Below are 57,671 nucleotides of genomic sequence, written 5' to 3' on the forward strand. Positions count from 1 at the left end.
CCGAAGGACCGTGACTGCTCGCTCGACTTGCATGTGTTAGGCGCGCCGCCAGCGTTCATCCTGAGCCAGGATCAAACTCTCCGTGAAATATTATCGCCGTAGCGATTGAGAGTCTGTATCCGGAATTGACGGCTCGTTTTACTCTTTCCAGGCACGATTCAGTTGTAAAGGTGCAAACCGGCATAAGAAAACCCACCGGATGATACGGCTCCCGATGGGCGTTTTCTCTTGTTTGTGCCAGTTTTGAAAATCTGCTTTTCGCAAGCGCGGCGGAGATCGTATTCAAAACCGCTTGCTTGTCAAGTGAGCGCCTTCACTTGTTTCCGGCGCTTCTTTTATCGGAGAGGTACTGTCTGGCTGACAGTACGTCGCGGAACCACTTTTTGCAGACTTCTAAGGTGCTTGCTGTCTCACTTTCCCGCCCCTCCGAGGGCTTCGCCACCCGGCGAGCAGTGCTCCGTGCGACAGCGTCGGGTACTATATCCGAAATGCGTGTTTTGTCAAATCGCCCTTTTCACTTGTCAGCATGCCGCAAAGATAGTCCACCACTTCAATCCAAAGGGCAATGCAACTATACTTTTCCGGGAAGGGAATGAACCTGCCAAGAAATTTCGATCGGATGGAGCCCTGTCTATGTCCTTTCATCCAAAACGCTTTGCCCTCCTTGCGTGGGGGCTTTTGCTGACATGCTACCTGGCATACACCGCCTACTATCACGTAAGCCCATTGACTGTTGCCCAACAACTCGCCGAGTTCTTGCGTGACAACCCTTTGGGCCCCTTGCTTTACATTGCTGTATACGCCGTCCGCCCGCTTTTCTTCTTTTCAGCGACGGCACTGACCGTCATCGGCGGCACGCTGTATGGTCCCTGGCTTGGCGTTCTGCTCGTCATCATCGGCGCGAACGTGTCCGCGTTGGTGGCGTACACGCTCGCTCAAACACTTGGCGCCACCCTGCTGGATGAACACGTCAGCGCGCGCATACAACCCTATATCGAACGTATGCGCCGCAATGCGTTCGAGACCATTCTGATTCTGCGATTCATGTTCATCCCCTACGACGCAGTGAATTACACCGCCGGTCTCTTGCGGATTCCTCGCCGCGCTTTCCTCGCCGCGACCATCATCGGCTCTATTCCCGGCACGCTTTCTTTCGTGCTGTTTGGCGCCTCGGTTGAAGAAAGCCTGCAAACCCAACGCCCAACCGTCAACCCGCAACTACTCGCGCTCTCGGCTGTGCTCTTTCTCGTCAGTCTGGCTTTCTCGTGGTACGTCCGCACCCGTGAGCGCACAGGCACGCTTGTTGAAAAAGAAGCGGATTCCCAGGAAAAAGCACAATAGGCAATACCCAAACAACGTGTTCGGCGCTATACTCTTCCTTAAGAGTGCAGGTCGAAAAGCGAGCAAGCAACAGTATGAACAGACGGCATCAGGCCACCCTCATTTACGACGGTGATTGCGGTATCTGCCAATGGACGGCGGAATGGGTTCGGAAGCGCGACCGCCAACACCGCCTGCATATCGTCCCGTTCCAAGCCATCGAACCCGGAGAGGTAGCCCCAGGCTTGACGCGCGCTGATTGTGCGCGCGCCGTCCACCTCATCACGCCCGAGGGTCGCCGATTTCGCGCCGCCCGTGCCATGTTTGAAACACTCCGCCTACTCTCGCCGCCCTGGCGGTGGATTGGCACACTCTGCGCCCCATTCAGCCCGCTTTTCGAGCCAGCGTATCACCTCATCGCACGCTCGCGTCATCGTCTTTCGCGCTGGCTGGGGCTCGACGCCTGCCGCCTGCCTGAACCAACCGACCCTCACCGCCCAAGCAAGCCATGACACACAAGCCTTCTGTCCATTTACCCACCCCGCTGGAAACGCTTGCTCCCCTGATTGAAGCCACATTGCAGGAAAGCGCCGACCCGGAGCAAGCGCGTACGTTCCTTGCGCACTATCTCCAACACGCTTCCCCCCACCTGTTGGAAACATTGCGACAAACGCCGCGCCTTGTCCAAATGCTCATTCTGCTCTCTGGGGGGAGCCGCTTTATCGCCACACTCTTGCAACGCACGCCCGATTTGCTCGAAGGCTTGCGCGATATTCGCACGCTCACAACACCCAAAAGCTCAGCACAATTTCATCTGGATAGCCAAACAGCGCTGGAAGGCACGCACGGGCACGACGCCTTGCTGACCCTGCGGCGCTACCAGCGTTGGGAACTGCTGCGCATCGGGGCTGCCGACTTCTTTGGGCTACTGGACACCGCCACCATCACCGAGCAACTTTCTCTGCTGGCGGAAACATGTGTGCGCATGGCGTTGCAACTCGCCGCCAACGACACCAACACAGACCCCAAAGGATTGTGCATTCTCGCCTTCGGCAAACTCGGCGGCTACGAATTGAATTACAGCTCCGACATTGACCTGGTTTTTCTGGCGGAAGAAAACGGCTTTGCGTATGAACGCCTGGCACGCCGCACGGTGGACATTCTCACACGCAACAGCGAAGAAGGGTTTCTCTACCGCGTGGATTTGCGCTTGCGTCCCTGGGGGCGCGTGGGGGTGCTGGTTCCATCACAAGCCGCCTACGAGCGCTATCTGCGCGAAAACGCGCGCGCGTGGGAACGCCAGGCGCTGTTGAAAGCACGCCCCATCGCAGGCGACCTGCAACTGGGATACACCTTTTTGCACACCGCCCAGCCGCACATCTTCACCGACGAATCCCATGAAGATGTGCGCCTCAACGTGCACGCGATGAAAGCGCGCATCGAAGCCTTTTTGAAAGCCACCGGGCGCTCGTGGGGTGAAGTCAAACTGGGGGCGGGTTCTATCCGCGATATCGAATTTGTCGCGCAATACCTGCAACTGGCGCACGGCGCACGCCTGCCCGCTATTCTTACCCCCAACACGCTCGACGCCCTGCAACGTCTGCTGGCGCATCACCTGCTTTCCGATGAAGACGAGCGCATCCTGCGCGAAGGCTATCTCTTTTTGCGCACGGTTGAGCACGCCCTGCAACTGCGCGATTTTCGCCAAACCCACACCCTGCCCGACGACCCCAACACATTGCGCCAACTGGCACGCCGCCTGGGATTTGAAGGCGACCACGCCGCCGACGACTTCCTGGCGCAGTACGAAGCGCATACGAGCGCAGTGCGCCGCGTGTATGAGCGCCACCTTCTGCCGAACGCCCAACAGACCATCAGCGCCCCCACCAACGACACCGTCGCCGACCATGTGGCACGCCTGGCGCCATCCTACCGCGAAATTTTCACGCCGCAGGAAATTCAAATGCACGCCGCTTTTGCCGCCAGCCTGGATGAACAAACCCCCGTCCATGTGCATGCGGAGCCTGACGGCGAGAACTGGCGGCTCACGATTGTGGGCTACGACGCGCGTGGGGCGCTTTCCATCATCTGCGGTTTGCTCTTTGCCTATGGCGCCAACATTTTGGACGGGCAAATCTTCACCTATGAACCCGACACCCAAACACACCACCGCCGCAAACTGGTGGACGTTTTCACCATCGCCGGCAACGAAACGCTCTCATTCGCCACATGGTCGGCGTATGAAGACGAATTGCGCGCCCTCTTCCGCCATCTCTTGCGCGATGACCGCGACACCGCCCGCCATGCCATCATCGAACGGTTGAGCAGCCGCCTGGCCGCCGAACACCCCATCCCCGATACGCTCTATCCGGTTGAGATTGAGATTGATAACGACGCCGACCCGCACTACACCGTGCTTCACATTCAATCGCGCGACACAGTGGGGTTTCTTTTTGAGTTGAGCAACGCGCTCACCATCAACGGCATTGACATTGCTCGCGTGGTGGTACGCTCCGAGGGGGAACAGGTTCACGACACGCTTTGGGTCACCGACCGCGAAGGGCGCAAAATCACCGACGAACACCGCTTGCGCCAACTGCGCGCCGCCATCGTGCTCGTCAAACACTTCACCCACTTGCTCCCGCATTCCCCCAATCCGGTGCAAGCCCTGCGCAGTTTCCGCGATTTCCTCGCCAATCTCTTTGCCAATCCGAACTGGCCCGACGAATTCGCCACACTGGAACGCCCCAAGGTGCTTGACGCCCTCGCCCGCTTGTTGGGCGTGAGCGAGTTTCTGTGGGAAGACTTCTTGCGCATGCAACACGACAACCTTTTTCCCGTGGTGCAGCATGTGGAGACGCTGGATTGGGGAAAAAGCGCCCCGCAAATGACGCTGGAACTGGAAACGCTGCTTGCCGAGGCGCAGACACTGGAAGAACGCAAGCGCGTGCTGAATGCGTACAAAGACCGTGAAATGTTCCGCATTGATATGCGCTACATTTTGGGGCGCACCCCCGCCTTTGAGCATTTTGCCGCCGAATTGAGCGACCTTGCCGAAGTGGTGGTGAACGCCGCGCATCACATCGCCGAGGCGCATTTGCACACGCAATACGGCACGCCGCGCACCGCCGCAAACACGCCCGCCCGCCTCGCTATTTTCGCATTGGGCAAGTTTGGCGGGCGAGAATTGGGCTTTGCTTCGGACATTGAGTTGCTGTTCGTGTATGAGGGCAACGGAACGACGACCGGTCCCACGGTGATTACCACCGCCGAATACTACGAGCGCCTGGTGGCGCTCTTCCTGCAACTTCTGGAATCGCGCCGCAAGGGCATCTTCGAGATTGATTTGCGCTTGCGCCCCTACGGACGCGCGGGCAGCCTGGCGGTACCCATTGCCGCGTTCGAGCGCTACTTTGCCCCCGATGGTCCCGCCTGGCCGTATGAGCGCCAGGCGCTGGTGCGCCTGCGCCCTGTGGGGGGCGACGTTGCGTTGGGGGCGCGCATCATGGCACTGCGCGACACGTTCGTGTACACAGGGCGCCTCTTCGACGTCGCCGCCATGCGTGCCATGCGCGAACGCCAAATCCGCCAACTGGTGCGCCCCGGCACGTTCAACGCCAAATTCAGCCCCGGCGGGCTGGTGGACGTGGAGTACACAGTGCAGGCGCTGCAAATCACCTATGGGCATCGCTCGCCAGCCCTGCGCGTGCCCAATATCCGCCAGGCGCTCCACGCGCTTTACGACGCCCATCTGCTCGACCGTGAGGAATACGCCACGCTCCGCAGCGCCCACATCTTTTTACGCCAACTGATTGAAGCCTTGCGCATTGTGCGCGGCAACGCCGAGGATTTGACTGTCCCCCAGGCTGACACCGAAGCCTTCCGCTACCTTGCACGGCGGCTTGGCTATGGGCAACACGCCCACCAACTTGATGACGATATCCGCCGTGTGGCGCAAGAGGTGCGCGACACGAGCACGCGGGTTCTGCAAAAAATTGAGGAAGACGGCAAGCGCGAGCCAGGCTAGGCGTCCAGCGCCATCTGATAGACTTGCACCATCTGTTGCGCACTGCGCCGCCAGTCGAATGTGGCGGCATGGGTCAGCCCGGCAGCACGAAGCGCTTGCGCTGTGGCTTCATCTTCTAACACAGCGGCAAGCGCGCCCGCCAACGCTTCTTCATCCGTAGGGTCAACCAGCAGCGCCGCATCCCCCGCCACCTCTTCCAGCGCCCCCCCGCGCGACGTGACGACCGGCGCCCCGCATGCCATGGCTTCCAACACGGGCAAGCCAAACCCTTCATACAAAGAAGGGAAGGCAAACACCGTCGCCAGGTTGTACAGCGCGCGCACATCTTCCATTGGAATGTACCCCAGCACGCGCACATCGGTCGTGCGCCGCGCTTCCAGTACAGCCTCGAAAATGCCCTCGTCTTTCCACCCACGCGGTCCAACCAACACGAGCCCACACGTATGCCCTTCTTGATTGAGCCGCGCCACCGCCCGTACCAATCGCGCCAGGTTTTTGCGCGGTTCAAGCGTTCCCACATAGAGCACGAACCGCTCAGGCAAACGGTAGCGTGCACGCACGTGCGCCACCGCCTCACGAGGCAACGGGCGAAAGAAAGGCAAAGGGGCTTCGTACACGACCAGCACTTTTTCAGGTGGAAGCCCTAGCACACGTATCAGGTCGCGGCGCGCCTGGTGCGAGACCGTCACCACCACGCGCGCACGCCGTGCGACCGCCGGAATGAGTGGACGCATGGCGAAAAGGCGACGTGGATAGTGGTATTCGGGGAAAAGCCAGAGGCTGGCATCGTGCACGGTCACAATCATGGGAACGGGGCACGCCAGAGGCGCAACGTTGTTGGTGAAATGGCAAACACGCACCCCTGCACGAGCAAGTTGCCAGGGCAAGCAGAACTGCATCCACGCGGTTTTGTTCATGGCGAATGGCGCACGCAAAACCTGCACCGGCGGACGCGCCACACCCGCCGGCCATTGCACATCACGGTGCGCCAGCGCGACCACAGGCTCATCCAGCAACGTCGCCACATGCGCCAGAACGTGCGCTGTGTACACCCCTACGCCCGTGGGGCGATCACACAATGACGTTATGTCAAATCCTATGCGCATCCTGCACCGCCTGAGCACCACACGTATCCGCCAACCGCACTGTTGCCCCCACGATTAGCCAGACAGGAATCAGCGTCGGCCAAAATTCATGGAATGAATCCAACACGCCATGCCCACACCAGGCGACCAGCGCGGCGCTTCCCGCCAGAAGCAAGCCGCGCTCATCCGTGGTTGCAGCGACCAAGCCCCGCCACACATGCCTTCCCAGCGCCGTCAGCATCAGCACCAACACCACAAACCCGACCACGCCTGTATCCGCCAGCCACTCAATGTAAAAGTTGTTGGCGTGAATGCCCACATCCCACCACGCCACGCCGGCATACGCGCCGTACACCAGGCGGAAATTATCGGGACCAACGCCCAACACGGGGTGCGCCCGCACCATACGCCACGCAACACGCCAGAGCGTCAAGCGACCAGGGGCGGGCACTACCAGGCGAACATCATCCGGTGCAGACGAAGGGGGTGGCTGGGGCGGCAACGCATCCGGCGATACGGGGGTGGGCTTCACAGTGAGCCATGTTGTGGCTGTGGGCGCCCCTTTCCAACTGAACCACGTCACGGCTTCCTGCACCATATCCCACTCGATACGGTAGCGCCCTGCTTCAGGCGGTGCGAGCACCTGCGCCTGTACCACAACCTGCTCCCCCGGCGCAACCAGACGCGGCAGGGGCGAACGTATGCCGTCGTATGTCAGCATTGCCCCATCTTCATCTTCCAGGTGGTACGAAAGCGCGAACGCAAATTCCCCCTGCGGGTGCCACGCCCGCACGCCTTTGTTCCAGACACGCACGGGGATATGCACCAGCGTGCCAGCCTCGGCTGTTGCCTGCGGCGGTGCTGCGTAGTGCGCCTGATACCACACACGGTCAGATTCACCTTTCAAGCGCAACCCCAAAATGGGATTGAGCCAGACCAGCAACAGAAACACGCCACCCAACCACGCCACACCCCCCACTGCGGCAAGCCGCGCCCTAGCCCAGCGCCAGCGCCAGCCCCACCACCAGCACCACGCCAACGCCGCCACCATCGACAAAGTGCCTGCGCGTGTCAGCGTGAGCAGTTGCACAACCAGCATGAGCAGAAACGCCACGCCCCACCCCATCCGCCACCAACGCCGAGACCCCACGAACACCATGCCCAGCGCCGCGCAAGCGGTCAATTCCAGCACCATAGAGGCGACCGTGGCATACACTAGGGTGGAACTGACGCGCACAACCTCGCCAATGCGTGTGGGCGCATGCTTGAAATTGAGCAACCACGCTTGCACCGCCCCCCACTGAGCGGCTTCGGCAAACCCCAAAAGCGCCACCACGCCCCCCGCTGTTGCCAGCGCCCCGAACAGCCAATACCGACGCTTGGGCGTGTGCAACAAGTCATACGCCGCCGCTCCCACCATCGCCGCCTGCATTGTGCGCAGGGCAAACTTCAACGCCGAGACGCGCTCAGCCGGAGCGAGCAATGCCGCCAACACCACCACACACAACCACCCCACCACATGCCACCCAAGGGGGTGCGGAAACGCCACACGACGGCGCACCAACACCGCCGCGCCCCACCCCGCCAGCGCCAACGCGACCAGAATTTCGACATTGGTTATCGCCACCCAGGGGAATGGTCGCCAGGGCGCTTTGACAAACTCGAAAGGGAACAACAGCGCCAGCACCAGCAACAGGCCAAAAGCGAGCGTATCAAGCCGCGTTGCCCACCGTTTCACGTTCATCGCCCCATCCATTTGATGAAACGCCGCCACAGGCGTCGGCTTCGTCGGCGCACACGAGCACGCCAGACGGGGCGGGTGCGATACGTCCAGACCTGCGGCGCGGGCGGAAAACGCTTCCCCACCGCCGGCGGCTCGCCATTCCACAAGCGCCCCGGTATCGGTGGGGTGTCGCCCTCATCAGGCCAGAGTTGCGCGAACAGGCGCACAGAGCGCCCCGCAGGAAACGGTTGCACCAGCCCCATCAAGGCATCGCCATGCTTGACCAGCGGTACAGGGTGCCACACATCCTCATGGTCAGCGTGATACCACAACACGGCACGGCGCGCCCTCGGTATCGCCAAATGCACAAACAGAGGGGTGTTTTCAGGCACGTCGGGCAGGTTCAGCATCGTGGGGGAAAGCGTGCGCACCACCCAGGGCACTGCGCCTGTTGGCGGGGCACTGTCGCCCTGAAGCGTGCCGTCCCCCAGCCAGACATCGCCCGCCCACGTCGCCGCCACGATTTGGGTCTCTCGCACAAACGCCAAGGGCGCAAACAGCGGCGCGCCGAGTTGCGCCAACAGACGTAAACGGGGGCGCGCCACATCCAGCGCATACACCGCGCCATTCCAAGCCCCCATGACCAGGCGCACACTCCCCGGCGTGGGCAACAGCACAGGACGCCCCCAGACAAAAGCGGGCAACGGCACCGGAAACCCTGAAAGCATGCGCCCATCGGCATGCCAGGCGTACACGGCATCGCCCACCTGCACAATCTCAAGCCGACCGTCGCCGTCCACATCGGCTACCAGCGGTTGCGCCACAGCATAGCCCTGCAAGGGGCACGGCCACCCGTCCAGCAACGTGCCATCGCCACGCCAGACGTAAAGCGCATCGGAAGCGGCGATGATTTCAGGTAGCCCATCGCCATTGACATCAGCCACCACCGGGGACGCCCAAACAAAATGCGCCGTGAAACGGGGCCAACCGGGCAACATGCGTCCATCGCCGCACCAGACGTACACACCGCCATCCCACGAAGCCGCCACAATTTCAGGGCGGCCGTCACCATCCACATCAGCCGCCACAGGCGAAGCCGCGACGAAGCCCTGCGTGTGTTGCGGCCACCCCGCGATTGGGCGTCCATCACGCCCCACGACGTAGACCGCCCCATCATCCGACCCCACGATGATTTCAGGCGCGCCGTCGCCATTCACATCCGCCACCAGGGGCGAACTGTACACATCGCCTTGCGTCCAGAAGGGCCAACCGGGCACACTTTCCCCCGTGGCGCGAACAGCATAGAGCGCATTGTCGTCGCATCCCACCACAATCTCCGGCAGGCCGTCGCCATCCACATCGGCGACCGCCGGGCATGAGGCGAACGCATTGCGTCCCCAAACGGGGAAACCGGGCAGCAGCGCCCCATCCCAACGCCAGGCATAGAGCGCATCCGCGGCGACCACCAGTTCGGGCAAACCATCGCCATTGACATCGGCGACAACAGGAGCGGCGCTCACAAACCCATCCACACGCCAGCGTATACGCCACCCCATCAGGCACGTCTCCGCGCAATCACCAGTACATGGTCGCCAAGCGCACGGCAGAATGGCAGGGAACGCACACGCCGTTCCAGCCATTCCAGACGCGCAAACAAAGCACGCCATCGCCGAAAGAGCGCATCGAGATAGGGGGGCGGCAGAAGCAACGGCCACGCCGCCACTGTTTCAACGGTGAAGGCGGGCGCAAGCACGCGGCGCATTTCACGCTCGGAGAAGTAGCGCACCGATACCAGGGCGTGCCCCTCGGCGGTAGGCATTCTCGCCTGACGCCACCCACCACCCAAGCGGCGCACCGCCTGACGCGGCTCTCCATGCAGCGCGTACCAGGCCATTTCCCACACCGCCCAGCGGTTCATCACAGAGCACATGAGCGGTGCATGAGGGCGCAAAAGCGTGAACATCGCCTGCACCCACGCCTGCACATCGGGCTCGCAATTGAGCGCCCCAAAACTGGTGAACGCGCCATCAAAAAACGAAGAAACGCCCAGCGTACCGACATCGCGCGCGGGCACAACCAGGGTGTGCACGCGGTCGCGAACGCCCATGGCAGCCGCCCGTTTCGCCGCCTGTTCCACCATGCCCGGCGCGACATCGGTCGCCCAAACCGTGTACCCCAGCCGCGCCAACGCGACGGCTTCTTCCCCCGTGCCGCACCCAATTTCGAGCAAGCGCCCCCCTGGGGGGAACAGCCTCTGCATCAGCGCCAGATTTTCACGACGCAACCATGCCATCAACGCATTGTGCGCCGATGAAAAGAGCGCATCGTAGCAAGGCGCAAGCGCATCAAACGCTGATTGTGGCGAAAGGTGGTTGTGCGCCTGCATGTTCACCGCCCCGGTGCAGGCTGAAAACGAATGGTAGTCGCGCCCGGCAGGTGTGCCAACAGGCGCACCATCAGACGCATAGCCCACACCCCCACCTTGATTTTGAGCCGTTCGCGCCAATCCACGCGCTTACCGGCTGACAGCCACGCATCTTCCCATTCCTTGTGAAACCAGCGCACCACCCAGCGGTAAAAGCGCGTGTTGTATCGGTCGCGCTGAAAGAGCAAGCGGTTTTGGGCGGTGTATTCCCAATCAAGGTGCCACTCGTCGGTCTGGAAAAGCAGACGGTCGCGCACCTGTTCGTAAAATTTGGTGCCCGGCAAGGGGTAAGCAATGGTTGTGCTGAATTCATCGGGCAATGTTTTGCGCAACAAACGCACCGAGGCGAGCAAATCTTCCCATTCTTCGCCGGGATAGCCTACCATCATGAAAAAGTACGTGCGAATGCCAATGCGTTTGCAGAGCGCCGCCGCCCGCTCAATTTGTTCGACACGCGCCCCTTTCTGCATCGCGTCAAGCACCTTTTGCGAACCGGATTCCGCGCCGAAGTAGATTTTCACGCATCCCGCCTCTTTGAGCGCTGTGAGCATCTCTTCGGTCGCCAGGTTGACGCGCGTCAAGCACTCGAAGGGAATACGGGCGTCGCGCGCCAGAATGGCATCGCGCCACTGTGGCACCCACGTCCGCCTGACGCCGGTAATGTCATCCACGATACGGAGCATATCGGGGGCATACGTCTCTTTGATGAGCCGCATCTCCTCAGCCGAATTTTCGGGCGAACGCGAACGGTAGGTGCGCCCAAAGACGGCTTTCTGACACCAGGCGCACGCATATGGGCAACCGCGCGTGTTGATAAGGCTCAGCGACCAGTAGCCATGCGCTGCTTTCCATGCGCGACGGTAGGCGTCCATGTCCACGAGATCACGGGCGGGGAAGGGGAGCGTATCCAAATCGGCGATAAGTGGGCGCGGGGCGGTCGCGACCACACGCCCTTCATCATCACGCAAACGCAACCCCGGTATGTCGCGCCAATCCTCAGCGGGATTGCCGCGCCGATAGAGCGTGTTCATCACATCAAGCAGCGTCAATTCCCCCTCGTCGAATACGACCAAGTCGGCGACAAACTCGCCGCCACTGCGATAGGTCAGGTAACGTTCGGGCACGCCCGTGGGGTCGGGACCACCGTAGATGACGGTTGCGCCGTGCCGCTTGGCAATCTCGCCCAGGATGAGCGCATGGCGGCGCACGGTGATAAGCGACGTAATGCCGACAACACGGGGTTTGACGCGCTGCATGTAGGCGTCAAATTCGGTGTAATCCTCACGGAATGTGCAATCGAACATCTCCACGGTATAGCCGTGCTGACGCAAGACCGCCGCCAGATACATCAACCCCAAGGGGAAATAAGGCGTCATCAAACGCTGTTCCATGGGGTCTTTGCTGATGAAGAGTGGATGAACCAATGTAATGTCTGGTCGCATAAGCCCCTTGCCTTTCATTCAAGGTGTAATGATGGCAAATTGAACGCCGCTACTACGTCCGCCCATCGTTGGGCAAACGTCTGCATCGCACGCTGCCCATGCTGGCTGAAATGCCCTTTGCACTGGTGTTCCGAAAAATGGACTTCGGGAATACCACGCCCTTGCGCCGTAAAGAGGCGAACTTTGCGTTCGCGTTCCCATTGCTCCACACGTTGCCCAAGTGGTGAACGCAGAAGGGCTTCCCCCCAACGGGTGAAACGCCATGCAGTGAAAGGGGGAATGTGCTGTGGGGGACCATCGGCATTGGGCAAAAACTGGTTCGTCCAGGTGTTGAGGCGGCGCATTTGCTCATACACATCCAAGCCCGCCAGCGGCACCATGTGCGCAAGTTCATGCGCTGTAAAAAGCGAATGGTCATCCAGCGTCAGAGCCGCTGTTGAGAGAAAATAGTTCGGACAGATACGATCGCCGCGCAAGGCGGCAAGGCGCACAACGGCAATCACCATGGCGCGGCACAGCCACAGGTAGCCGGGTTCTGTCACGATGAGGTAATCAATATCATCGTTTTCGGTGGCATTCTCCATTGCCAAAGCCCCCGTCAAAGCCACCATGCGCACAAAGGGAACGGCGGCAAGCAAGCGGGCGTACATCAAGGCGCGTTGCCAGAGAGCGCGTGAAGCGCGGGCACGTTCACGACGTCGCCGGGCAAGGTGTCGGCGGTCGGCAAGCATGAAAAACGCATCCTCGCGGTAGAGCAACGCCGCCAAGGGTGATGAAGGCCCAAGCACCGACGCCACTTCATCTGGTGTGGCGGCAACACCGACCGTGTAGCGGTGAATTTCGGGCAGGGTCAGAGGAAAATCAAATACATCGGCATAGACAATTGCTTGCAACACGCCAAGGTGGAGCGCTCTCAACACCGGCTCCTTTTCATCAAACGCTATTGCGTCCAGAGCATCTTTGCGCGAATGTTCCTTCCACAAGCCAATTGATGTGGATGTGGCTCTTCAAAAGTACGTTGGTAGAGGGGAAATCAGATGACGCAAACAGCCAATTTGTGCTATTTATGGGGGTTCGGTTTCACGCCAGACGCCGCTTTTGACGCTTTTCGGCAGTGTACCACTCGCGCACCACACGCTCGAATACATCCACAACTTGCGGGTCGAAATGCGTGCCCACGCATCGTCGCAATTCGGCGAGGGCTTCATCAAGCGGGCGCGATTTTCGGTACACGCGGTCTTCAACCATTGCTGAAAAAGCATCTGCGACGGCGATGATACGCGCCGCCAGGGGGATTTGCTCATCGCGCAAGCCCAAGGGATACCCTCGGCCGTCAAAGCGTTCGTGGTGCGCGCGAATAATCGCCGCGATTGGCTGCAAATGTGGAATATGCTCAACGATACGGGCGCCCCATTCGGGGTGTTTTTGCATAATGCGCCATTCCTCATCAGTCAGCGCCGTGGGCTTGCGCAAAATGTGGTCGGGAACGGCGATTTTGCCCACATCGTGCAACAGCGCCGCCCAATACACCTGGCGCACTTCTTCTTCACGCAAGCCCATCTGGCGGGCGGTGGCTTCCGCCAAATGGGCAATGAATTCGCTATGGCTGGCGGTGTAGTGGTCGCGCGATTCAATGGCTTTGACCAGCGCCAGAACCGTCTCGAAGTAGGCTTGCTCCAAATCGCCAAACATACGCGCACGTTCCAGGGCGGCGCCCGCCATCTCCGCCAGTGCGGTAAGCATGTGATAGTGGATCTCAGAAAACTGAGGATACCGGTTATCCAGGCGACGCAGTTGGCCGGCGACAAGCACCCCTACCAGTTCACCTTGTGTATCACGTAATGGAACAACCACGAGATACCCAACACGAGGCGGCACAAAATCTTTGAGAAGCGGGTGTTTGTGCGGATTGCGAAAGACGTTTGGCTCCTGCAACTGCGCCACCATTTCACTTAAATGTGCGGCTTGAAGCGGCAACGTGATATCACGCAGCCAACTTGGAAGCGCACCGGCGACGTGCCGAATATGGAGCACATGATTGTCCTGCGGCGGATCAACAAAGAAGACAAAATCCATATCGGTCAACGCATGTACCTGGTAGCAAACCACCTGTGCAATCGCATCAACCTCGGTCGAGACGCGCAACAACTCGCTGGCTGTGGCAATGTTCGTCAACTCACGGACACGTTGCCGCAATTCATGCACATGGCGCGCATTTTCAAGAGCGATTGCCGCCTGGCGCGCATACGCCATCAACGCATCCTGCTCTTCCGGCGTCCAGACATGCGGCTCGCGAAAGTAAGTTCCTAACGCCGCAATCGTCGCCCCTTCGTACACAAGCGGCCACAATCCGACAGCCCCAATCCCATTTTCCAGCGCAACATGCCGCAACGGCGACGTCTCCGGCAACGCCTGCACGTCGGGAATGAGAATAGGCGCAGTCCCTTTCACCAACTGGTTGCCGGGCATCTGGTTGAGTTGCCGCAACACCTGTTGGATGTACCGGGGAGAGACGTTATACGCCCAAGCGCAATACGCGCGATTGTTAGGCAAGCGCACATAGACTGCTACCCCATCGGCTGCAATCAGATTGAGAGCACCGCCGCCAATCATGCGCACAACCTGTTCTTCGGAAAGCGTGCGGTTGAGTTGATTGCTGAGCACGCGCAGGCGCTTATCATAATCCAAACGGGTGTGCAGTGTTTCCAGCAAGCGGATATGTTTCAAGCCCGAAACAATTTCATCGCGTACTGACTCGAAAAACAAGCGCGTCTGGCTATCGAACGTCATGGGGGCGCTGCATAACAAAGCCAGCACGCCGCCTTCGGCTTCCAGCCGAAGAAAGGCAACAAATGAAAGCGACATCTTGGTAAAAATCTGCTGCCATTCGGCGTCAAGAAGGGTGGTATCAACACGGAAGTTGTTGACGTGAACATGAGGAGACGCCATCAGGCGGGTGGCGCTTGCGTAGGAAAGGTTATTGGCAACAAGCACACCGTCGGCGGTTTGAATGATGACAGCCCGAACACCCGGAACGCTTGTCAACGTCTCGGCGACGGCGCGCAAATAGGGCATACGCTGTTTGTATTGCAAAGCGAGGGGGGCAATCACCCGCAACGCTTGCAAATATGCCACTTGCTGTTGCTGGCGTATACGGCGAGGTCGCCACCAACGCCAGAACAGCCACAGCAGCACAACAGCTGCTGTGATGCCCCCCAGAAGCTCAACACTCTTCAACAAAAGCAGTTCCCCCAATCAGCAAGTCCCCTCAATACGTTATATCACACGCACACCAGAAAAGAAAGTTATGTTTTCTTGAAAAATTCCCCAAACATTGCATGAGCACAATCAAAGCGTATCCAAACAACAACACAACCACTCACACGCTTACTCACCCACATTGAAAAGCAACACACGGTGGTTGTCGCTATCAACAACCGCCAATACCCCGTCTTGATACGCCAGTCCAAGCGGCAAGGCAAAGGCATCGGTACTCGTACCAAACGTGCCCCACACGCGCTGAACCGCCCCCGCGGTATCAAATTCAATCACGCGATACCCCTCAGGGTCGCTAATCCAGACTCGCGCGCCATCCGTCTCGATGAATGGCTTGTTGACAATCGATTGGCTCTCCCAGCCGCGCACACGCCATTCGCGCAAGAAGGCGTATGTAGGCGAGAAGGCTTGTACACGTTGATTCCAGGTATCCGCTACGTAAATCGTGCCATCGGAAGCAACCGCCACATCGGTCGGCTCATTCAACTGCCCGGGGCCATTCCCCGCCCCGCCAAACATACCGGCAAACGCGCCGTCCAACTCGAACACCTGAATGCGCTTGTTGCCGGTATCCGCCACATAGAGGCGATGATCCGGCCCAATGGCTATGCCGCGCGGTCCCCAAAAGACGCCCGGTTGGGTCAATTGCCCTTGCGTATCAGCGAACGTTCCCCATGCGGTGATGAAATTCCCCTCGGCATCGAATTTCTGAATGCGATGATTCCAGGTATCGGCCACGTAGATATTGCCCTCAGCGTCCACGGCGACACCCCACGGCTCGTTGAACTGACCGGGAGCGCTGCCCATCGTCCCGAACGAGAAGGCGAAACTTCCGTCCGCGTTGAAGACCTGAATGCGGTGGTTACCGCTATCAGCAACCACCAGACGCCCATCCGGCGCAAACGCGACCGCGCGCGGCGTATTCAACTGCCCCTCGGCAACGCCAAACGCGCCAACAACGCGCGTCGCGCTCAACGTGACCATCTTTTCATCGTACTCATCTTGAATCAGCGTGGGGTCTTTGGCGGCGGCGATATTGCCGTAGCGCCAAATCTCCTTCACCAAATCGGGGCGCACATACATGGCGAAATTCGTGGAACCAAGCGGCTGCTTCAACTTGCGCCAAATCAAGAAGTCCAGGAAGTCGCGGCGATAATCGGCGCGGCGGGCGTAGCGAAAAGCATTTGCCACCACATGGAAGATATTGGCATCACGCTCACCCAGCGCCTGCATCACCGTCCGCGAGGGGTCATTCGGGTCGGGCACTTCTTGCACCGTCAGCATCAAATCTTTGTACTCTTCGGGGAACCACCAGCGCAATTTGTATTCATGGCGAATGTAGTTGGGAATGAACGGACGCGCTCGCTGTTCACGCTCGCTGTAGAGCGAGGTTTCGCCAATGAGCACCACATCGGCGTTCGCCAAATCGGGCCCCGGCGATTCCCCAAAGAAGCGTTTGTTGGGGAAGTTGCGCAAATACCATTCAAACGGCCAGGACGCGCCGCTATCGTAGGCGACCACCATGTCCAGCCCGCCGGTCAGGCGCTGGGAGAGGGCTTTCAAATCCTCGGTGACCATGGTCACGTCGGGCGCGGTTTGCGTGTAAATGAGCATCTCGCGCGGAATATCGCCATGCACGAACGAAGCCAGCCACGCATAGCGCCAGGTGGAAGCCGCCAACACCACCAGCAACACCAACATGACCGCGTCGCCGGCGGTTTTGTCGCCAATTTGCCGCCAGAGCCGCCACGCCAGCCACCCTGTTATGCCCAGAATGAGCAGCGCCGCCAGCCAGCCCATCGTCACGGTCAGCGCTTCGCGGGTGGTGCCTTGCAAGGGCCACTCACTCCGCAGCCCCCAGTAGAGCAGGGTCATGGCCGCGAGCGTTGCGACGAGAAACGCCAGCGCAAACCAAACACCCTCGGCGCGTATCGCCGACCACTCCACCTCGTCCAGAAAGTGCCCAATCGTCCACGCCGCCAGCCAAATCGCGGGCAAACTCATGTGCACGCTCAGCCAGGGCATCTTTTCACCCGCAATGCTGTAGGCAATGAACGACGTCACCAGCCACCAGAGCAGAAAAATGGGGAAGACGCCCTGCACACGTATCTGGGCATGTTCGTCCAACGGCTTGCCTTGGGGGCGCTTCCAGAACATCAACCAAGTGCCGGCAAAAAGCCCAATCGCCAACGCCATGTACTCATACAGCCAGAGCAGGAGCAGGTAGTAGTACCACGGCTGCCCGCCACGCTGGACATCGTGCTGGTCGAGCCAGTAGCCCAGCGCCCCGACAAAACCTGTCACCACGCCAAAGGGGTTGGTCAAAAAGGTGGTGTGCAGCAGTAAGAAAATCGCGTAGAAGAGAGCGGCAAAGGTGAGAAAACGGCGAATATCGAACAACACCGCCGCCACCCCTGCACCAATCAGCCACAACACGCCAAAGAAGAGCAGGCTGCGTGTAATCCCCGCCGGCGAATAGTCGAGCGCATCCCATCCCAAACCGAACCAATTGCCAAACACCACTTCAACCACAAGCGCCGTGGTAAAGGGCAAAAGCAACGCCGCCATCGTGACGACAATATGCCACGCGCGCGATTCTCGCAGAGCACGGGCGCGCGACCACTGGAACGCCACGATGAGCAACAAAAACGGCCAAAGCAACGCACTAAAAATGTAGGCGTTTTCCTTCGTGGAATAGAAGAACGCCATGCCAACCGCAATCAGTAAAAAGTATCGCTCGCGCCCCGTTTCCAGATATTTGAACACGGCATATACAATGAGCACCGTCCACCCCAGCGCGAAAATGTCATGGCGAATGAAGCGCGAGTAGTACAAAATCGTGGGCGAAATCAGCGTGAGCGCGACCGCCGCCAGCGCCCCACGCCGCCCCAGCCAATCGCGCATGAAGAGCCAGGGCGCTGCGGCAATCGCCACGCCAAACAGCGCCGGCCCCACCCGCACGGTGAAGTCGCTATCACCAAACAGCCAGAAGATGAGCGCCGTGAAGTGGAAGAGAAAGGGACCATGCATCAAGGGGTCGTGCTGGTAGCCGTTTCCAATGTAGAGATACCACGAGAAAACAGCGTGCAAACTTTCGTCGTGGTGCAACGCGCGCGTGCCCAGGTCCCAAAAACGGGTAAGCACAACAGCCACCATCAGCACGCCAAAAATCACCCATGCCCAATCAAGCGTCTGAATGGTGAACCAAGAACGATCAAGCCACGAGGAAGGCGTTGCCTGTTCGTGTTCGAGGTGCATTTCAGGTGTTGTCTGCATGGCTCTCTTCTCTTCCCTCACCTTTCACAACAAGGTTGTTTGTTTTCGCACACTCAGGGCGTTGTCACGTACAAAACGCCCCCCCACGAAACCACGCCCGGCGCTTCGCGGAAGAGCACCCATTTCACAAGCATCGTGCCACGCAAGCCGGGCCACGCCCACACACGCCCCAGATAGACCCGTTGCCCCAGCACGCCCGGCGGTGGCGGCGCTGCTTCATCCAGCAGCAGAATCTGCCATTCATCCGCCGTCGGCGGGGCGGTTGTCAGCGCGTCCACCGTTTCAAACTCACGGGCGTACCAGAAAGGCAACACGCCCAACGAACGTTGAATGCCCAGAGGCGCGCGGTCAGCGTGCAGGGTGCGTTCAAGACTGATACGCGGCAAGAACTCAGAAAGATACAAAAGATCGGGGTGTGGGGCTTGTTGCACCAACGGCTCGCGCGGGTCTGGCGCGTCGGCATAGACGAGTTGCCACGCCGTATGCCATTGCCAGAAAAGCGCCGCCACCAGCACCAAAACGCCCGTCGCCCGCCACGCGAGCCCCCACGAGAGCAACGCACCCGCCACCACCAACAACGCGCCAATGAGCACAGGCATGCTCACCAGCAAAAACAGCAGGGCGTCATGCACGCGCCCATGCCCATACGCCAGCAACAGGAGCCAGAAAAAGGCAGCCAAGATAAAGACGCCGCCCGTCAGCGCCGCCATCTCTTGGCGGGCGTGGAAGGTCATCACCGCATCCAGCAGGCGCGCCACCGCAACACCGCCCAACAACGCCAGCGGAAGCGCCGCCAGCGCCAAACTGCCCGTCCAGCCGCTGTTGAACAGCGCCGGCAGCACCAGCGCCGCCCCGCACCATGCCAGCAAAAACGCCGCCAGGCGTGGGCGCTCTGTGTTCAACAGCGCGCCGCCCAGCAATCCCCACAACACCAGCGGCCACTCATACAGCATGAACGCCACCATGTACGGCACAACCAGCCCAACACCATCCAGACCAAGCCACAAGCGCACAAAACGCGCCGGTTGCGCCAGCAACACCCCCACGCCATCCAGGTTTGTGAAGAAAGCGGTCGAGAGCAGGAGCGCCGTCCCCAGCGCGACCCCACTCGCTCGCACCCAGTGCGCCGCCAACACGTCGCGCACGGCTTGCGGCACCTGCGGGCGTACCCATGCCCACCAGAGCAAGCCCGCCACCGGCACAACCCACACCCCCGCGCCTGCCGTCAGCGCCACGCCAACGGCGAGCGCCGCATGGTCGAGGGTACGGCGCGACGGGTCGCGCCAGAGCCGCCAGAGCGCCAGCACCACCCAGAGCGAGACGGTGTACGCGAGGACGGTGTCATCCGCCTGGCGTGCAAAGAAGACCAACGAAGGCGACGCCATCACCAGCAACGCCGCCCCAAGCGCCGCCGAACGCCCCAACACGGCCCGCATGTGCCAGAGCAGCAGAAGCAGCGCCATGCCCGCAAGGGCGGCGACACTGCGCACGGCGGCTTCCCCCGTGCCAAAGAGCCACATGCTCGCGCCCACCAGGTTGAGCAACAGGGGTGAGGTGTCGGGGGCAAAAGCGGGCGGGCGGTGCGCGAAAGGTCCCACCACATCAAGCGCCACAGCCGCTTCGGAAGCAAAGAGCGGCCAGCGCCCCAAGCCGCCCATGCGCAACAGCGCCGCCCCCAGCAGCACAACAGACCATGCCACCTGTTCGGCTGACAGCGCCAGCCGGTGCGAGCCCGATTTTGCCGAAAGTGGTTGTGTCGTCATACGCAATGCGGTTTCCCTTTCAGCGAGCAAAAAGAATGACATGCTCGGTTTGGAGCACAGGCGTCATAAATGTCGCGAATTTTTCAATCTGCGGTGGCGCGAGATTGTATGTGTTTCGCTCGAACGAGCCAACCACGACATAGCGCACATTGAACTCGTCGAGGAGCGCCCGCGCTTCGTTGGGGTCGGTGGTGGTGTAGATGCGTTCAATCAAGGGCGTGCGCCGCGCCGGTTCATCGTAATTGCCTCGCCACTGCAACTCGTGGTTGCCCCAGCCCAGCACCGTCGAAAGCCCGGTCAGGGTAGCCACACGCGCCACATCGAAATCGTAAGCGGCGTTTGGTTTCGTCCCTTCCAGAATGACCACTTGCGCCGGCTCGTTCGCCAAGAGCCACGCCGCCGCCGGATAGTCGGGGTGCGATTGATACCAGCGTGTGCCGTCCAGTGTGGCGTTACCGCGGAACATGCCCGTCTTCGTCCAGGTCGCGGCTATGGGGTAGAGCAGCGAAAGCCCCACGCCTGCCAGCAGGCACACGCTCCACACCCACGCCCCGAACGGCGGCAAGCGCCGCGCCAGCCAGACCGCACCAAACGCGCCAGCCACCGCCATCAGGGTCCACGCCTGGAAATAGAATTTGAAGACGGTGTTCATGCGCGTGCCGAACACATCGCGGATAAAGACGAACTCCGGCAACACCATGAGCAACGCCGCCACCGCTACCAGCCCCAGCGCAAACCAGCGGGCTTCGTCCACTTCACCATTCGACCGCGCACGCGCCAGAAGCGTATCCAGCGCGAAGAGCGCCACCAACGCCACCACGATCCCCAACACCGCCACAGGCGCTCTTTTGAACAGCCCCAGCACACCCACGCCCCCGGCCAACACCGCCAGCCCCAGCGCCAGGCGTGTGGGGCGCGCGCCACGCAACAGGCGCACATGCGCCAGCACAAACCCCCATGCCGCCAGCCCGACCACGCCAACGTAGATGAGATACTGGTGTAAGCGGGTGTGAATAGCCCAGGGGACCAGCCCCAGCCCCTGCGCCTGTGATCGAAAGCCGACGTAGAAGGGCGCAAAAAGCGCAATGCTCCAAAAAGGAATGCCCAGCAACGCCACCCAAAGGTCGCGCGGCAAGCGTATCTGTGCCGACCAAATGGCAACCACCCACGCCGCCATGACAATGAAGCCGTAGGTGGGAAAATCCCACGAGTTGAGAAAGCCGAGCGCCCCCACAACCAGCAATGTCAAAACATAGCCCAACACGCCCTCATCCACCCGCTCCGCAGGCACCAGCAAGCCATGCCAGGCGCGTGCAGGCAACGCCCGCCGCGCCGCCCGCAAGAGGTTGAACGCCGCCGCGAGCGCCAGCAAGCCAAAGGGCAACGCCAGCACGTGCGGATGCATGTCGCCCAACAGGAAACTGAAAAAGGGGAATTCATCAATGATTTCGATATGCCCGCCCGTTTGCGGGTCCACATCGCGAATGGTGCGCGAGGCGCGCCACCACCACCAATTATCAGATGGATACCAGGTTTCGCTGGGGTTCAACGTGAGGTTGCGAATATCAAGCCAGGCATAGAAGGCGGGCGAGCCTACGCCGTTCGCCGAAGCGATTTCGAGCACGCCCTCAAAGTTGCTCACGCCCACCAGCAAAAGCGCCGCCAACACCCCCACCGCGACGCTTGTGCGCGCGTTCCAGACGGTGCGCGCGAGGTTGTAGCCAACGCCAAACGCCCCCAACGCGCTCAGCGCAAACAGCAAGGCAACGCCCAGATTGAACGCCACGCCCGTCGGCACGCCCCCCATCAGGCTGAGCAAGCCCATCAGCACATAGCCGAAGTAGTAGTAACTTATCGCGTAGCCGGCTAACCAGGGGTCGTTGGGGGGCATTTCCCCACCGCGCACAACCGCGTTCAAAAACGCGAATTCCATGGGCTTTTCGGTGCCCAGAATCGCGTTATCGTGCGCGCGCACCACCACCCACAAGGCAAAAGCGCACAAAAAGAGCACCTCTTCGCCCAGCAACAGCCGGCGGTGGCGCACCAGCCACGCCCGCCACGCCGACCAGCCGCCGCCCCAACGGGCAAGCACGCCCCACGACGCCAGGGCAACCAGCAACAATGCGCCCCAGCCCACGCGCCCATCCAGCCGCGCCATGCCCAGGACGCTCGTCAGCCAAACGAGGTAGCCCACGAGGAGCCACCCCAGCGGGCGCGCCACGCTCCACCCTCGATCGGGGAGATGCCGCAACCAAACAAAAGCCAGCGGCGCCGCCGCCAGCCCCAAAAGCGTGATGAGAATGTACCAGGTCAAGACTGCGAAGAGTTCTGCCATCATCGGATATGCGCGCCATTTGTTTTTATGTCAACATTGTACGAATCAGCGCAACACGCCTATTCACCCAACACGCGATAAATCACGGTCTGCTCATTGGCGTAGACCTGCTCCCACAAAATGCCGTCCATTTGGGCGAACTTCGCAATGCCTTCCGGCGTGGCATAGGCTCGTTCAAGCGCCCCCACCACCACATACTCCGCGCCATACTTGCGGAGCAAGCGGTACGCCTCGTTGGGGTCGGGGGTGTTGTAGAGCCACTGCACATCCTGAATGCGCCGCGACACCAATTCGCCGGGGAAGAGCGCCCGTTGCTGGCGTTCGTGCCAATCCCACCCCACAATCGCCGGGTTGCCCGTGAACATGGCAAACCGGTTGCCCCACCCGTAGAGCACGGGGTAGGTGTTCATTTCGGCAAAAACGGGAGAGCCTTCCACATTGCGCAACACCCATTCGATGGCGGCTTTGTCCCACTTCAATTCAATCGCCTGGTCATGGTCGTAATGAACGGCTTTCTCCATGAACGCCATCCCGTTCAAGGTTGGACCAACCGACTTGTCGAAGCGGTCTTCAATTTTCGCGCGGGTAGCCAGCACGGGATAGAGCAGCGTTGCCGTAAAGAGCAGGACAAACCCCCAGCGCCAGAACCACGCCCAGCCGCTGCGCCACTGCGGCAACATGCGCCACACATGCGCCGCCGCCACCGCCGACGCCACGCCAAAGAGCACCCACACCTGCATGTAAAACTTGAAAACGGTGTTCATGCGCCCAATGTCGCCTTTGAGCACGATGAACTCCACCACAAACGTCAGCGCCAACCCCAAGCCAATCATCGCCAGCGCCATCTGCCAGGTGGGGTTGGGGCGGCGTCGGAACGCCAGCAATGCCGTCATGGTGAGCAGAGCGAGAATCAACGACGGCACGCGCATGCCCGCCAACGCGGTAATAAGCGCGACGACGACCACAATCGCCAGCGCGTAGAAGCCCAACGCATAGCCCAGCCCAGGCCGCACCAGGCGCGTGAAGCGGCGCGTCAGCCGCCCCCAGCGCCCGAACGAGCGCCAGTAGAGCCGCAGGGTGCGCACAATGCCGTTGTGCCCACGCCCGTAGAAGAAATCGCCGATCAACGCGGCGAGGATGATAAAGAGGAAGAACCCATGAATGATGAGATAATCCCGCAACGGGGTGCGCGAACCATGCCAGCGGGTAATGCTGGTGTAGGCTGAACCATACCAGCGATGAAACGGCACAAACGCCACGTAGCCCACCACCAGCACCACGCCCCAGCGCCAGAGCGCCTGCCAAATCCCGTCCAGAGTGAGCCGCCCCGCGTGATACCATTCACGCAACACCAGCGCCACACCAACCAGCACGGCGTAGGTGGGAAAATCCCACGTGTTGGTCGGCCAGAGCGCCCCCACCACCAGCGCCGCCGCGCCCAGACGCACCCACTCGCCCAGCCCGCGCGTGCGCCCGCCGTAGAGCAGGGTCAGCGCCAGCCCCAGCGCCAGCAGCGTCAGCGGGAGCGCCATCATGTGCGCGTGCAGGTCGGCGTACAAGAAGGTGAACCAGGGGAACTCGGTAATCGGTCCCGGCTCTTCGACGGGGTGCTGAATGACACGGGTCGCATTCCAATACCACCATTCGATACGGAACGGCAACGGTTGCCCCGCCAGAAAGCCCGTCACAAAGCCGTGCAACGCCCGAATGAGGTAGGCAACGCCCGGCAATGAACTTTCAACCTGCAACGTGCTCAGCGATGCAAAGCCATCGAGAATGAGTTTCAATTCACCCAGGTTGCCAATCACGGCGACAAAGAGCGCCCCCAAAAACGCAAAGCCCACATCGCGCGTGCGCACCAGGCGGCGCGTGCCCGCCAAAAGCGCCAGCGCGACACCAAACGCGCCCATCGCCGTCATGGCGAACAGGGTTGGAATGGCAAGATTGTATGCCACATAGGGGACAACGCCCGTCAATTTGATGAGGGCGGCTATCAGCACAAAGCCAAAGTAGTAGTAGTTGATATAGCCGCCGGCATACCAGGGGTCATACGGTGGGAAATAGGCGGATTTGATTGTGGCATTCAGGAAGGCGAAATCCATGGGCTTTTCGCCCCCCAAAATGGGATGCCAGAGGTCGGGGTTTGCCCAACGCACCAGCAAAAAGAGCCCAAAGAAGCCCCAGAAGAAGAGTTCTTCCACCAACAAAAGCCGCCGATGCGTGCGCACAAATTCCGCCATCTCGTCGCGCCGGCGCACAACCAGCGCCACCGCGCCAAGCGCCCACACGCCAATCGCCAGCCAGATGCTGGCGCGGGTGAAGGTGAAGAGCCGCCAACTCCCCATCTGCCAGACCAACCAGCCCACCATGAGCAAACCCAGCGTGCGCGCAAAGGCATATCCCCTGTCGGGGAGTGGGCGCGCCAGCACGAACAGGTAGGGTGTGGCTATCGCCCCCAACAGCACCAACGCCAGCGCCCACGCAAGCACCGGGAAGCGGTTTGCGAGCCCGTCGGGGTTGAACATCGCCGACCACGTGCCGTGTGCGCGATAGGTGGGGAGCAGGTCTTCGGGCAACATGAGCGCAGTGGGGGCTTCGGTGGCTTGCTTGGGCCAATAGCGCACAATCGCGTCCCAATCCACGCCCTCGGTCAAAATGCGTTCGGCTTTGATGCGGTCGTAGGCGTCGGTTTTCTTGAAAATCTGCACACGCGGATGGTCGTACACGCTAAAGGCTTCTTCGGCGCTCTGGTCGGGAATTTGGATGCCGAAGAGTTGCGGATACGAGGTAAACTCCGCCACTTTTTCAAAGCCCAGGCGTCCATCGAACAGGGCGCGATAGTAGTTGATGGTCATCGGGTAGCGCTTGGGCAAGCGCGGAATAGAGTCGTAGAGGCGATTGCTGCTCAGCACAATGTAGTCGGCTTCATCGAGCCAGTTGAGCGCCTGTTGCAGTTTTTCGGGCGTATCTTCGGCGTACCACTGCATTTCGATGCCGCGGTACAACCCGCCAAAGGGGTCTTTGCCGTCAATGCGCAGCGGCAAAGGGTCGTCCCAATGTTCATTGGCAATCGTACTGCCGGGCGGAATGTGCTCATACATCCAGCGGCTGGCTTGGACGCGGCTATGCGGGCGTGTGTAGATGCTGGTGAACGCCAGCGCCCACAAAAGCGTCCCCACCGAAACCACGCTGAGCATAGAGCCCGCCAGCGCAGGCGTCCAGCGGAGCGACCAGCGCCCCACGCGCACCGTTTCACCGGCGCGGGCGCGGTCCCACAGCCAGATGAGCAACCACGCCGCCAACAACACCAACGTCGGGTAGATGGGAAGCATGTAGCGCAACGATTTCACCCACTGTGTTCCTTGATGCAAAAAGAGAATGCCCACCCACGAAACAGGTATCAGGTGCGCCCATTCTCGCCGCCGCACGAGGCGCACCAACGCCACGCCCCAGCCCAGCCAGGCGGTCAGCCCCAGCGGGAGCCCCATGCCCCATAGCACCATGTTCTTCCACGGGAACCAGAGCGGCGTGCGCGCCGTCCACTGATGACCGGGCGGATAGTCCACTTCGCCACTGACCAGCAGCCGCACTTGCTGAACGTTCTGCAACCAGCGTTCACTCGGCAAAACGCCCAGCAACCCCGGTCCACGGAAGGCGTCGGGTTGCCCGATGCGGAAGACGAAAAACGCCACCAGCGCCGTCAGCACCAGCCGCAAGAAGATGCGCTCGGCGGCAATCATGGCGGCTTCAAGGGCGCGGTCGGGGTCGGCGGTTTCATACGCCCGCCAGACGTGGTACGCCCCTACCAGCGTCACCACCAGCGCGAAGGTGAAAATGGAAACTTTGCTCGCCATTGCCGCGCCAAAGAAAACCCCCGTCAACGCCCAGTTGTACCAGCGCGGGCTGGCTTGCGCCCGCGCCAGGAAGTAGAGCGCCCCCACGATGAAGAAATTGGCGAAGGTGTCCACCACGAAAAAGTGGGCGTGTTGAATCGCCAACACGGTTGTTGAGAGCAAAAACGCCGCCAACAAGGCGATACGGTCATCGCGGTAGAGGCGGCGCGCCAGCAAAAAGAGAAAGACGATCGAAAAGAGGTCAAACGTGGCGCTCAGCGCCCGCCCCACCAGGTGTACCTGGTTGTAGTCGGTGCGGTCGAGCCACAAGGCAACGCCTTTCACAATGGTCAGCGGGAGTGTGCCATAAACGAAGAAATCATAGCCCACGTTGCGGGGATTGAGCGGCGAACGGGCTTCATCCAGGTACTCGGCGAAACTGGACGGCCACCCCAGCGCGGTCTCAACCATCGTCAAAAAGCGTTCGTCGGGGTGCAGGTGCTGGTACTCGTCCCAATTCAAGCCGACATAGCGCAAGCCCGCCGCCAGCAGCAAAATCAATGCCAGCAGGAAAGGTGTCGCAGCTTCACTGGCGACAAAACGCTGTACCCGTATGCGAAATGAAACGGGCGGTATGCGTGTTTCCGGTTCTGAATGCGAAGTCGTAATGTTGTTCATACCCGATTTGAAAAAACCCTCAGGTTTTCATCCCAGCCGACAAGCAACCAACATGGTAGCGTAAAGCCCCTGTCTCGCCAAAGCCTTTTGCATTCACGAACGCCCACCGGGCGGCGGCGACATCACCATCAGGAAGGTGAGTGGGCTGCTGCCGCTGTTTTTGACACCATGCGGCACGCCCGCCGGCGCAATAATCAGCGTCCCCGGTCCACATGTGCGCACTTCTTCTCCCACAGTGAACTCCCCCCACCCGGCTAATACAAAGTAGATTTTATCGTTTTCCTCATGCACATGCACCGCCTGAATCTGCCCCGGTTTGAGCGTGTTCAGCCCCACAAACAGCGCTTCTCCACTGAAAAAGGTATGCTTGAACGGTTTATCGGCACGCTCGCGAGCATAACTCAGCGCATGGCGAAAAAATTCATTGTCGGGCACAGTGGTTGTCATGGTCGGCCTCCTGTCTCTGCGTCAAGCCAAATCCACCAGTAGAGCACTCGCCCGTCAGGAGCGTACACCGCCTGCGGGACGGCGTCGGGCTGGTGCGCCAGAAACGTATCAAGCGCGTTGCGCCGCTCCGCCAGAAAGACCAGCACGGCGGGACGCTCGCGCACAAATGAAAAATCGCCCGTTTCCGTCGTCGTCATTCCCTGCGGGCGATGACCAAGATACTGTATAACAGGATTTTCAAAAGCAAGAAACGGCGCGCCCCAAAAATAGACGAAGGGGCGTTCGGGCTGAGCCGCCAGCCATTGCCCCAACGTGGTGGCGGTTTGCATGGTGGGAATGTCGAACCGCCCTTGGTCGGCATAGCGTTGCCCGTAGGTGTACAGCGACCACCCCGCCATAAGCGCCATGAAGAGCACCCCCCACGCCAGGCGTTCCCACATCGTCAGCGGCAAGAGCCGCAACGACGCCCAGAGCCCCCACGCCACGCAGAGCACCATCAGCGGCGCAAGCGGAAGCAGTTTTGCGCTTGCGGGTGGGTCGGGGAAGAGGGCGGCATACGCCCCGCCAAGCGCCAACCAGCCAACCAGCCAGAGCGTGCGACGCCGCACGCCGTCCGCCCACCATGCGCCCACGCCCAGCAACAACGCCACGCGCGAAGGCGCGTCCAGCAGCGGCGCCCCCCAGCCAAACAGGCGGTCGCGGTCGGCGCGCGCGAGAAAGCCCAAAAGCGCCTCGCGCACCTGGCGCGCTAGCAACAGCGTCGGCGAAACGCCTTCACCAGCCGCCACAATCGCCAGCCAACCGGTGGCGAACACATCCACACGCGCCGCAGGACGCCAGAGCGCCGCCGCCCACCCATGCTCCACCGCCAGAGGCGACGCCGTGAGCCAGCCCATCCACACCGCGATCCCCAATCCGCGCCACTGCCCACCCCACTCGTGAGGGTTCAGCCACCAGGTGAGCACCAACCACCAGAGCGCCAACAGGACAAACAGCCGCGCCGCCATGGTGAACGCGAGGCTCAGCCCCAAGAGCATGCCCGCCAGCGCCCACCAGGCGACAGAGCGAGAGCGCAGCGCCCGCATGAGCGCCCAGACGCCCCCCAGCCCAAACACCACATCCAGCAGTTCGGGGGTGGCAATGCGCCCATAGTGCACCGCCACCGGCAAAACCGCCCAGAGCGCCGCCGCCGTCCACGCGACGATATCATCATCGAGCAGTTCACGCACCAGCGCGAACATCAGCGGCACCGCCCAGACGCCCAGCACTACAACGGGCAAGCGCGCCGCAACCAGTGTCGGACCGAGCGCGCCCACAAACAGCGATTGCCACCACGCCAGCAGGTGCGGCATGCCCAGCCAGCCGGCGGCAAATGGGGAACCCACCTCGCCCATGCGGAGCGCCAGCGCACGCAACGCCAATTCGCCCTCGGCTTCCGCCATTGGCCAGGGGAACGCCCCCACGCGCCAGACGCGCACGCCCAGCGCCCAGAGTGTCAGCGCCGCCAGCCAGCGCCAGGACGCCGCCCGCCGGAGCCGTTGCCCGCGCCACGCTTCTGGTACGGGGAGTGTGGAGACGAACGCCGCCAGGACGCCGGCGACAAAAAGCGCCATCTCCGTATCGGCGGAAAGCGCCGCGCGCACGCCGGGACGGTTCAACACGCCGACAAGCGCCGTCGCCAGCAAGGCGATTCCCAGCCGCAGGCGGTGCTGCCACGCCAGCCTTGCCCACGCCCGCAGACGTTCGGGCACACCTCTCAACCAGCCGAGGCGCTCCAACCAGAGCACCCACGCCGCCAGAAACGCCGCCCCAATGGCGAGCCGTGTGCTGTGGAGCGTGGAACGCCACAACAAAACCGCCGCCGCCCCAACCAACACCAGCACCACCGCAAGCACGGTAGCCGCACGACGGTCAATTGTGGTTCGCTCAGGTTTCATACGGTTGCGCATTCGCCTGTTGGTCTCGTTGCGGCAAGATACTCATCAAAGCCAACGTTTGGTCAAATGATGCAGGCGCTGAGGCGTTTCAGGCGCGCTCAGCCCCAACATGCCGGGCGTCCTTCATGGCATTGACACGCTCCGAAGGGACGCTAGAATCGGCACAGGGAGGGGCAACGTGCACAATGAAATGCGTCATCTGCAAACACGGGGAAACCCAAAAAGGAACAACGGTGCTTGTCTTTCAGCGAGAAGGCGCGACCGTCGTCATCCTGGACGTGCCCGCCCAAGTGTGCCAGAACTGTGGTGAGGCATACGTAAACGAACAGACTTCAGAGTAGGTGATGAGGCAAGCCGAGCAGGCTTTCAGAGAAGACATTCTCGTAGACGTGCGCCGTTTTGCCGCCTGACGCTCCGCCGAAGCCCCCGTGCCGCCTGAAATAGCACGAGGGCTTTCCTTTTTGCCCAGATTTGCCCCCCAGATATGGGGACAAAACCCCGTTTGGCATGCCCAAGCAGATTTTTGGATACTCACCCCTTCCTTATGTATTGACACCAAAACGGCTCTTTGCTATCATACATGCCGAATTCTGGCACTCACAGCAAATGAGTGCTAAATACTTGGACGCAGTGAAATGTTGTTGGGGGTGAGGGGGCACCATGTACGACGAATTGACGGAACGCCAGCGAGCCATTCTCGGCTTGATTGTGCGTGAATATGTCGCGACGGCGCAACCCGTTGCTTCCAAAACGCTGGTGGAAAAATACAACCTCGGCGTGAGTTCGGCGACGGTGCGCAACGAGATGGCCGCCCTCGAACAAATGGGCTACCTGACACACCCCCACACATCGGCGGGGCGCATTCCAACAGAACGCGGCTACCGCTATTTCGTCCAATGCCTGATGGAGCAAAGCGAATTGCCCGAAGAAGAACAGCGGCTGATTCGCCACCAATTCCATCAGGCGCAAATGGACCTGGACCAGTGGATGCGGCTTGCGGCGGCGGTGCTGGCGCACACGGCGCATACCGCTTCGCTCGTGACGGTTCCCCAAGCCCCACAAGCCCGTTTGAAGCATATCGAACTCATCAACATCAGTGAAGCGCTGGTGCTGGTGATTCTGGTGACGTCGGCGGGGCTGGTGCGCCAACAAATGGTGCCCCAACCGCAACCGCCTCTGCCGCAAGAGACGCTCAACGCCATCGCCAACAAACTCAACGCCTTGTTTGAGGGGATGACCTACCAGGACGTGCGGCGTCGTATCGGCAACGACCTGACGCCCTTTGAGCGCAGTGTTGCCGAAGTCGCCGCCTTGCTCATGGAGCGCATTGACAGCCGCAGCGTGGGGCAAATCTACCGCGATGGGTTGCTGCATGTCCTGCGGCAACCGGAGTTTGCCGAAGCCGAAGCCGTGCGCCAATTGGTGGAGATTATCGAAGGGCGCACGTTGCTGGAAAACATCATCGCCGAAGTGAACACCACCAGCGGCGTGCAAGTCATCATCGGCGGTGAACAGCCGTGGGAAGCCATCGGCGACGTCAGCCTAGTGGTCTCCCCGTATGGCGTTGACGGCTACGCTGCGGGTATCATGGGCGTGTTAGGTCCCCAACGCATGCCGTACAGCCGCGCCGTGAGTGTAGTGCGCTTTGTGTCCGACCTGATGAGCCACCTGTTGGCGTCCATGTACGGCGGACAACCATTGACACAAGCACGGCGGGAGGCAAACCATGCGCAAGAAGAAACCAACGCAACAGAGTGAGGCAACCATGACCAAGGAAAAAGAACAGCAACACGTGGAACAGGAACAGGCACAAGAAGAACAACCCGAAACGACGGCGCAAGCCGAAGCGAATTCCGAAGCCGCGGAGGCGACGGAAACCCCTTCGACGGAGGAACTGATGAGCCAGTTAGATGAAGCCCGCCGCCAGGCGGAAGAATACCTGGACAACTGGCGGCGCACAGCAGCGGAATTCCAAAACTTCCGCAAACGCAAAGAACGGGAAATGCAAGAATTTGAACAGCGGGCAAACGAACGCCTGATTCTCAAACTGTTGCCCGTGCTCGATGATTTTCACCGTGCTCTGGCGAACGTGCCCGAAGACCTGAAAGACCATGACTTTGTGAAAGGCATTGAACTCATCGAACGCAAATTCTGGGGCGTGCTGGAACAAGAAGGCGTGACGCCCATCGAAAGCAGCCCGGGCACACCGTTCGACCCCGCCGAGCACGAAGCCTTGCTCAGCGAGGAGCACGACGAGTTTGAATCCGGGCAAATTATCGAAGAATACCAGCGCGGCTACAAACATCGCGGGCGCGTCATTCGCCCCGCACGTGTCCGTGTGGCGCAATAACCCAAACGACAACAAACGCCCCCACCATGGGGGCGTAACATCTTGAAGCGATAGGTGGTGGCTATGCCAATACTGGGAATTGACCTTGGAACGACGAACTCGGTCATGGCCATCCTCGAAGGGGGCGAGCCGGTTGTCATCCCAAATGCGGAAGGGCAACGGCTCACCCCCTCGATTGTGGCAATCAACCCCAAAACAGGCGAGCGCCTCATCGGCGAAGTCGCCAAACGCCAGGCGGTCACCAACCCCACCAACACAGTGACCGCCATCAAGCGTTTCATGGGGCGCCGTTTCCGCGACGAACAGACCCAACGCGAAATTGAGCGTGTGCCCTACCAGGTGGTAGAAGCCGTCAACGGCGGCGTGCGCGTCCTGCTCAATGGGCGCGAATACGCCCCGCCTGAAATCAGCGCCATGATTCTCGCCAAACTCAAACGGGACGCCGAAGCCTTTTTGGGCACGGAAATTACACAAGCCATTATCACCGTGCCCGCATACTTCGACGATGCCCAACGCCAGGCAACCAAAGACGCCGGACGTATCGCCGGACTGGAAGTCCTGCGCATTATCAACGAACCGACGGCTTCGGCGCTCGCCTATGGGCAATCGCTCAGCGGCGCGGAACGTGTCGCAGTGTACGACCTGGGGGGCGGCACGTTTGACATCTCCATCCTCGAAATTGCCGACGGGGTGTACGAAGTGCTGGCGACCGCCGGCGATACGCACCTGGGCGGCGAAGACTTCGACCAGCGCATCATCAACTGGGCGGCGGAGCAGTTTTTAGAAGCCGAAGGCATAGACCTGCGCCAGGACCCCATGGCGCTCCAACGGCTCAAAGAAGCCGCCGAACGCGCCAAAATCGAACTCTCATCGGTCTATCAAACCGAAATCAACCTGCCCTTCATCACCGCCGACGCCAGCGGTCCGAAGCACTTGCAACTGGAATTGACCCGCGCGCAACTCGAAAGCATGACCGAAGACCTGATTGCGCGCACGCTTGAACCTGTGCGGCAAGCCCTGCAAGACGCCGGGCTGACGGTGGACGACATTGACGCGGTGCTGCTGGTGGGTGGGCAAACACGCATGCCCGCTGTGCAAGCCGCGGTGGCTGAGTTCTTCGGCAAAGAACCGCACAAGGGGCTGAACCCCGATGAGGTGGTGGCGTTGGGCGCCGCCATCCAGGGGGGCGTGCTGTCGGGCGAAGTCAAAGACGTGCTCTTGCTCGACGTGACGCCGCTGACGCTCAGCCTGGAAACGGTGGGGGGCGTGGCGACGCCCATCATCCCGCGCGGCACGACGATCCCCACCCGCAAATCGCAAATTGTGAGCACGGTGGAAGATAACCAGCGCACGGTGCGCATTCACATTGTGCAAGGCGAGCGCCCGCTTGCCGCTGAAAACCGCTCGTTGGGCTATTTTGAACTGACGGGCATTCGCCCGGCACGGCGTGGCGAACCCAAAATTGAAGTCACGTTCGATATTGACGCCGACGGCATTTTGCACGTCACCGCCCGCGACCAGGATACCGGACAAGAACAGAGCATCACCATCACGGGCGTGTCGGGTTTGCGCGAAGAAGAGGTGCAGGAGATGATTGCGCAGGCGCGCGCCGCCGAAGAAGAAGACCGCAAACGGCTCGACCTGGTGCTCGCCCGCAACAAAGCCGAAGCGGTGCTCCACCGTGTGGCGCGGGCACGCCAGCAATTCAAAGAGCGCATTACCGATGACTTTTCGCAGCGCCTGCACGAGCACGAAGTGGCGTTGCGCGAAGCGCTAGCCGACCCTGACGCCACGCCGGAGCGCATTCGCGGGCTGACCAACGACCTGGCGCTGGTGCTGAGTGAATTGGACCAAACCCCACAGTCGCAGGCAACATCAACAGAGCCTGAGGGTGAAGAATGAAACGAGATTATTACGAAATTCTGGGCGTTTCACGAACCGCAACCAAAGAGGAAATCAAACGCGCCTATCGCAAATTGGCGCGACAATACCACCCCGACATCAACAAAAGCCCGGACGCCGAAGAAAAATTCAAGGAAATCAACGAAGCCTACGAGGTGTTGAGCGACGACCAGAAACGCGCCGCCTACGACCGGTTTGGGCACGCGGGCGCGCAAGGCATGGGCGGCTTTGGTCCCGATATCGGCATTGACATCGGCGATATTTTCGCCGAGTTCTTCGGCTTTGGTTCAGCAAGCCGCCGCGCACGCCGCCAAAGCCCCATGAAGGGCGCCGACCTGCGAGCGCGCATCACCATTGATTTTGAAGAAGCCATCCGCGGCACGCGCAAGAAGGTGGTGATTGAGCGCATGGAATTGTGCCCCGAATGTGGCGGCACAGGCGCTGCGCCCGGCTCGCAACCGGTGCGGTGCTCGCAATGCGGCGGTTCGGGCGAAGTGCGGAGCGTGCGCCAAAGCATTTTCGGGCAAGTGGTGATGAGCAACACATGCCCGGCATGCGGCGGCGAAGGGGAAGTGGTGGCGTCGCCCTGCTCGCGCTGCCACGGGCAAAAACGTGTGCGCGTGCAACGCACGCTGGAAGTCAACATCCCCGCCGGCATTGAAGACGGCATGCGCATTCGCCTGAGCGGCGAAGGTGAACATGGCTTGCGCGGTGGTCCACCGGGCAACCTCTACGTGGACGTCCACGTGCGCCCGCATGAATACTTCCGCCGCGACGGCGACGATATTTTGCTGGACGTGGAAATCAACGTGGCGCAAGCCGCCCTGGGCGACGAAATCGAAGTGCCCACGGTGGACGGTCCCGCTACGCTCCGTATCCCTGCGGGCACACAAACCGGCGCGACGTTCCGCCTGCGGGGGTATGGCGCGCCCAACGTGCACAACCCCGCCCTGCGGGGCGACCAGGTGGTGCGTGTGTTCGTGGTGGTGCCAACCGACCTGACCCCCGAACAGCGCCGCCTGTTTGAAGAACTGGCGAAAACGTTGGGCAAAGAAGTGATTCCACAAGGGCGCAAAGGCTTTTTCGACAAACTCCGCGACGCATTGGGAATGTGACCTATGCAGTGGCTCGAAGTTTCGCTTGAAGGTGTGGACGGCGAAGGCGTTGAAGCCGTGTGGGAACACTTCCAGCACTACACACACGGAAGCCCCGTCATCGAAGAAATCCGCGAAACCGCGCACGGTCCTCTGCCGGAACCCCGGCTCGCCGTGCGCGGATATATCCCCGATACGCCCAACGGGCTGGAAGCCGTGCAAAAACTTCGTGAAGCCATCTGGCATCTGAGCATGATTTACCCCCTGCCCGAAGTGCAGGTGCGCCCCCTGCACGAAAAAGATTGGACCGAAGCATGGAAACAGCACTACCACCGCCAGCGCGTCGGCGAGCGCCTGGTGATTGCCCCCGCATGGGACACCACGCCCCCCGCCGAGGATGAGATAGTGATTTTTATTGACCCCGGTATGGCGTTTGGCACGGGGCAACATCCCAGCACGCAACTGGTGTTGCGCCTGCTCGAAGCCGAATGCCAGCCCGGCATGCGTGTGTACGACGTGGGGTGTGGGAGCGGTATCCTCTCCATCGCCGCCGCCAAACTCGGCGCTTCCCAGATTGACGCCGTGGATATTGACGCGGTAGCGGTGGAAGCAACGTGCGAAAATGCAGAGCGCAACAACGTGCCCTGCGGTCCCGATACACGCGAGGGCATTCGCGTGGCGACCGGCTCCATTGAAACGTTTGCCGGTCCGTATGACCTGATTCTCATCAACATTCTGGCGGAAATCATCGTGGGCTTGTTGCCGCACGTCCCCGCCCGACTGGCGCCCGGCGGTCGCGCGATTCTGGCGGGTATCATCGCCGAACGCGAGCCGCTTGTGCTGGATGCGCTCCGCCTGCATGGTCTGCACGTCGTACGGCGTGAGACCATGGGCGATTGGGTGGGGCTGGTCATTGCCGCGAACGAAGACAAGTGAGGGGAATATGCATCGTTTCTTCGTCCCAGCCGACGCTATTCGCGAAACCGAAGTGCTCTTTCCCGAAGAAACCGCGCACCAGCTGGCGCGCGTGTTGCGCATGCGCCCCGGCGACCATGTGATTGTGTTGGACAACAGCGGTTGGGAGCGCGAGGTTGTGTTGGAGCAGGTTGCCCGGCGTTCCGCCACGGGGCGTGTGGTGGGCAAGCGGCTGGCGGAAGGGGAGCCCCGCGTCAAAATCACGCTGTATCAAGCCATGCTCAAAGGAGCAAAATTTGAGCTGGTGTTGCAAAAAGGCACCGAGCTGGGCGTGGTCTCGTTTGTGCCGGTGATTACATCGCGCACGGTGGTGGGGAGTTTGGGGAACGTGGGGCAAAACCGCCTGAACCGCTGGCGGCGCATCATCACCGAAGCCGCCGAGCAATCACGGCGCGGACGTTTGCCGGCTTTGGAAGACGCGCTCATGTTCGAGCATGCGGTCTCGCAGGCGTATCGGCGCGGCGGGCGCATCATCATGCCTTACGAGGGGGAATCGTCGCTGACGCTTCGTGAGGCGCTTGCACCGAATGAAGAAGGAGAACGCCCCTTCAGCATCAGCCTTTTCATCGGTCCAGAAGGTGGGTTTGAAGAAGAGGAAGTTCAGTTGGCGCGACAAGCGGGGGCGGCGGTTGTCACGTTGGGCAAGCGTATTTTGCGCGCTGAAACGGCTGCCATTGCCGCGACAACGGCGATTTTGTATGAGTTGGGTGAGTGGGAGTAGCGCGCCCTTTCCTGGAAAACGCGCTCCCCTTCACCGCACATGCTCGTCAAAAAACGCCAGGACGCGCGTCATGAACAAATCCCACGTCTCACCCTGAAAGTTGTGCGGTGCGCCCGGATACGCATAAAACTCCACCTCTTTCCCCGCCGCCACCAACGCATCACGCAGCCGCTCGCTCCACGCAAACGGCACCTGCTCGTCAAAAGTGCCGTGATGAATTTGCACAGGCGCTTGCACCCATTCCAGATACTCGATAGCGGACATCTTGCGGTAGGCGTCGGGGCGTTCGTCGGGGCTACCGTACTGCGCCGCCAGGCGTTCCATCTCCGGGCGGTTCCACATGCGGTGAATGTGCCGCCAGTTGTCCGCCATGTCGCCGCTCATCGCGCCGTACAGCACCACCGCATCAACCCACTCCGGCCGAATCACCATGACGTTGATCGTGATACCGCCCCCCATGCTGTGCCCCCACACACCAACCCGCGAGGCGTCTGCCTGGGGGAGACTGGGGACACTCGCCAGCAAGTTCAGCACATCCACCACGTAGCCCATGCGGAAATCGTTTGGTCCTTCGTCACTGCCTGCGTAATTGCGATAATCGGGCGCAATGGTGAGAAAACCCGCACGTGCAAGCGCATCCGCCGCACGGAGCGTACCGTAGCCTGTCTGGTAAATCGCCGGGTCGAAGTAGCCATGATTGAGCACAATCACCGGAAAGGGTCCTTCGCCGTGGGGGATATTGGCATACCCCGTAATCGTCAGCCCATCGCTCGGATAGCGGATGAGATAGCGGTCAAACGCATCTGTTTGCGCCAACAATGCCGTGAGTTCAATCGTGCCCCCTTCGTAGGTGCGCGCGCGCAACGTTTCGATGAAGAAGGGCGCCAACGGGTCAGGGGTGGGTGAGGGGGACGGTGTGGGAGAGGGGGTTGGCGAAGGCGGCGGCGTAAGGGTCGCTGTGGGAAGGGGCGAAGGCGTGGCTGTGGGTGTCGCCGGCAACGTGGGCGCAATCGTCGGGCGCACCGCCAGCGCTGTGGGAGACGGTTCAGGCGGCGGCGTTGCACGGCACCCGACGCCAAGCACCACCCAGACGACGGCCACGGCGCACAATGTTTTCCACATGCGCATTCCTCCGCTCTTATCGGTCAACCACAACCTCCCCGATGACAAACAAATCTTCCCCCGATGGCGTGCTGAGCCGCGTCAAATCGTCGAGGCGATACATCCCCACCCGCAACGCATAGCGTCCGGGGGGCAAGTTCGGCGCAAGGCGCACAGCGTGCACATCCACATACGTCTCTCCCGCTCGCCAACCCGACGTCGGCGCTATCCCGTTTTGCGGCGGTCCATCGCTTTGCCCCACAATCTGGCCATTGGCGTCGAGCACATGCAAGAACACCTGGTAATCTTCGGGAACATCGGCGAGTGCCTGCCAGACAAGCCGCACCGCCGCAATCCCGCCGCTCTGCGCTGTGGGCGTGAAATCGGCGCGTTCCAGTCGAATGAGAGGCGTCCCATCCACTCCAAGGGCGACGCCGACCGGGTTCATTTGCCACTCATCCGTGTCGAAATAGTAGGCAACGCGCAGCGAATCGAAAAACGCCTCTTCTACCCAGCCGCGCGTGTCATCCTTCACCAACCCGCGCGTGCGGCTTGCCAGCCGGTCAAGCGCGTTGGTCTCGCGGGCTTTGGGTCCCGTCCCCACAATCCAGACGCCAAGCGGTTCTTGCGCCAACGCCAGCAACCGCTCGACGCCAAAGCGCAATTCAGCGTCAAACACAAACGTGCCGTGAATGCGGGCGCGCCCTTTGTACGCATTCAAAAAGTACTCCACATGGTCGGGGTCGTTATGCCAAATCATCGTCTCGCCGGCGGGCGTGGTTTGCAAGCGTTCAGCCGCCGCCACATACGCCGGCGACACCAAACGGCGCGCTTGCACAAGGAAACCACCGGTTCCCAACACCACCAACGCCGTTATCCCCGCCAGCATGCGTTTGTTGAACCCGCGCCCCCCGCGCCGGAGAAGCCACACACCCGACACCACGCACACACCCACCAGCCCCAGCAAGGGCGCCAAAAGCCCCCACAGCAGACGCCCATCCTGCATCCAGACCACAAAAAGCGTTTCAAAAGTCCCTATGCGCAGGAGATTGGGAATCTGCGCGTACTGCGGATCAAAAAAGACGGGCGTATCGAACCAGGCATCCAAGCCCTTTTCACGTTCCAAATAGGCGTCATACATGCCCGGATTCCACGCCACCCCAATCGTATTGACTCCCACAGCCAACGCGAGCAACGCCCCGCTCACACGTGGGCGCAGGCGCACCACAGGCGCCCACAACCAGGCCAGCAACGGCAACATGGGCACCAGAAAACGGGGTCCCCACGCCGAACCACCGTGCCACATGTACCATTTGCCATAGAGCAAGACATAGACCACAAACGCGCCCAGCGCGAACAGCGTGCTCACCGGCAAGCGCCGCCATGCGTCGCGTATGCCCCACGGCACCACCACCACCCACGGAATGTACCACACCAGCCCACGCCCCGGCGCAACCAGTTGCCCCACAATGCCCCGCCACCAAACCGCCGAAAATGTTTCATAGTCGAGGTAGCCGGTGGTGAAGGGGCTGCCATAGCGCGCCCAGTTGTACCAGAGCACGGCGCACCCCGCCGCCGCCAGCGGCACGCCCAACCAGGTGAGCAAGCGTAGCCAGGTACGCCACACATCTGCACGCGCCACACGCCGCGCACTCAACCAGAGCACCGCCGCCACCGCCAGCGGCACCACCACGGCGTGCGCTGTGCGTGCCAACATGCCAACGCCCAACCATGCGCCCAGCCCAAAAGCGGCGCGTCGCCGCACGGCGTCATCCGTCGCCTGTTCAAACGTGATGAGCCGCTCCAACAACCCTACCACACTCAACGCTACCAGCGGCTCGCTGAAAAACGTCTTGGTGTACGCCCACATTGGACTGCCTAGCCCCCACGCCAGCACCACCAGGGCGCGTTGGCGCGTTGTCAACGCGGGAAACGCTTTTGCCAGCGCCACAAACAGCAAAAAACCCGCCAATGCAAACAGCAGCGGATTGAGCAAAAGCGCCATGTGCACGGGTCCCACCCCTGGCACTACAAGCCCAAGCGCGGCAAGCGGCAACGCCGCCCCCGTCACGCCAAAGCCTTTGCGCGCGTAGAGCAACCCATCAGGTCCCGGCGTATTTTGGTGCAACCCCATCCAATGAATCTGGTCAACATCCAAGCGCCCATACCGCACAAGGCTGTCCGTCACCGCGTATGACGCCAACCCATCATGAAACGGAAAAGTGCCTTGCCAGACCAACAGCGCCATGCCGTACAGCAAGAGCGCCATGCCGGTCGCTTGCCATGTCATCCGAGCACGTTTCAGGGATACCACACCTTTCCTCCACGTTTGCATAACAAAAAGGGGGAAACCTTGTCCCCCCCTTGGTTTTCAGATGTTCACACTGGAGCGCCGCTTATGGTTGCTCCCACTCCTGCCAATCAATCGCGTAACAGGCCACCCCCGTACCGAGCATGGTGCTATCGAACGTGACCGAGACCATTGGGCTGATCGGAATGCCGGCATCGTTGACCACATACACCTGGTACGTCGCCTCTACATCCGGCACGGGAATATCGTACATGCCGGGCGGGTTGGCTTTGCTCGTTCCCAGGTACACATTGCCCCACGGGTCAAGCGCCAGCACACTCACGCCGGGCAACGGCGCTTCATCCAGCGCCCGCACCACGCCGCGAATGTAATGCCCCACGCATGGCTGGTCGTACTGCGTGGTGACCGACGTTGCCACAAACGTGAAGTCGCCGGGCGGGAGCGGCGTAGGCGTCGGGAGCGTATCGGTAGGCGTTGGCGTCGGCGGCAAATCCCACACCGGAATCTCGTTGACGCGCTCCGAGCAGTTGGATTCAGCCTGTTGCGCGCGGTCGAGCACATTGACATCCGGCAGAACCGTGTAGGATTGGCGGTACTGCTCGGCGGCGTCACACCATTCCTGGTTTTTGAAGAAAACATCGCCGGCGCGGCGGTGCGCTTCGGCCAATTTTTGCGTCACCAGCCGATACGAATCATCCAGCAGATACACCCGCCGGAAGGCGTCCGCCGCTTTGAGAAAATCCTCTTTCGCCAGGGCATCCAACCCCGTCCCATACGTGTTCGCCAATTCACGCTGACGCAACAACTCCGGATTGTCGGGGTCAAGCGCCAACGCCTGGTCAAAATGGCGCAAGGCTTCAACAAACAAATCCTGCTCCACAAGCGCCAGCCCGGCTTTCAAGTGCGCATCCACCGCCAACGCGGTAATCTGTTCAGAGCGAAAATCGGGACGCGCCGCCAGAATGCGCTCTAACAGGGTGGCGGCTTTTTCATAATCGCCTTGCTCATACGCCACAACCGCCTCGGCAAGCAGCGCATCCACTTCCTGCACTTCGGGCAACGGCGCAGCTGGCTCGCCTTGTTGGGCGCTTTGGGCTTCCGCCAATTTGAGCGCCTGGCGCGCCGTTTCAAAATCGGGCCAAATGCGCAGCGCTTCGCGGAAATGCGCCGCCGCCAAATCATAGCGCCCTTCTTCGTACAGCGTGCGCCCCTTTTCGTACAAGTCCAACGCCTCGCCCACCAACTGGCGGTTGCGGTCCTGCAAGCCCTGATAGACAGCCAGGGACGTTGAAAGCACAAACAGAAGCGCGAGGCAGAGCCCCACCACCACAAAAAGCCGCCGCCAAAAACGGGGCGCATCGTGGTGCGAGAAAAAGCCCGTGTGGTGCGTCTGTTCGGGGGCGTTTTGGTCAGCCGCCGACGGTGAGGGAGAAGGCGGCATCGCCATCATGCGGTCGGTGAGCGCTGTACGGCACCAGGGGCAGACCGCCTGATCACCCTGCAAGCGCCCCCCGCAATTGGGGCAAACCCGGAATCGTGCTGTTGAAAAGGCATTGTGTGCCGTCGTCACCGCGTCCTACTCCTCTGCATGCAACGAGCCGGCGCGTGCCGGCCCGTGTTGGTCGCGGCAGATTATAGCGCCCCTACCCGTTCTGTCTAATTACGCCAAAACGCGCCGCACCCAAAAGGGCGCCCCGCCCGCAGGCGAGACGCCCCATGAAAGGAGGAGTGTATGTCCCGACGTGTCAAAATGTTTCGGTAACTTTGCTCAAAAAGCGTGGTTGTTCAGTATCCAAATGGCGTGTGCGCGTGAGGGCGTAGGTAAAGAGTTGCGCCAGAACAATCGCGGGGAAGGGCGCCAGGTGCTCAGGAACATCCGGCAGGTTGATAGCACGGTGCGCCAACGCCGCCGTTTCCGAGACGTTTGAGACGACCAGCACATCGGCATCGGTTTCTTGCACAAGGTAGCGCACGAACGCATGCGCCGATTCCCACGCTTTGCCGCGTGGCGCCAGCACAAACACCGGCACGTCGCGCTCCAACATCGCTTTGGGTCCATGCTGAAAATCGGCAATGGAGAAGGCTTGCGCCTGCACGTAGGTCAATTCTTGCAGTTTGAGCGCCCATTCCGCCGCCGTGCCAAACACCAACCCGCGCCCCAACACAAAGCAGCGCGCCATAAAGCGGTAGCGCTCTGCCAAAGCGGTCATCTCATCTTCACGCTGCAACACATCCGCCACCAGCGACGGCACTTGCGCCAGGTCGCGCCAAAGGGCTTCATTTTCAGCCAGCGCCGCCCCAAGCATGGCGATGAGGAGTAATTGCGCGGTGTAGGTTTTGGTGGCGGCAACGGCGCGCTCTTCGCCGGCCTGCAAGTCAAGCAGATGGTCGGCAACGACGGCGAGCGGCGACGTGGCGTCATTGGTTATGGCAAGGGTGAGCGCGTTTTGCGCCCGCGCCACTTCAAGCGCGCGCACCACATCGGGCGAACGCCCCGACTGCGAGACCCCCAGCACCAAGGCGTCATCCAATGGCACAAGCGCTTCATACAGCGTAAACAGTGAAAGCGGCACCGTCTCGACGGATACGCCGGCGAGCAGCGGCCACCACCACGCCCCCAAAAGCGCAGCATGGCGCGACGAGCCACGCGCCGCCACCACCACGCGCCGAACACCGTGCCGACGGATGGCTTCCGCCACCTGTTCAACATCGGGGCGCGCCAAGAGCACGCGCTCCAAAACATCCGCCTGTTCACGAATTTCATGAATCAAACTCATGCGACAACTCCTATCAACATCGTTTCATCGTCAAAAGGGGCCGAAGACGACACCTCCACCCGGTCGAGCCGTTCGTACACCACTTCACCACCAACAATGGTGGCGACGACTTCACAGCGGGGCGTGATGAGCGTCAAGTCGGCGTCATATCCCACGAGGATACGCCCTTTGGGAAGCCCAAAGAGTTCGGCGGGCGTGCGCGTCACGGTGGTAACGGCTTCGGTCAGCGAGCACCCCACAAAACGCTGGACGTTGCGCAACGCCTGGTCGAGTGTGGCGATACTCCCCGCCAGCGTGCCATTGGGCAAACGGGCATCGGTTTCGCCGACGATGACTTCCAAATCGCCCAGATGGTAGCGTCCCGGCGGCATGCCCAGCGCCGCCATGCCGTCGGTCACGGTGATAATGCGGTGCGGACCTTTACAGCGCCAGGCAATCTCCACCATCGCCGGGTGGGTGTGAATGCCGTCCGCAATCAACCCGACAACGGCTTCGGGATTGGTGAGGAGCGCCCCAGCCATGCCCGGCTCACGGTGCGCCAGGGGCGCCATGGCATTGAAAAGGTGGGTCCCGCACATGACGCCGGCTTTGAAGGCGGCTTCGGCTTCTTCAAAGGTCGCCATGGTATGCCCGGCAGAGACAATCACGCCGCGCTGGCGCAGAAAACGCGCCAAATCGAGCGCGCCGGGCAGTTCGGGTGCGAGCGTCACCCACCAGACGCCATGCTCCGGCGACCAGTCGGCAACTGCGGCGGGGTCGGGCAAACGCAAGTGGATGGGGTTGTGCGCACCCCGTTTTTGCGGGTTCAGGAATGGGCCTTCAATGTGCAAGCCCAGCGGTCGCGCGCCGCGCCATCCCGCGGGGGGGCCCGCCTGCCAGACCGCCATGGCTTCGGCAATGCGCGCCAATGGCGAGGTGATGACGGTGGGCAAAAAAGCCGTCACGCCAAAGCGCGGCAATTGGGCGGCCACGTCCCACATGGTTGTGGGGTCTTCTGTGAAGTCGTGCCCAAATCCACCGTTCAGCTGGCAATCAATCCACCCCGGTGTGAGCAACAACCCATTGCCTTGAATACGTCGCGCCCCGGCGGCTTCATGCACTTCACCACTATTTTGAATCGCCGCGATACGCCCATTGTCAATGAATACGTCCTGGCGCGGCAACAGCCGCTCAGGAGTGACGAGGGTGACATTTTCAATCCACAGCATCGGTTATTTCCTCCTGCACGTCATTTGGTGGGGGCGGACATGCGCAACCGCCCGCCCCCGTTCGCCTGGTTAGGGGGATTGCAACGCTTCATGCAAGGTGTAGAGCAACGATGTCGGCGGCGCCGGTACGCCCCGCACGTCTTCGCTCAACTCCCAGAACATGGCGCCCCGCAAGCCTTCGGCTTTCAGATACTGCACTTTGCGCACAATCGTGTCGGGGTCGTCATAGGTGATGAAAGTTGTCCCGTTGAAGAGCCAGGGCACTTGCGCCTGTGGGTGGAAGAACTTTTGATACGTCGGCTCGTAGTTCGCCACGATGTCGGCGTAATCGAGCATACCGTTTTCCCACGTCCCCGGCCCGACGCGCCCAGCCGGCTGATACAACCCATCACCATTGGGCCCCGGCGACACTTCCGTCCAACTGCGCCCATAGAACGGCAAGCCCAGCACCAATTTCTCGCGCGGCACGCCGGCATTGATGTAGTTCTGCACGGCGGCGTGCACGTTGAAGTTGATGGGGTCTTCCGATGGGTCGTTGGGCGAGTAGTAGAGCGGCGCGTTGAAATTCGTGACGTTCTCCCAGTCGCCGTGGAAATCGTAGGTCATGATGTTGATGAAATCGAGATACTGCTGCATCTGTGCCAGTTCCATGTTGTTGATGATCGTGGGTCCCGCACCGCCGGCAATTGTGAGCAAGTAGGGCTGGCCGGTTTGCGCACTGAGCGCATCCAACTGATTGCGAAATTCAGCCAGCAGGAGCGTGTAGTTCTGTTTGTCTTCCGGTCGGCCGGGAGTGAGACCGCCTTCAACCGGATACTCCCAGTCAATGTCAATGCCGTCGAAAATGCCGGGGTGAGTGCCATACGAACCGCCAAACTCACCCTTGATGAACAGGTCAATGCACGATTGCACGAACGCCTGGCGCGACGCATCGGTCAGCGCCACGTCCGAGAATTTACCCGACCACGTCCAGCCGCCGATGGAGATGAGCACTTTCAGGTGTGGGTACTGCTCTTTGAGCAGGCGCAACTGGTTGAAACTGCCGCGCAGTGCGCCCGCGTCCCATGAATCGCCGGGGTAGAATTTGTCCACGTCGGCGTAGGGGTCTCCCAACACACAACGCCCATCGTTGGAAATGTTGGCGAAGGCGTAGTTGATGTGCGTCAGTTTGGACGCATCAATGTCCATGACGTGATAGTCGCTGTCATAGACCCCCCATGAGGGGTAATAGCCCACAACAATGTAGTCGCTCGACGGCGGCACTGTGGGCGTCGCCGTCGGCGTCGGCGTAGGTGTTGGCGTCGCTGTCGGCGACGCGGGCGTGCTAGTGGCCGTTGGTGTTGGCGTTGGCGTCGCTGTCGGCGACACAGGCGTGCCGGTGGCCGTCGGTGTCGGTGTCTGCGGTTTCGACTGCAAAATCAGCGGCAAGAAAGCCTGTGGCGCCATGTTGGTTGGTGTAGGAGACGGGGTTTGTATTGGCGTCGCCGTGGGCGTTGCTGTAGGTGAGACGGGTGTCGGCGTACTGCCGACACTGCACGGGCCCAAATCTTCCCAGACGCCCCACTGCCCCGTGGTGCCCGGTTCCTCGCCCTGCGTCCACCACTTCGCGCGCCATTCATGCCCGTTGTGCGACACGACGTCGCCGCTTGTGTAGACCGCGTTCGCATCCCACGCCGGCGCACTGCACACGCCGCCCGGCGTGGGCGTTGGCGGCACGGGCGTGCTGGTGGGTTGCGGTGTCGCTGTCGGCGGCACGGGCGTGCTGGTCGGCTGTGGCGTCGCCGTTGGTGGCACGGGCGTGTTGGTTGGCTGTGGCGTCGCCGTTGGCGGCACGGGCGTGCTGGTGGCGGATGGCGTCGCTGTGGGCGGGATGGGTGTCGGCGCAGTGCCACCGCTGCACGCGCCCAAATCTTCCCAGACGCCCCACTGCCCCGTGGTGCCCGGTTCTTCGCCCCGCGTCCACCACTTCGCGCGCCATTCATGCCCGTTGTGCGATACCACGTCGCCGCCCACATACGCCACGGCGGCATTCCACGCCGGCGCACTACACACGCCTGCATCGGGGGTGGGCGTTACCGTAGGCGCTGGTTCGCCGCCACCGCTCGCCTGAAAAACGACGTCAGAACAGGCGTAAAACGCTTCGGGGCTATCAGTGCGCTGCCAAATGGCGTAGATGACGTGTCGCCCAGTGCGCGCGGGAATGGTGGCTTGAAATTCATACGCCCCATTGACCAGCGGCGGATCGGACACCACAGCAAACTGCTCCAAGTCAGACCATTTGAGCGGCTGTGTGGGATCATAGCCATCTTTCGTGATGTAAAGTTCAAAGTATCCTGGATGTGGTGCCGTCGCTGCAAATTTGAAAGTGTAATCACCACTCTGGACGACCGTTGCCGGCCAATCGGCGCGCGGGGTATCAAACGCCGCATACTTGGCGCGATTGGCGCTGCACAATTTTCCGTCCGGTATCAGTTCCCGATGGCGACCATTCGCATCACCAATGTTGACCTCATTCCAATCGTAAAGCGGTTGTGTGCCCCCCACTGAAACGGCATACTGGCACGCCGCTGATGTGGGGCTCTCAGGACCTTCCAGAAAGCAGGAATAGACTCGGCTCGCCGGTGAGGAGAGCGTACCATGCGCCCATGTAGGTTCGATATTCACAAACAACGCGACGCCCACTAACACAAGACACCCAACAAGTAATCGCAGGAATTTCATGCGTTCCCCCTCTCCTTCTTAGTTGCACGCGCCCAAATCTTCCCAGACGCCCCACTGCCCCGTGGTGCCCGGTTCCTCGCCCTGCGTCCACCACTTCGCGCGCCATTCATGCCCGTTGTGCGATACCACGTCGCCGCCTATGTAGACCGCGCTCGCATCCCACGCCGGTGCACTGCACACGCCGCCCGGCGTGGGCGTTGGCGGCACGGGTGTGCTGGTCGGCTGTGGCGTCGCCGTTGGCGGCACGGGCGTGCGGGTAGCAGGTGGCGTCGCTGTGGGCGGGATGGGTGTCGGCGTGCTGCCGCCGCTGCACGCGCCCAAATCTTCCCAGACGCCCCACTGCCCCGTGGTGCCCGGTTCTTCGCCCCGCGTCCACCACTTCGCGCGCCATTCATGCCCGTTGTGCGACACGACGTCGCCGCCCACATACGCCACGACAGCACTCCACGCCGGCGCACTGCATACGCCTGCATCGGGGGTGGGCGTTGGCGGCACAGGGGTGCCACTCGTAGGTGGTGTGGCGGTTGGCGGCACGGGCGTGCTCGTCGTGGGTGGCGTTGTCGGTGTTTGCGTGGGCGTTGGCGTCTGACCGCCCAAATCCGCTAGCGGCAAGGTGGGGTATTCGCTGTGGAAGGCGTAGCGCACACCGTTGACTTCAATGGTGTAATGCGATGGTCCCGAAATGGGGAGTTTGTAGCGGATGTTGAATTCAACCGCCGCCCCATCAGGCCACGATTGCCAGGCGGGCAACGTCACCGCGACACGGTGAAAATCGCCGCGCAATCCCCCAACATTGGGACCTTGATGCCCAACGTTGATGACCTGCAAGCCCCACCCGCTCATATCGCCAATGTCGGACGGGGTGGATGTGGGCACGTCAAACTCGATGCGTGTGCCGCCGGGCAATGTTGTTCCCGTGCGGTTGATGAACTTGATTTTGGGCGTAATGGGGTAGTTGTTGTCGCCCACAGGGAAGTCGTACACGTCCACTTCGATATCCAGCGCTTGCGCAGGCAATGGGTCGAGCCAGCGCCGCGCCTCATAGGGTGAAGCGGTTTTGAGCGCGTCGTACAGCGTGCTTACCAGCGTATCGCCAAAAAAGTATTCGCCCCGGTCGGCGTGGAAGGCGTAATCGCCCGCCAATTCCCAAATCATCACGCCGCCAATGCCCTTTTCGGCCACGTAGGCGGCTTTGTCGCGCAGGGATTGTTCGTCTTCAATAGAGAGGAAGACGCGCTTCTGCTCATTCCAGAGCCAGGGCGCTTTGGCGACGTCGTCATAGTAGCGTGTGTAGGTGCCCACCAGTTGGTCGGCGGGGTCGTTCTGGGGGTCCAGCCCATACGCCGCCAGATACGAGGGCGCGATGCCCGCTTCGAGGTTCTTGGCGTGCCACATGGGATTGGAACCGGAGTAGAGTTCATTCCCGTTCGGGTCGAGGTCGTGCCAGAGGTTGTCAATGCCCATGGCGCCGTAGCCGCATTTGCTGGTGCCCAACCCCGTGCCAGGCGGGCAAGCGTTTTGATCAGGCAAGGCGGCGCGCCCCCACAAGCCGTGTGTGCCACCGCTGACGCCTTGCCAGCCCCGCGTATAGAAGGGCACGCCGATGTTGATGCGCCCCGGCGGCAATGAGCCGCGGAAGTAGTGATACGCCCAATCCGCGTTGAGATAGCCGATGCCGTCATAGGCGCTGTACACGTTGGCGGCTGCCAATTCGGCGTCTTCGCCGGTGTCGAAGAGCGGCGCATTGTGTCCCACAAAGTCGTTCCATGAACCGTGCAAATCGTACGTCATGATGTTGACGAAATCGAGGTACTGCGTCACGCTGAAATCTTCCATGCCGCGCAACAGCCAGCCAGAAGCGGGAACAGCCGCCGTGAGCAAGTAATGTTTGCCGTCCTGCGCGCCGGCGGCGTCCAGCCGTTCGCGCAGGGTGCGCATGAGCACTTCATACCGCGCCCACAGCACGTCGCGGTGTTTGTCGGCAATCCACCAATCATCAGGATTGCCCGCCTTGGACATGGATGTGGGGTATTCGTAGTCAATGTCCACGCCGTCAAAGCCGTAGGTGCGCAAAAAGTCAACAACCGAATCGGCGAAGGCTTCAATGCCCGCGTCGGTCAGCGTCATCTCGTAGAAACCGCCGCTGGCAACGCGCTGCCCATTGGCGTCAAAGTAGCCGCCGGTTTCCGCCCACCCCCCTACGGAGATGAGGGTTTTGACGTGCGGATATTGCCGCTTGTAGACCGTCAACAAGTTGAAGTGTCCCTTGTAGGGCAAGGTTGGGTCGAGTTCAGCGCCGGGGACGCCCGGCCATTCCATGCCCGTTGAAGGGTTGTTGGGGTCAGATGGGTCGCCGATAGAAATGCGATGATCGGGTCCGACGTGTGCAAACGCATAGTTGATGTGTGTAATTTTCTCCCAAGGAATATCGGAGACGAGATAGGCGGGTTGTCCGTTCTTGCCATGACGCCAGGCGGTGAAATAGCCGATGATGCGGCGAGTGTGATTGGGACCCAATCGTTCGCGCCCCGTTTCATCGTACACCGTGCAGTAGGGCGATTGAACGCCGGGCGTTGCGTAAAGTCCTTCGGGACGGCACGCGGCATGGTCTACTGCGGTTTGCGCATTGGCTTGCGTGAAGCCAAACAACAGCGCCACCACCAGACCAAGCCCCAAGAAGAGCCGATGTGTCATCCTTTCCTTCCTTCCTGTTTGAGTTGGTTGCCATGCACCGCCGGGCGGCGGCGCGTCTTTCCACCAACGCCTTGCTTACGACGACATGTCGGCCGACTTGCCTTCGTGGGGCTTCGATGCAGGGATGACGGTCAAATGGCGAGTCGTGTGCAAACCGTGGCCGCGGGGGAACAGCCCCGGAAGAGAGACGGGTAAACGTCCTGAGAATGGAATTTCACCAAAGAGGGCTTTGGCGAGTGCTTCGATGGAAGGGGGTTGCAGGCTGTACGTGCAAACAAAGGTGCGCACCTGCGGGAATGCTGTCAGGTCGTAGGGCAAGCGCAACGCCACAACGATGGGTTGCACGCCGGCCGCCACCAAGGCTCGCACCAGGTCGGCTTGCGCGGGTTGTTGCCAGGCGTTCTGTGTGGCAACGATGACGTAATCAAAAATGCGCGCCTGCTCGACAAGGCTGGCGATTTCGTCCTCGCCGGGGTCGGGGGGGAAGATGTATTCGCACACCAGGGGATGAAAACGGCGGAGCGCGCGCCCCAATTGGAGCCGCACCGTCGAAGAGGTATCGGCGGGGGTCAAATCAACCGGCTGAGGCACGAAGACGCCAATCCGCGCCGAGGCGCTGGGGCGCAAGGGCAACACATGGTTTTCATCGCGCACAAGGGTGATGGAGCGTTCGGCGATTTCTTGCGCAACGCGGCGGTGGGCTTCACACGCCAACACGTCCAGCGTAGGCTGGGGCGCTTGTTCGGCAACCCAGCGGCGCAACTGGCGCACGGGGTGCGTGCCGGCGCGCGCCTGAGCAGACGGCCACAAACCGCGTTCCAGCGCCTGTTGCAGCGCACGCACAACCCGCGCCTGGTCGTCAACCTGGGGACCCAGCAACAACAGGTTGTTGCCCGCCAGCACCGCCGCCAAACTATCCAGAATCAGCCCTTCGCCCTGGCGAATGGCGTGCATGTCCAGCGCATCGCTCACCACCACCCCTTCAAACCCCAATTCGCGCCGCAACACCCCTTCAATGACGGCGCTCGACAGCGTTGCGGGCAACGTCTCCTGCCCGGTGATGGACGGCACCGCCACATGCGCCGTCATCACCAGCCGCACCCCCGCTTCGATCGCGGCGGCGAAAGGCACCCACTCCATGCGCGCCAACCGATCGCGCCCATGCGGCACCACGGGGGCTTTGCGGTGCGAATCCTCGGCGGTATCGCCGTGTCCGGGGAAATGCTTGGCGGTAGCGGCAACCCCCTGGCGCTGCATCCCCCGAATCATCGCCGCCGCCAGCCGCGCCACCTCGTGCGGGTCTTCACCGAACGAACGCACGCCAATCACCGGGTTGTGGGGATTGCTGTTGACGTCGCAGACAGGCGCATAGTTGACATTGACCCCCAACGCCGCCAACTCGCGCCCAATCACCTCACCCGCGCGAAACGCCAGGTCGTCGGAGCCGGTCGCGCCGAGCGCCATGTTGCCGGGGAGCGCCGTTACCCCCTCCCCGATAGCCGCCAACTGTCCCCCCTCCTGGTCGGCGGCAATCAGAAACGGCGCCCCCCCGACTTCACGGGCAACCTGCTGGATGGCGTCGGTCAGCGCGCGCACTTGCGCCGGCGATTCGATATTCAGATGGCGAAAGAGCGTCACCCCGGCGGGACGCCACGCCAACAGGCGCTCGCGGACGGCCTGGTCTAGTGCCGTGCCTTCAAACGCCAGCAACACATGGTCTCCGACTACCTGTTCGTACCCCATTGTTCCCCCTTCTCAGCCTTTCGAGCCGCTCAACACAATGCCGCTGATGAGATAGCGTTGCGCGACGAAGAACACGAGCAGCAACGGCAACGCCGTCAGCACCGAGGCGGCCATGATGGTTGGCCAGGGTTGCGTGGTCTGCTGTGGGTTGACCAACGACGCCACATAGACGGGCAACGTGTAGAGTTTGGTGGTTTGCAGGTAGATAATCGGTTGCAACAGAGCGTTCCAATGCCCGACGAAGAGGAACGTCGAAACGGTTGCCAGCGCCGGGCGGCAAAGCGGCAAGATAATGCTCCACCAAATCCGCAAGTGCGACGCCCCGTCAAGGAAGGCGGCTTCGTCCAATTCGCGCGGCAATTGCAGCATAAACTGGCGCAACAAGAAGACCATAGCCGCACCGCCGGCAAAATAGCCGGGAATGGTGAGCGGGTTGTACGTGCCAATCCAGCCCACTTTGTTGAAGAAGACGTACTGCGGCACAATCAGCGCCTGGAACGGAATCATCATCGTTGACAGCATGAGGAAGAAGACCACGTTGCGCCCCGGCCACTCAATGCGGCTGAACGCATACGCCACCGCGCTGACCGAAATGAGCGTGCCCAGCACCGCCAGCGCCGTCACGAAAATGGAGTTGGCGTAGGCGCGCAGAAAGTCCACATCTTGCAGAATTTGGGTGTACGCCGTCAATTGCGGGTCGGATGGGAACCAGACCAATTGCGGGGCGTTGGCTTCCTCGTATGTTTTGAACGAGGTGAGAACCATCCAGATGAGCGGCAACGCCATCACCAGGCTCCCCGCTGTCAGGAACAGATAGAGCACCCCGCGTTCCACCCGCGTTTGCCATGTGCGCCACCGCGCCCCGCTCACAGCCAGATGAGCCACCTCGGTTTGCTTGCGTGCTTCATGCGCCTGCATGCGCATCCTCCTTCTTCAACACTCTGTTTAGCGCAGGTCGTATTGCACCCAGCGGTCTTGGAATCGGAATTGGAAGTAGGTAATCACCAGAATGATGAGCGTCAGAATCCAGGAGATGGCGGCGCCATAGCCAATTTCATTGAAGCGGAATGTCGCCCGCCACAGGTAGAACACCACGGTATAACTCGACTGCGCCACCGTCGGGCTGTCGCGCAACAAGACGTAGGGTTGCTCGAACATTTGTATGATGGCAATCATGCCCACGATGAGGTTGTAAAACGTCGCCGGCGAGATGAGCGGCAAGGTGATTTTCCAGAAGCGCTGCCAGCGTGTCGCACCGTCCACTTCGGCGGCTTCGTAAAATTCGGGGGGAATGCTGTTGAGCGCCGCCAGATAGATGAGCATCATCGAGCCGCAACTCCAGACCAGCAACAGCACAATGGACGTTTTGGTCCAAAGCGGGCTTTGCAACCAAAGCGGGACACGGTGCGCCGCCGGGAAGGCGCTGATGGTTTTCTCAAAGAGCGTAAAGTTGCCGCTTTGCAAACCGAGGAAAAAGGCGTTGAGGCTTTCGTTGGCATAGATGAAGGCGCGCAACAACAGGTTGAACAGCGTTGATTTCTTGCTGAGCATGCGCAACAACGTGTTGATGAACCCGTTGTTGGCGTTGAACATGAGCACCCACGAAAGCAGCACCGCTGCGTTCAACCCCAGAATGACCGGCAGATAAAACGCTGTGCGGAAGAAGCGCTCGCCGCGCAGTTTTTGGTTCAGCAAAATGGCCAACAGCAACGCCACAACCAGTTGTGCCGGCAAACCAAAGAGCACAAAATAAAATGTGTTCACCAAAGCCGCGCGGAAGTTGGGGTCATCCGTCAGCAGGCGCACGTAGTTTTGCACCCCCACCCACTGCGGCGGATTGGGCAACCGATAGACTGTGAAACTCCAATACAATGAAGCCGCCACCGGCACAAGCACGAAAATCACAAACCCCACCATCCAGGGGGCGGCAAAGGCGTAGCCCGCAAACGCATTTTGCTGGTGAATCTGAGACCCGCCGCGCCACCGAACAATCAAGCGCGCCACCCAGCCCAGCGCCACGCTTGACGCCAAGATGAAAGCCACCGTCGCCGCCGACCAGACCAGGGTATAGCCATAACTTTCCAGCATGGTGCCTCCTCACTCGCATCCACCTGTTGGGCATGCGGGGCGCAGCCCAACAGGCCACGCCCCGCACGCTCAGCCGCCTTACTGAATCATGCCGGCGTCTTGGAGTACCTGCGTGTAGGCGCTCTGAATGTTCGCCAAGGTCGTATCAAGGTCTTGCAAGTCGGTGAAGTAGGCCGACATTTCGCGCTGCAAAATTTCGCGGAGCTTGGCGGTTTCGCGGATGTCGGCAAAGCCGCGGCCGTACTCGTTCATCAAGTCGCCCATGATTTGCATCGGCTTCGCTTCTTCCACATAGCCGAACCAGGCGTCGGTACGCGGCGGGAAGGAGCCAAAGTCCTTGTTGTAGCGGTTCAGGTTCTCAGCCGAACCGAGGAACTTCAAGAACTCGGCGGCTTCGGGCACATGCTTCGAGTAGGCGGGAACAGCCAGCCAGTCGTTGAAGACCTGCACCACCGGGCGGCTTTCGGGGTAGTTGTCCGGGTCGGTCAAGCCGGGGCTGAACACAATCTGTTCCCACAGCGGGTCGTCCACAGGCGGCGCGCCCCACAAGTTGCCCCACATGCAGACCGCCGTCCCATCCGCCAGGCGCGAGCCGTTGGCTTCGGGCAGGTCGGCAATGGTTTCATCGGGATAGACGGCGCGGCGGCGGTCGTACATGAATTTGAGCGCATCACGCGCCTGCGGCGAATCGAAGGCGGGTTCACCGTTTTCCTTGTAGAGTTCGCCACCCAGCGACCAGATGAGCGCGATGTACTCTTGCCAGTCATCCAGGCGCCCCGTGGTGACGATACCGGCACGCTTCAGCGCACCGTCTTCGATGATTGTGCCGGCGCGGGCTTCTTCAATCGCTTCGGGGAAGGTGCGCGGCGGCTGCTCAAAGCCGATTTCCGCCAGCAAGTCGCTGCGGCACATGTAGGCGCGCGGCGCGGTCAGCCAGGGCAAGCCGCGCAATTCGCCCTTCCACGTCACCGTGTCCAGCGCGGCGGGCACAAACTGCTTGATGTCCGGCCAGGCCTCTTCGCCCAAGTAGGCGTTCAGCGGCGCCAGGCGGTCGCCATAGGCGGCGATGTATTCCGACCCCAGGTTGATGATGTCAGCGCCGTCGCCGGCCGCAAAGTAGCCTTGCACCGTTTCGTCCAACGTGCCCCAGTTCACGTAGATGAATTCGACGTCAATGTTGGGGTGCTCTTTCTGGAAGGCGGGCACGACTTCGTTTTCCAGCCAAACGTCGGTCTTGTCCTTGATGTAGTCCACCACCATGACGCGCAACGTCACTTTTTCGCCACTGCTCTCGGCGGGCGCGCTTTCTTCCTAGGTGGCTTCTTCTTGCGTTGTGGTTTCTTCGGTTGTCTGTTCGCTCTGCGTTGATTCTTCGGTTTGGGTGGTCTGTTCCTGTTGCGGTTCAGACGGCTCAGATGATTCAGACGAACCACCACAGGCGGCTAACGCCAACGCCAAAATCACCAAAAGGGTCGCCAGCCAGCGGATACGCATATGCCTCCTCCTCAAAAATGTTGGTCGTTACGGCTTGAACACAAGAAAAGTGATGAACAACACAGGGTCTACGCGCTTTTGCTCTCCGTTCCCCCACCTCCTTTCTCTGATTGCGGCTCAGCCTTTTCTCGGGCGGCATGCGCCAACGCCCATGCGCCGACCATGCCCGCCTCGGTTTCCCCCGACAGGACTGTGAGTTTTTCATCCAACCCGAACAGGTCGAACAAGCGGGAATGCCCATACTGCGCACGCAAGGCGCGGCGCACAATAGGCAGAAGCACGTCTGCTTCACGGGCAACGCCACCGCCAAGCACCACCTTGTCCACATCCAGCCCAAACACCAACCACGCAATCGCCTGGGCAAGCATGGCGGCGCTGCGCTCCACCAGGTGTTGCGCCAGGCGGTCGCCCTGTCGCGCGGCGGCGTACACAGCCCGCGCGTCCAGCGGTTCCGCTTCCGCCAGCAGACTTTCCGGCACATGCACCAGCGCGATTTGGGCTTGCCGCGCCAGCCCCGTTCCCGATACCACCGTTTCCAGGCATCCCCGCGCACCGCATGCACACGGCGCACCGTCCGGGTCAACCACCACATGCCCAATTTCCCCCGCCAGGCCATTCGACCCGCGGTACACGCGCCCATCCAGCACAATGCCGGCCGAAAAGCCCGTCCCAATGCCCAAATACACCAGGCTGCGCAATGGTTCGCGCTGTTGGAGCAAGTGGAACGCCCCCAACGCGGCGGCGCTCGTATCGTTTTCAACCACAACCGGCACGCCAACACGCATGGCAAGCAAGTCCCTCAATGGGCATTCATCAATCCCCAAATTGACCGCCTGCCGCACGACGCCATCGCGTACTTGCCCCGGTATGCCAACGCCAACAGCGCCAAGGTGCGCCCCCATCGCGCGCAAACGTTCAACAAAGTGCTGCACCGTTGCCGAGAGCAGATCCACCAACTCCCCGGCGGGCGGTGTCGCCATACGGACCACATCGAGAAAACGGCCATCGCCATTGGCAACCCCTGCGGCGATTTTCGTCCCCCCCACATCAAAGCCAACGAAGAATGTCCGTGTTGCCACCATCCAGATTGCCCCTGCGTTCATCGGTTAGCGCAATCCCAGTTCGCGCGACAGCACATAGGCTGACGCGCCCAACAACGGGGCTTCATCGCCCAATGCCCCAAATGCCACCTCGCATTGGGCTGCCAATTCCGGCAAAACCGAACGGTGCAACGCCGCCTGCACCGCGTCAATGAACCGGTCGCCGAAAACGCGCACCGGTCCGGTCAAACGCACGTAGCGCACGTTGAGCACACCCACAACAGCCGCCAGGGCGCGCCCCAGCCAGTGCGCCGTCTCATCCACCACATCGCCCAAGCGGGCGTCAACCGCCAGGGCGTCGGCAATGCGGGCGCAACTCAGCGGCGGCGTCAACAGCGTCGCCGCCGGCGAATCTGGGTGAACGGTGAGCCAATGGCGCACGTTGGCGAACAAGGCGCGCATGCTGGACACCGTCTCCAAACATCCACGATTGCCGCATGAGCAGAGCACGCCATCATCAGCCACCACCAAGTGCCCAATTTCACCGGCGCTGAACCCATCCCCGTAGAAGAGTTGCCCGTTCAACACCAGCCCGGAACCAATACCAGGCCCCACCTTGACCACCACAACGTTGGCGTCGGGGGAGCCCATGCCGAAAGTGTATTCGGCCAGCGCCGTCAGATGACTGTCGTTCGCCACATACACAGGCACGCCGAAGCGTGTCTGGAGCCGCTCTCTGAGCGGGACATCTTGCCATTGCAGGTTCACCGCGCGGCACACAATGCCGTTTTCGGTATCCACCAGACCGGGTGAACTGATCCCAATGCCGACCACAGGGGCTTGCCGCTCCGCATACAGCGCGTCGAGCAACGCATCGAGGCGCGCCAGCGCGGCTTCGCCCGTTAGGTCTTCAGCGTCAGCCACCTGCTCACGCAACACGCGTCCGCGCAAATCCAGCGCCGCCGCCCGAAACTGGTCGCCGCTCACGTCCACAGCGAAGACCTCGCGCGCTCCATCAACCACACGCAACAGCAAAGGCGGCTTCCCCCCCGCGGACGAGGCTTCACCAATGCCGGCTTCCTCCACCAGGCCATCGCGCATCAACTCCGCCACCAAGTCTGAGACGGTGGCTTTGGTGAGGCGCGTCAGGCGGGCAACATCCGCGCGGCTGATACCGTCCTGGGCGTCGAAAATATGCCGCAAGACGAGGCGTCGGTTGTGTTCACGTGTTTGGCGTCGCGTTGCTTTTTCGGTTCGTGTGCGCATCTGGGTTTATTCCGATGAGGTTAGTTTGTTTACTAAACTTACTATACTCAAAAAGGGAGGCGTTGTCAAGGGGGGAATGAATTTTCACCCATCAAAAACTCTTTGGCTTTGACAGAACCCCTTTTTTGACTATACTACCCCGCGCAGTCGAGGAGCGGCGCACCCCGGACACGGAGGAGTGCCGGAGTGGACAAACGGCGCCGCCTTGAAAGCGGATGGGCCGAGAGGCCACGGGGGTTCGAATCCCTCCTCCTCCGCTCGTGATATCTGTGGGGAGGTCGCATAGCCTGGTCGAGTGCGGTCGCCTGCTAAGCGACTAGGGGGGCTAAAACCTCCCTCGCGGGTTCAAATCCCGCCCTCCCCGCCTCACAAAAGCACCTGCTTTCGAGCAGGTGCTTTTGCATTTTCACCAACTTGTAGCACAATCCGCATACTCACGACCCCAAGGAGGCGCTTGATGATTGTTGTTGCCAACCGCATTTACGTGCACCCGGACTACGCCGACGCCTTTGAAGAACGCTTTCGCCGCCGCGCCGGCTTGGTTGACCATATGCCGGGCTTTATCGCCAACAAGGTGCTTCGTCCCCTCAATGAAGGCGACCCATACGTTGTCCTCACA

The 57,671-nt window shown here is 61.1% G+C and carries 38 protein-coding genes, 2 tRNA genes and 1 rRNA gene (1 of these 41 running past the window's edge); 13 read left to right on the forward strand and 28 right to left on the reverse strand.

Annotation, left to right across the window (positions count from 1 at the left end; translation table 11 throughout):
- Positions 1 to 87, reverse strand: a 16S ribosomal RNA gene (locus SE16_RS12960); the annotation flags it as partial.
- A gap of 546 nt (positions 88 to 633) precedes the next feature.
- Here SE16_RS12960 and SE16_RS12965 point away from each other — a divergent pair.
- The 3 genes from SE16_RS12965 (at position 634) to SE16_RS12975 (ending at position 5,347) form a co-directional block, all read left to right on the forward strand.
- Positions 634 to 1,341: a TVP38/TMEM64 family protein gene (locus SE16_RS12965; protein WP_054492846.1), complete on the forward strand. Its 708-nt coding sequence runs from the start codon at positions 634 to 636 to the stop codon at positions 1,339 to 1,341.
- 74 nt (positions 1,342 to 1,415) lie between these two features.
- Positions 1,416 to 1,832 carry a thiol-disulfide oxidoreductase DCC family protein gene (locus SE16_RS12970; protein WP_054492845.1) on the forward strand — a complete coding sequence of 139 codons (417 nt, stop codon included), beginning with the start codon at positions 1,416 to 1,418 and terminating at the stop codon, positions 1,830 to 1,832.
- Positions 1,829 to 5,347, forward strand: coding sequence for a [protein-PII] uridylyltransferase family protein (locus tag SE16_RS12975; RefSeq protein ID WP_054492844.1), 3,519 nt, complete (start codon positions 1,829 to 1,831; stop codon positions 5,345 to 5,347). The genes SE16_RS12970 and SE16_RS12975 overlap by 4 nt, the downstream gene beginning before the upstream one ends.
- On the opposite strand, the gene SE16_RS12980 is transcribed toward SE16_RS12975, so the two are convergent.
- The 13 genes from SE16_RS12980 to SE16_RS13040 form a co-directional block, all read right to left on the reverse strand.
- Positions 5,344 to 6,453, reverse strand: a complete 1,110-nt coding sequence (locus tag SE16_RS12980) for a glycosyltransferase family 4 protein (protein ID WP_082374206.1) — start codon at positions 6,451 to 6,453, stop codon at positions 5,344 to 5,346. The genes SE16_RS12975 and SE16_RS12980 overlap by 4 nt on opposite strands.
- Entirely contained in the window at positions 6,437 to 8,188 is a 1,752-nt protein-coding gene (locus tag SE16_RS16635) for an O-antigen ligase family protein (RefSeq protein ID WP_330218588.1), read from the reverse strand. Before SE16_RS16635 ends, SE16_RS12980 begins: the two co-directional genes overlap by 17 nt.
- The gene (locus tag SE16_RS12990) at positions 8,173 to 9,711 is read right to left on the reverse strand and encodes an FG-GAP-like repeat-containing protein (protein WP_054492712.1); all 1,539 of its coding nucleotides are present in this window, start codon (positions 9,709 to 9,711) and stop codon (positions 8,173 to 8,175) included. Before SE16_RS12990 ends, SE16_RS16635 begins: the two co-directional genes overlap by 16 nt.
- The gene (locus SE16_RS12995) at positions 9,711 to 10,628 is read right to left on the reverse strand and encodes a class I SAM-dependent methyltransferase (RefSeq protein ID WP_152968835.1); all 918 of its coding nucleotides are present in this window, start codon (positions 10,626 to 10,628) and stop codon (positions 9,711 to 9,713) included. Before SE16_RS12995 ends, SE16_RS12990 begins: the two co-directional genes overlap by 1 nt.
- On the reverse strand, positions 10,544 to 12,022 hold the full coding sequence (locus tag SE16_RS13000; RefSeq protein WP_054492710.1) for a B12-binding domain-containing radical SAM protein: 1,479 nt from the start codon (positions 12,020 to 12,022) through the stop codon (positions 10,544 to 10,546). Before SE16_RS13000 ends, SE16_RS12995 begins: the two co-directional genes overlap by 85 nt.
- A 14-nt stretch (positions 12,023 to 12,036) precedes the next feature.
- Positions 12,037 to 12,939, reverse strand: coding sequence for a hypothetical protein (locus tag SE16_RS13005; protein WP_152918074.1), 903 nt, complete (start codon positions 12,937 to 12,939; stop codon positions 12,037 to 12,039).
- A 163-nt stretch (positions 12,940 to 13,102) separates the two neighbouring features.
- Positions 13,103 to 15,217 carry an HD domain-containing phosphohydrolase gene (locus SE16_RS13010; RefSeq protein WP_152918073.1) on the reverse strand — a complete coding sequence of 705 codons (2,115 nt, stop codon included), beginning with the start codon at positions 15,215 to 15,217 and terminating at the stop codon, positions 13,103 to 13,105.
- Positions 15,218 to 15,409: 192 nt separating this feature from the next.
- Entirely contained in the window at positions 15,410 to 18,574 is a 3,165-nt protein-coding gene (locus SE16_RS13015; protein ID WP_054492707.1) for a flippase activity-associated protein Agl23, read from the reverse strand.
- Between the two features lie 53 nt (positions 18,575 to 18,627).
- Positions 18,628 to 20,337, reverse strand: a complete 1,710-nt coding sequence (locus SE16_RS13020; protein WP_060687712.1) for a glycosyltransferase family 39 protein — start codon at positions 20,335 to 20,337, stop codon at positions 18,628 to 18,630.
- Between the two features lie 19 nt (positions 20,338 to 20,356).
- Positions 20,357 to 22,675: a DUF2298 domain-containing protein gene (locus SE16_RS13025; protein ID WP_054492002.1), complete on the reverse strand. Its 2,319-nt coding sequence runs from the start codon at positions 22,673 to 22,675 to the stop codon at positions 20,357 to 20,359.
- 56 nt (positions 22,676 to 22,731) lie between these two features.
- Entirely contained in the window at positions 22,732 to 27,183 is a 4,452-nt protein-coding gene (locus tag SE16_RS13030) for a DUF2298 domain-containing protein (RefSeq protein ID WP_054492003.1), read from the reverse strand.
- 93 nt (positions 27,184 to 27,276) lie between these two features.
- Positions 27,277 to 27,630, reverse strand: coding sequence for a cupin domain-containing protein (locus SE16_RS13035; RefSeq protein WP_054492004.1), 354 nt, complete (start codon positions 27,628 to 27,630; stop codon positions 27,277 to 27,279).
- Positions 27,627 to 29,567, reverse strand: a complete 1,941-nt coding sequence (locus SE16_RS13040; protein ID WP_160316935.1) for a glycosyltransferase family 39 protein — start codon at positions 29,565 to 29,567, stop codon at positions 27,627 to 27,629. The genes SE16_RS13035 and SE16_RS13040 overlap by 4 nt, the downstream gene beginning before the upstream one ends.
- A gap of 185 nt (positions 29,568 to 29,752) precedes the next feature.
- Here SE16_RS13040 and SE16_RS16740 point away from each other — a divergent pair, with 185 nt between their 5' ends.
- From SE16_RS16740 to SE16_RS13070, 7 genes are all read left to right on the forward strand, one after another.
- Entirely contained in the window at positions 29,753 to 29,908 is a 156-nt protein-coding gene (locus SE16_RS16740; protein WP_161804551.1) for a type II toxin-antitoxin system MqsA family antitoxin, read from the forward strand.
- A 319-nt stretch (positions 29,909 to 30,227) separates the two neighbouring features.
- Entirely contained in the window at positions 30,228 to 31,325 is a 1,098-nt protein-coding gene (gene hrcA / locus SE16_RS13045; protein WP_054492006.1) for a heat-inducible transcriptional repressor HrcA, read from the forward strand.
- Positions 31,326 to 31,332: 7 nt separating this feature from the next.
- A complete protein-coding gene (gene grpE, locus SE16_RS13050) occupies positions 31,333 to 31,917 on the forward strand; it encodes a nucleotide exchange factor GrpE (protein ID WP_054492007.1) in 585 nt (194 codons plus the stop codon).
- A gap of 63 nt (positions 31,918 to 31,980) precedes the next feature.
- The gene (gene dnaK / locus SE16_RS13055) at positions 31,981 to 33,819 is read left to right on the forward strand and encodes a molecular chaperone DnaK (protein ID WP_054492008.1); all 1,839 of its coding nucleotides are present in this window, start codon (positions 31,981 to 31,983) and stop codon (positions 33,817 to 33,819) included.
- Entirely contained in the window at positions 33,816 to 34,934 is a 1,119-nt protein-coding gene (gene dnaJ / locus SE16_RS13060) for a molecular chaperone DnaJ (RefSeq protein ID WP_054492009.1), read from the forward strand. The genes dnaK and dnaJ overlap by 4 nt, the downstream gene beginning before the upstream one ends.
- A gap of 3 nt (positions 34,935 to 34,937) precedes the next feature.
- The gene (prmA, locus tag SE16_RS13065; RefSeq protein ID WP_054492010.1) at positions 34,938 to 35,849 is read left to right on the forward strand and encodes a 50S ribosomal protein L11 methyltransferase; all 912 of its coding nucleotides are present in this window, start codon (positions 34,938 to 34,940) and stop codon (positions 35,847 to 35,849) included.
- Between the two features lie 7 nt (positions 35,850 to 35,856).
- A complete protein-coding gene (locus tag SE16_RS13070) occupies positions 35,857 to 36,609 on the forward strand; it encodes a 16S rRNA (uracil(1498)-N(3))-methyltransferase (protein WP_054492011.1) in 753 nt (250 codons plus the stop codon).
- A 30-nt stretch (positions 36,610 to 36,639) separates the two neighbouring features.
- Here the strand turns inward: SE16_RS13070 and SE16_RS13075 are convergent, their stop codons facing one another.
- From SE16_RS13075 to SE16_RS13140, 14 genes are all read right to left on the reverse strand, one after another.
- Positions 36,640 to 37,731 carry an alpha/beta hydrolase family protein gene (locus SE16_RS13075; protein WP_060687714.1) on the reverse strand — a complete coding sequence of 364 codons (1,092 nt, stop codon included), beginning with the start codon at positions 37,729 to 37,731 and terminating at the stop codon, positions 36,640 to 36,642.
- A 16-nt stretch (positions 37,732 to 37,747) separates the two neighbouring features.
- Positions 37,748 to 40,024, reverse strand: a complete 2,277-nt coding sequence (locus tag SE16_RS13080; RefSeq protein WP_152918103.1) for a hypothetical protein — start codon at positions 40,022 to 40,024, stop codon at positions 37,748 to 37,750.
- A gap of 82 nt (positions 40,025 to 40,106) precedes the next feature.
- Positions 40,107 to 41,591: a tetratricopeptide repeat protein gene (locus SE16_RS13085; protein WP_054492982.1), complete on the reverse strand. Its 1,485-nt coding sequence runs from the start codon at positions 41,589 to 41,591 to the stop codon at positions 40,107 to 40,109.
- A gap of 175 nt (positions 41,592 to 41,766) precedes the next feature.
- Positions 41,767 to 42,798, reverse strand: coding sequence for an SIS domain-containing protein (locus SE16_RS13090; RefSeq protein WP_054492984.1), 1,032 nt, complete (start codon positions 42,796 to 42,798; stop codon positions 41,767 to 41,769).
- A complete protein-coding gene (gene nagA / locus SE16_RS13095) occupies positions 42,795 to 44,006 on the reverse strand; it encodes an N-acetylglucosamine-6-phosphate deacetylase (RefSeq protein WP_082374230.1) in 1,212 nt (403 codons plus the stop codon). Before nagA ends, SE16_RS13090 begins: the two co-directional genes overlap by 4 nt.
- Positions 44,007 to 44,075: 69 nt before the next feature.
- Entirely contained in the window at positions 44,076 to 46,727 is a 2,652-nt protein-coding gene (locus tag SE16_RS13100; protein ID WP_054492986.1) for a glycosyl hydrolase family 18 protein, read from the reverse strand.
- Positions 46,728 to 46,745: 18 nt separating this feature from the next.
- Positions 46,746 to 49,421, reverse strand: a complete 2,676-nt coding sequence (locus SE16_RS13105) for a glycosyl hydrolase family 18 protein (protein WP_060687718.1) — start codon at positions 49,419 to 49,421, stop codon at positions 46,746 to 46,748.
- 75 nt (positions 49,422 to 49,496) lie between these two features.
- Complete coding sequence (gene nagZ / locus SE16_RS13110) at positions 49,497 to 51,164, reverse strand: beta-N-acetylhexosaminidase (protein WP_054492872.1); 1,668 nt, start codon at positions 51,162 to 51,164, stop codon at positions 49,497 to 49,499.
- A gap of 12 nt (positions 51,165 to 51,176) precedes the next feature.
- Positions 51,177 to 52,082, reverse strand: a complete 906-nt coding sequence (locus SE16_RS13115) for a carbohydrate ABC transporter permease (protein ID WP_054492873.1) — start codon at positions 52,080 to 52,082, stop codon at positions 51,177 to 51,179.
- A 27-nt stretch (positions 52,083 to 52,109) separates the two neighbouring features.
- Entirely contained in the window at positions 52,110 to 53,252 is a 1,143-nt protein-coding gene (locus SE16_RS13120; RefSeq protein ID WP_054492874.1) for a carbohydrate ABC transporter permease, read from the reverse strand.
- Positions 53,253 to 53,330: 78 nt separating this feature from the next.
- Positions 53,331 to 54,527 (reverse strand): ABC transporter substrate-binding protein, encoded by a 1,197-nt coding sequence (locus SE16_RS13125; protein WP_054492875.1) that lies wholly within the window; start codon positions 54,525 to 54,527, stop codon positions 53,331 to 53,333.
- A 36-nt stretch (positions 54,528 to 54,563) separates the two neighbouring features.
- Positions 54,564 to 54,746 (reverse strand): hypothetical protein, encoded by a 183-nt coding sequence (locus SE16_RS13130; protein ID WP_054492876.1) that lies wholly within the window; start codon positions 54,744 to 54,746, stop codon positions 54,564 to 54,566.
- 68 nt (positions 54,747 to 54,814) lie between these two features.
- Positions 54,815 to 55,828: an ROK family protein gene (locus SE16_RS13135; RefSeq protein ID WP_054492877.1), complete on the reverse strand. Its 1,014-nt coding sequence runs from the start codon at positions 55,826 to 55,828 to the stop codon at positions 54,815 to 54,817.
- 24 nt (positions 55,829 to 55,852) lie between these two features.
- Entirely contained in the window at positions 55,853 to 57,052 is a 1,200-nt protein-coding gene (locus tag SE16_RS13140; RefSeq protein ID WP_060687720.1) for an ROK family transcriptional regulator, read from the reverse strand.
- Between the two features lie 172 nt (positions 57,053 to 57,224).
- Here SE16_RS13140 and SE16_RS13145 point away from each other — a divergent pair.
- The 3 genes from SE16_RS13145 to SE16_RS13155 all read left to right on the forward strand — a co-directional run.
- Positions 57,225 to 57,309, forward strand: a tRNA-Ser gene (locus SE16_RS13145).
- A 14-nt stretch (positions 57,310 to 57,323) separates the two neighbouring features.
- Positions 57,324 to 57,416, forward strand: a tRNA-Ser gene (locus SE16_RS13150).
- A gap of 93 nt (positions 57,417 to 57,509) precedes the next feature.
- Positions 57,510 to 57,671: the 5' portion of an antibiotic biosynthesis monooxygenase family protein gene (locus SE16_RS13155; protein WP_054492878.1), read on the forward strand. 159 nt of this gene lie beyond the right edge of the window; 162 of the gene's 321 nt are visible here — the first part of the coding sequence; it begins with the start codon at positions 57,510 to 57,512; its stop codon lies off the right edge, out of view.

Origin of the sequence: Ardenticatena maritima, assembly GCF_001306175.1 — a bacterium.
Lineage (GTDB): Bacteria > Chloroflexota > Anaerolineae > Ardenticatenales > Ardenticatenaceae > Ardenticatena > Ardenticatena maritima.

Bases quoted from the DNA above. Each gene is read 5' to 3' on its own strand.
- SE16_RS12975 (WP_054492844.1), top strand. From the start codon at position 1,829: ATGACACACAAGCCTTCTGTCCATTTACCCACCCCGCTGGAAACGCTT.
- prmA (WP_054492010.1), top strand. From the start codon at position 34,938: ATGCAGTGGCTCGAAGTTTCGCTTGAAGGTGTGGACGGCGAAGGCGTT.
- SE16_RS13030 (WP_054492003.1), bottom strand. From the start codon at position 27,183: ATGAACAACATTACGACTTCGCATTCAGAACCGGAAACACGCATACCG.
- dnaJ (WP_054492009.1), top strand. From the start codon at position 33,816: ATGAAACGAGATTATTACGAAATTCTGGGCGTTTCACGAACCGCAACC.
- SE16_RS13120 (WP_054492874.1), bottom strand. From the start codon at position 53,252: ATGCTGGAAAGTTATGGCTATACCCTGGTCTGGTCGGCGGCGACGGTG.
- SE16_RS16635 (WP_330218588.1), bottom strand. From the start codon at position 8,188: ATGGATGGGGCGATGAACGTGAAACGGTGGGCAACGCGGCTTGATACG.
- SE16_RS13040 (WP_160316935.1), bottom strand. From the start codon at position 29,567: ATGAAACCTGAGCGAACCACAATTGACCGTCGTGCGGCTACCGTGCTT.
- SE16_RS13035 (WP_054492004.1), bottom strand. From the start codon at position 27,630: ATGACAACCACTGTGCCCGACAATGAATTTTTTCGCCATGCGCTGAGT.
- hrcA (WP_054492006.1), top strand. From the start codon at position 30,228: ATGTACGACGAATTGACGGAACGCCAGCGAGCCATTCTCGGCTTGATT.
- SE16_RS16740 (WP_161804551.1), top strand. From the start codon at position 29,753: ATGAAATGCGTCATCTGCAAACACGGGGAAACCCAAAAAGGAACAACG.
- SE16_RS13015 (WP_054492707.1), bottom strand. From the start codon at position 18,574: ATGCAGACAACACCTGAAATGCACCTCGAACACGAACAGGCAACGCCT.
- SE16_RS13020 (WP_060687712.1), bottom strand. From the start codon at position 20,337: ATGACGACACAACCACTTTCGGCAAAATCGGGCTCGCACCGGCTGGCG.
- SE16_RS12990 (WP_054492712.1), bottom strand. From the start codon at position 9,711: ATGGGGTGGCGTATACGCTGGCGTGTGGATGGGTTTGTGAGCGCCGCT.
- SE16_RS13070 (WP_054492011.1), top strand. From the start codon at position 35,857: ATGCATCGTTTCTTCGTCCCAGCCGACGCTATTCGCGAAACCGAAGTG.
- SE16_RS13115 (WP_054492873.1), bottom strand. From the start codon at position 52,082: ATGCAGGCGCATGAAGCACGCAAGCAAACCGAGGTGGCTCATCTGGCT.
- SE16_RS13140 (WP_060687720.1), bottom strand. From the start codon at position 57,052: ATGCGCACACGAACCGAAAAAGCAACGCGACGCCAAACACGTGAACAC.
- SE16_RS12980 (WP_082374206.1), bottom strand. From the start codon at position 6,453: ATGCGCATAGGATTTGACATAACGTCATTGTGTGATCGCCCCACGGGC.
- SE16_RS13130 (WP_054492876.1), bottom strand. From the start codon at position 54,746: ATGCGTATCCGCTGGCTGGCGACCCTTTTGGTGATTTTGGCGTTGGCG.
- SE16_RS13105 (WP_060687718.1), bottom strand. From the start codon at position 49,421: ATGACACATCGGCTCTTCTTGGGGCTTGGTCTGGTGGTGGCGCTGTTG.
- SE16_RS13100 (WP_054492986.1), bottom strand. From the start codon at position 46,727: ATGAAATTCCTGCGATTACTTGTTGGGTGTCTTGTGTTAGTGGGCGTC.
- nagA (WP_082374230.1), bottom strand. From the start codon at position 44,006: ATGCTGTGGATTGAAAATGTCACCCTCGTCACTCCTGAGCGGCTGTTG.
- dnaK (WP_054492008.1), top strand. From the start codon at position 31,981: ATGCCAATACTGGGAATTGACCTTGGAACGACGAACTCGGTCATGGCC.
- SE16_RS13135 (WP_054492877.1), bottom strand. From the start codon at position 55,828: ATGGTGGCAACACGGACATTCTTCGTTGGCTTTGATGTGGGGGGGACG.
- SE16_RS12965 (WP_054492846.1), top strand. From the start codon at position 634: ATGTCCTTTCATCCAAAACGCTTTGCCCTCCTTGCGTGGGGGCTTTTG.
- SE16_RS12970 (WP_054492845.1), top strand. From the start codon at position 1,416: ATGAACAGACGGCATCAGGCCACCCTCATTTACGACGGTGATTGCGGT.
- nagZ (WP_054492872.1), bottom strand. From the start codon at position 51,164: ATGGGGTACGAACAGGTAGTCGGAGACCATGTGTTGCTGGCGTTTGAA.
- grpE (WP_054492007.1), top strand. From the start codon at position 31,333: ATGACCAAGGAAAAAGAACAGCAACACGTGGAACAGGAACAGGCACAA.
- SE16_RS13025 (WP_054492002.1), bottom strand. From the start codon at position 22,675: ATGATGGCAGAACTCTTCGCAGTCTTGACCTGGTACATTCTCATCACG.
- SE16_RS13000 (WP_054492710.1), bottom strand. From the start codon at position 12,022: ATGCGACCAGACATTACATTGGTTCATCCACTCTTCATCAGCAAAGAC.
- SE16_RS13075 (WP_060687714.1), bottom strand. From the start codon at position 37,731: ATGTGGAAAACATTGTGCGCCGTGGCCGTCGTCTGGGTGGTGCTTGGC.
- SE16_RS13090 (WP_054492984.1), bottom strand. From the start codon at position 42,798: ATGAGTTTGATTCATGAAATTCGTGAACAGGCGGATGTTTTGGAGCGC.